The organism is Burkholderia sp. YIM B11467 (genome assembly GCF_052952715.1).
In genome coordinates, this window is the sequence record NZ_JBQVSQ010000002.1 from 114,505 (window position 1) to 170,505 (window position 56,001).

Annotated in this window: 51 protein-coding genes (2 of these 51 cut by a window edge); 23 read left to right on the forward strand and 28 right to left on the reverse strand. The window is 67.0% G+C overall.

Going from position 1 to position 56,001, the window contains the following annotated elements; translation table 11 throughout:
- From ACTRWB_RS07725 to ACTRWB_RS07735, 3 genes are all read left to right on the forward strand, one after another.
- Window positions 1-760, forward strand: partial view of an FAD-binding oxidoreductase gene (locus ACTRWB_RS07725; RefSeq protein ID WP_446901481.1) — the 3' portion only. It extends 263 nt beyond the left edge of the window; only the last 760 of its 1,023 coding nucleotides appear in the window; the start codon falls outside the window, past its left edge; it ends in the stop codon at window positions 758-760.
- A gap of 128 nt (window positions 761-888) precedes the next feature.
- Window positions 889-1,302 (forward strand): PPC domain-containing DNA-binding protein, encoded by a 414-nt coding sequence (locus tag ACTRWB_RS07730; RefSeq protein ID WP_412024278.1) that lies wholly within the window; start codon window positions 889-891, stop codon window positions 1,300-1,302.
- Window positions 1,303-1,377: 75 nt separating this feature from the next.
- Window positions 1,378-1,890, forward strand: a complete 513-nt coding sequence (locus ACTRWB_RS07735) for a DUF4274 domain-containing protein (RefSeq protein WP_129515207.1) — start codon at window positions 1,378-1,380, stop codon at window positions 1,888-1,890.
- 115 nt (window positions 1,891-2,005) lie between these two features.
- On the opposite strand, the gene acnB is transcribed toward ACTRWB_RS07735, so the two are convergent.
- Window positions 2,006-4,591, reverse strand: coding sequence for a bifunctional aconitate hydratase 2/2-methylisocitrate dehydratase (gene acnB / locus ACTRWB_RS07740; RefSeq protein WP_446901482.1), 2,586 nt, complete (start codon window positions 4,589-4,591; stop codon window positions 2,006-2,008).
- Window positions 4,592-4,984: 393 nt separating this feature from the next.
- On the opposite strand from acnB, the gene ACTRWB_RS07745 reads away from it, so the two are divergent.
- Complete coding sequence (locus tag ACTRWB_RS07745; protein WP_446901483.1) at window positions 4,985-5,749, forward strand: BPL-N domain-containing protein; 765 nt, start codon at window positions 4,985-4,987, stop codon at window positions 5,747-5,749.
- Window positions 5,750-5,760: 11 nt separating this feature from the next.
- Here the strand turns inward: ACTRWB_RS07745 and ACTRWB_RS07750 are convergent, their stop codons facing one another.
- Window positions 5,761-6,234: a nuclear transport factor 2 family protein gene (locus ACTRWB_RS07750; protein ID WP_446901484.1), complete on the reverse strand. Its 474-nt coding sequence runs from the start codon at window positions 6,232-6,234 to the stop codon at window positions 5,761-5,763.
- Between the two features lie 223 nt (window positions 6,235-6,457).
- On the opposite strand from ACTRWB_RS07750, the gene ACTRWB_RS07755 reads away from it, so the two are divergent.
- Window positions 6,458-7,840 carry a lysozyme inhibitor LprI family protein gene (locus ACTRWB_RS07755; RefSeq protein ID WP_446901485.1) on the forward strand — a complete coding sequence of 461 codons (1,383 nt, stop codon included), beginning with the start codon at window positions 6,458-6,460 and terminating at the stop codon, window positions 7,838-7,840.
- A gap of 48 nt (window positions 7,841-7,888) precedes the next feature.
- Here ACTRWB_RS07755 and ACTRWB_RS07760 read toward each other — a convergent pair whose 3' ends face one another.
- Window positions 7,889-8,137: a hypothetical protein gene (locus tag ACTRWB_RS07760; protein ID WP_048247408.1), complete on the reverse strand. Its 249-nt coding sequence runs from the start codon at window positions 8,135-8,137 to the stop codon at window positions 7,889-7,891.
- Between the two features lie 574 nt (window positions 8,138-8,711).
- A complete protein-coding gene (locus ACTRWB_RS07765; RefSeq protein WP_446901486.1) occupies window positions 8,712-9,146 on the reverse strand; it encodes a universal stress protein in 435 nt (144 codons plus the stop codon).
- 311 nt (window positions 9,147-9,457) lie between these two features.
- Between ACTRWB_RS07765 and ACTRWB_RS07770 the strand changes: the two genes are divergently transcribed.
- From ACTRWB_RS07770 to ACTRWB_RS07795, 6 genes are all read left to right on the forward strand, one after another.
- Window positions 9,458-10,942 carry an amidase gene (locus ACTRWB_RS07770; RefSeq protein ID WP_446901487.1) on the forward strand — a complete coding sequence of 495 codons (1,485 nt, stop codon included), beginning with the start codon at window positions 9,458-9,460 and terminating at the stop codon, window positions 10,940-10,942.
- Window positions 10,943-11,307: 365 nt separating this feature from the next.
- Window positions 11,308-11,994 (forward strand): hypothetical protein, encoded by a 687-nt coding sequence (locus tag ACTRWB_RS07775; RefSeq protein WP_343493231.1) that lies wholly within the window; start codon window positions 11,308-11,310, stop codon window positions 11,992-11,994.
- A gap of 123 nt (window positions 11,995-12,117) precedes the next feature.
- Window positions 12,118-12,948: an arylamine N-acetyltransferase family protein gene (locus ACTRWB_RS07780; protein WP_446901488.1), complete on the forward strand. Its 831-nt coding sequence runs from the start codon at window positions 12,118-12,120 to the stop codon at window positions 12,946-12,948.
- Between the two features lie 111 nt (window positions 12,949-13,059).
- The gene (locus ACTRWB_RS07785; RefSeq protein ID WP_446901489.1) at window positions 13,060-13,236 is read left to right on the forward strand and encodes a ribbon-helix-helix domain-containing protein; all 177 of its coding nucleotides are present in this window, start codon (window positions 13,060-13,062) and stop codon (window positions 13,234-13,236) included.
- A gap of 1 nt (window position 13,237) precedes the next feature.
- Window positions 13,238-13,588 carry a VOC family protein gene (locus tag ACTRWB_RS07790; protein ID WP_446901490.1) on the forward strand — a complete coding sequence of 117 codons (351 nt, stop codon included), beginning with the start codon at window positions 13,238-13,240 and terminating at the stop codon, window positions 13,586-13,588.
- Window positions 13,589-13,595: 7 nt separating this feature from the next.
- Complete coding sequence (locus ACTRWB_RS07795; RefSeq protein WP_446901491.1) at window positions 13,596-14,456, forward strand: class I SAM-dependent methyltransferase; 861 nt, start codon at window positions 13,596-13,598, stop codon at window positions 14,454-14,456.
- A 4-nt stretch (window positions 14,457-14,460) separates the two neighbouring features.
- Here the strand turns inward: ACTRWB_RS07795 and ACTRWB_RS07800 are convergent, their stop codons facing one another.
- The 4 genes from ACTRWB_RS07800 to ACTRWB_RS07815 form a co-directional block, all read right to left on the reverse strand.
- Window positions 14,461-19,302, reverse strand: coding sequence for an NAD-glutamate dehydrogenase (locus ACTRWB_RS07800; protein ID WP_446901492.1), 4,842 nt, complete (start codon window positions 19,300-19,302; stop codon window positions 14,461-14,463).
- A 188-nt stretch (window positions 19,303-19,490) separates the two neighbouring features.
- Window positions 19,491-19,679: a 4-oxalocrotonate tautomerase gene (locus ACTRWB_RS07805; RefSeq protein ID WP_048247564.1), complete on the reverse strand. Its 189-nt coding sequence runs from the start codon at window positions 19,677-19,679 to the stop codon at window positions 19,491-19,493.
- Between the two features lie 59 nt (window positions 19,680-19,738).
- A complete protein-coding gene (locus ACTRWB_RS07810) occupies window positions 19,739-20,515 on the reverse strand; it encodes a class II aldolase/adducin family protein (protein ID WP_193100267.1) in 777 nt (258 codons plus the stop codon).
- The gene (locus ACTRWB_RS07815; protein WP_446901493.1) at window positions 20,490-21,422 is read right to left on the reverse strand and encodes an urea transporter; all 933 of its coding nucleotides are present in this window, start codon (window positions 21,420-21,422) and stop codon (window positions 20,490-20,492) included. Before ACTRWB_RS07815 ends, ACTRWB_RS07810 begins: the two co-directional genes overlap by 26 nt.
- 245 nt (window positions 21,423-21,667) lie before the next feature.
- Here ACTRWB_RS07815 and ACTRWB_RS07820 point away from each other — a divergent pair, with 245 nt between their 5' ends.
- Window positions 21,668-22,228, forward strand: coding sequence for a putative glycolipid-binding domain-containing protein (locus ACTRWB_RS07820; protein ID WP_129515190.1), 561 nt, complete (start codon window positions 21,668-21,670; stop codon window positions 22,226-22,228).
- Here ACTRWB_RS07820 and ACTRWB_RS07825 read toward each other — a convergent pair.
- The 5 genes from ACTRWB_RS07825 to ACTRWB_RS07845 form a co-directional block, all read right to left on the reverse strand.
- Window positions 22,183-23,094 (reverse strand): alpha/beta fold hydrolase, encoded by a 912-nt coding sequence (locus ACTRWB_RS07825; RefSeq protein ID WP_446901494.1) that lies wholly within the window; start codon window positions 23,092-23,094, stop codon window positions 22,183-22,185. The two genes, ACTRWB_RS07820 and ACTRWB_RS07825, sit on opposite strands and share 46 nt — an antisense overlap.
- Before the next feature lie 4 nt (window positions 23,095-23,098).
- Window positions 23,099-24,004, reverse strand: coding sequence for a metal-dependent hydrolase (locus tag ACTRWB_RS07830; RefSeq protein ID WP_048247432.1), 906 nt, complete (start codon window positions 24,002-24,004; stop codon window positions 23,099-23,101).
- Entirely contained in the window at window positions 24,001-24,936 is a 936-nt protein-coding gene (locus tag ACTRWB_RS07835; RefSeq protein WP_129515188.1) for an SDR family NAD(P)-dependent oxidoreductase, read from the reverse strand. The genes ACTRWB_RS07830 and ACTRWB_RS07835 overlap by 4 nt, the downstream gene beginning before the upstream one ends.
- A gap of 21 nt (window positions 24,937-24,957) precedes the next feature.
- Window positions 24,958-26,541, reverse strand: coding sequence for a flavin-containing monooxygenase (locus ACTRWB_RS07840; RefSeq protein ID WP_343493244.1), 1,584 nt, complete (start codon window positions 26,539-26,541; stop codon window positions 24,958-24,960).
- 246 nt (window positions 26,542-26,787) lie between these two features.
- Complete coding sequence (locus ACTRWB_RS07845) at window positions 26,788-27,459, reverse strand: lysoplasmalogenase (protein ID WP_446901495.1); 672 nt, start codon at window positions 27,457-27,459, stop codon at window positions 26,788-26,790.
- A gap of 347 nt (window positions 27,460-27,806) precedes the next feature.
- Between ACTRWB_RS07845 and speB the strand changes: the two genes are divergently transcribed.
- Window positions 27,807-28,775 (forward strand): agmatinase, encoded by a 969-nt coding sequence (gene speB / locus ACTRWB_RS07850; protein ID WP_129515185.1) that lies wholly within the window; start codon window positions 27,807-27,809, stop codon window positions 28,773-28,775.
- Between the two features lie 126 nt (window positions 28,776-28,901).
- A complete protein-coding gene (locus ACTRWB_RS07855) occupies window positions 28,902-29,471 on the forward strand; it encodes a YdeI/OmpD-associated family protein (RefSeq protein ID WP_446901496.1) in 570 nt (189 codons plus the stop codon).
- A 108-nt stretch (window positions 29,472-29,579) separates the two neighbouring features.
- Here ACTRWB_RS07855 and ACTRWB_RS07860 read toward each other — a convergent pair whose 3' ends face one another.
- The 6 genes from ACTRWB_RS07860 to ACTRWB_RS07885 form a co-directional block, all read right to left on the reverse strand.
- Window positions 29,580-30,053 carry a hypothetical protein gene (locus tag ACTRWB_RS07860; RefSeq protein WP_446901497.1) on the reverse strand — a complete coding sequence of 158 codons (474 nt, stop codon included), beginning with the start codon at window positions 30,051-30,053 and terminating at the stop codon, window positions 29,580-29,582.
- Between the two features lie 415 nt (window positions 30,054-30,468).
- Window positions 30,469-30,681, reverse strand: coding sequence for a DUF1059 domain-containing protein (locus tag ACTRWB_RS07865; protein ID WP_048247441.1), 213 nt, complete (start codon window positions 30,679-30,681; stop codon window positions 30,469-30,471).
- Between the two features lie 460 nt (window positions 30,682-31,141).
- A complete protein-coding gene (locus ACTRWB_RS07870; RefSeq protein WP_048247443.1) occupies window positions 31,142-32,122 on the reverse strand; it encodes a sulfonate ABC transporter substrate-binding protein in 981 nt (326 codons plus the stop codon).
- Between the two features lie 123 nt (window positions 32,123-32,245).
- Window positions 32,246-33,094: a MerR family transcriptional regulator gene (locus tag ACTRWB_RS07875; RefSeq protein WP_446901498.1), complete on the reverse strand. Its 849-nt coding sequence runs from the start codon at window positions 33,092-33,094 to the stop codon at window positions 32,246-32,248.
- A 9-nt stretch (window positions 33,095-33,103) separates the two neighbouring features.
- Complete coding sequence (locus ACTRWB_RS07880; RefSeq protein ID WP_446901499.1) at window positions 33,104-33,667, reverse strand: N-acetyltransferase family protein; 564 nt, start codon at window positions 33,665-33,667, stop codon at window positions 33,104-33,106.
- A gap of 98 nt (window positions 33,668-33,765) precedes the next feature.
- Entirely contained in the window at window positions 33,766-34,785 is a 1,020-nt protein-coding gene (locus ACTRWB_RS07885; RefSeq protein WP_446901500.1) for an AraC family transcriptional regulator, read from the reverse strand.
- Between the two features lie 426 nt (window positions 34,786-35,211).
- On the opposite strand from ACTRWB_RS07885, the gene ACTRWB_RS07890 reads away from it, so the two are divergent.
- Window positions 35,212-36,576 carry an MFS transporter gene (locus ACTRWB_RS07890; protein ID WP_446902033.1) on the forward strand — a complete coding sequence of 455 codons (1,365 nt, stop codon included), beginning with the start codon at window positions 35,212-35,214 and terminating at the stop codon, window positions 36,574-36,576.
- A gap of 75 nt (window positions 36,577-36,651) precedes the next feature.
- On the opposite strand, the gene ACTRWB_RS07895 is transcribed toward ACTRWB_RS07890, so the two are convergent.
- Window positions 36,652-37,524, reverse strand: a complete 873-nt coding sequence (locus ACTRWB_RS07895; protein WP_343493254.1) for a LysR family transcriptional regulator — start codon at window positions 37,522-37,524, stop codon at window positions 36,652-36,654.
- Window positions 37,525-37,661: 137 nt separating this feature from the next.
- Between ACTRWB_RS07895 and ACTRWB_RS07900 the strand changes: the two genes are divergently transcribed.
- A complete protein-coding gene (locus ACTRWB_RS07900) occupies window positions 37,662-38,660 on the forward strand; it encodes a quinone oxidoreductase family protein (protein ID WP_412024306.1) in 999 nt (332 codons plus the stop codon).
- A gap of 64 nt (window positions 38,661-38,724) precedes the next feature.
- On the opposite strand, the gene ACTRWB_RS07905 is transcribed toward ACTRWB_RS07900, so the two are convergent.
- Complete coding sequence (locus tag ACTRWB_RS07905) at window positions 38,725-40,239, reverse strand: MDR family MFS transporter (RefSeq protein ID WP_446901501.1); 1,515 nt, start codon at window positions 40,237-40,239, stop codon at window positions 38,725-38,727.
- Window positions 40,240-40,469: 230 nt separating this feature from the next.
- On the opposite strand from ACTRWB_RS07905, the gene ACTRWB_RS07910 reads away from it, so the two are divergent.
- Window positions 40,470-42,029, forward strand: a complete 1,560-nt coding sequence (locus tag ACTRWB_RS07910) for a methyl-accepting chemotaxis protein (RefSeq protein WP_446901502.1) — start codon at window positions 40,470-40,472, stop codon at window positions 42,027-42,029.
- A 45-nt stretch (window positions 42,030-42,074) separates the two neighbouring features.
- Here the strand turns inward: ACTRWB_RS07910 and ACTRWB_RS07915 are convergent, their stop codons facing one another.
- Together ACTRWB_RS07915 and ACTRWB_RS07920 are read right to left on the reverse strand one after the other, a co-directional pair.
- Window positions 42,075-43,742 carry an ATP-binding domain-containing protein gene (locus ACTRWB_RS07915; protein ID WP_193100281.1) on the reverse strand — a complete coding sequence of 556 codons (1,668 nt, stop codon included), beginning with the start codon at window positions 43,740-43,742 and terminating at the stop codon, window positions 42,075-42,077.
- A gap of 106 nt (window positions 43,743-43,848) precedes the next feature.
- Complete coding sequence (locus ACTRWB_RS07920; protein WP_446901503.1) at window positions 43,849-44,703, reverse strand: helix-turn-helix domain-containing protein; 855 nt, start codon at window positions 44,701-44,703, stop codon at window positions 43,849-43,851.
- 224 nt (window positions 44,704-44,927) lie between these two features.
- Here ACTRWB_RS07920 and ACTRWB_RS07925 point away from each other — a divergent pair, with 224 nt between their 5' ends.
- Entirely contained in the window at window positions 44,928-46,262 is a 1,335-nt protein-coding gene (locus ACTRWB_RS07925) for an NAD(P)/FAD-dependent oxidoreductase (RefSeq protein ID WP_446901504.1), read from the forward strand.
- Window positions 46,263-46,346: 84 nt separating this feature from the next.
- Window positions 46,347-47,441, forward strand: coding sequence for a potassium channel family protein (locus tag ACTRWB_RS07930; protein ID WP_129515175.1), 1,095 nt, complete (start codon window positions 46,347-46,349; stop codon window positions 47,439-47,441).
- A gap of 116 nt (window positions 47,442-47,557) precedes the next feature.
- On the opposite strand, the gene ACTRWB_RS07935 is transcribed toward ACTRWB_RS07930, so the two are convergent.
- A complete protein-coding gene (locus ACTRWB_RS07935; RefSeq protein WP_446901505.1) occupies window positions 47,558-48,184 on the reverse strand; it encodes a TetR/AcrR family transcriptional regulator in 627 nt (208 codons plus the stop codon).
- 267 nt (window positions 48,185-48,451) lie between these two features.
- Between ACTRWB_RS07935 and ACTRWB_RS07940 the strand changes: the two genes are divergently transcribed.
- Window positions 48,452-48,787: an H-NS histone family protein gene (locus ACTRWB_RS07940; RefSeq protein ID WP_343493262.1), complete on the forward strand. Its 336-nt coding sequence runs from the start codon at window positions 48,452-48,454 to the stop codon at window positions 48,785-48,787.
- Window positions 48,788-48,827: 40 nt separating this feature from the next.
- Here the strand turns inward: ACTRWB_RS07940 and ACTRWB_RS07945 are convergent, their stop codons facing one another.
- A complete protein-coding gene (locus ACTRWB_RS07945; protein ID WP_446901506.1) occupies window positions 48,828-49,490 on the reverse strand; it encodes a helix-turn-helix domain-containing protein in 663 nt (220 codons plus the stop codon).
- Between the two features lie 329 nt (window positions 49,491-49,819).
- Between ACTRWB_RS07945 and ACTRWB_RS07950 the strand changes: the two genes are divergently transcribed.
- Window positions 49,820-51,031: an alpha/beta hydrolase family protein gene (locus tag ACTRWB_RS07950; protein WP_446901507.1), complete on the forward strand. Its 1,212-nt coding sequence runs from the start codon at window positions 49,820-49,822 to the stop codon at window positions 51,029-51,031.
- An 80-nt stretch (window positions 51,032-51,111) separates the two neighbouring features.
- Here the strand turns inward: ACTRWB_RS07950 and ACTRWB_RS07955 are convergent, their stop codons facing one another.
- A complete protein-coding gene (locus ACTRWB_RS07955; RefSeq protein WP_446901508.1) occupies window positions 51,112-51,870 on the reverse strand; it encodes an SDR family oxidoreductase in 759 nt (252 codons plus the stop codon).
- Window positions 51,871-52,008: 138 nt separating this feature from the next.
- Window positions 52,009-52,953, reverse strand: a complete 945-nt coding sequence (locus ACTRWB_RS07960; RefSeq protein ID WP_446901509.1) for a LysR family transcriptional regulator — start codon at window positions 52,951-52,953, stop codon at window positions 52,009-52,011.
- Between the two features lie 166 nt (window positions 52,954-53,119).
- Here ACTRWB_RS07960 and ACTRWB_RS07965 point away from each other — a divergent pair, with 166 nt between their 5' ends.
- Window positions 53,120-54,334 (forward strand): FAD-dependent monooxygenase, encoded by a 1,215-nt coding sequence (locus ACTRWB_RS07965; RefSeq protein ID WP_446901510.1) that lies wholly within the window; start codon window positions 53,120-53,122, stop codon window positions 54,332-54,334.
- 86 nt (window positions 54,335-54,420) lie between these two features.
- Here the strand turns inward: ACTRWB_RS07965 and ACTRWB_RS07970 are convergent, their stop codons facing one another.
- Window positions 54,421-55,338, reverse strand: coding sequence for a LysR substrate-binding domain-containing protein (locus tag ACTRWB_RS07970; RefSeq protein WP_412024316.1), 918 nt, complete (start codon window positions 55,336-55,338; stop codon window positions 54,421-54,423).
- Between the two features lie 193 nt (window positions 55,339-55,531).
- On the opposite strand from ACTRWB_RS07970, the gene ACTRWB_RS07975 reads away from it, so the two are divergent.
- Window positions 55,532-56,001, forward strand: the 5' portion of a protein-coding gene (locus ACTRWB_RS07975; protein ID WP_446901511.1) for an isochorismatase family protein. Its footprint extends 274 nt past the window's final position; only the first 470 of its 744 coding nucleotides appear in the window; it begins with the start codon at window positions 55,532-55,534; the stop codon falls past the right edge of the window.

The following is a 56,001-nucleotide window of genomic DNA, read 5'->3' on the forward strand; positions in this document are numbered from 1 at the left end:
CGCCGCACCGTACGACCGGACCAAGGTGCTGCTGCATCCGGTGCCGGTGCGCACTGCACGGATCGCGACGCTCGACACGATCGCCGCCGACACGATGCGCGTCGCGTTGCAAGTCGAGCCCGACGACACATTCGGCTCGGCCGTGGAGTTCGAGCCGGGTCAGTTCGCCGAGCTCGAGGTGCCGGGCAGCGGTTTGCGCCGCCCGTATTCGCTCGCGAACACGAGCAACTGGGACGGCCGCCTCGAGTTCCTGATCCGGCTGCGGCCGGATGGCTGGTTCTCGACGTACCTGCGCGAGCGCGCACGGCCGGGCGATCCGCTGACGGTCCGCGTGCCGATGGGCGGTTTCGGGCTGTTCGCGGACAGCCTGCGGCCGCGCTGGTTCGTTGCGGGCGGCACGGGGCTCGCGCCGATCCTGTCGATGTTGCGACGCATGGCCGAGTATCAGGAGATGATCGACGCGCGACTGTTCTTCGGCGTCAATCAGGAAAACGAACTGTTCATGCTCGACGAGCTTGCGCGTTTGCAGACCGACCTGCCGCAATTGCGGGTCGATCTGTGCGTATGGCGGCCGGGTGGGGAGTGGGCCGGATTTCGCGGCACGCCGGTCGACGCGTTGCGCGCGGCGCTCGCGCAGGCCGGTGCGCTGCCGGACATCTACGTGTGCGGGCCGCCGCCGCTCGTGCAGGGTGTGAGGGACGCGGCCATCGTGGCGGGCGTGCCGGATGCGCAGTTCGCGAGCGAGCGTTTTACGGGATGATGCCCGCGGGTGTTGCCTGCGCGTTGCAGCGAGGCGAGGGCGATTTCCCCGGGTGCGGGTGACTTGCCGGATTCACGGGGCGAACGTACTCTTTGTCGACACCACGATCCACCAGCGGGTTCTCGACCATGCAAGCCCATCCCCTGCGTCTTTCTCCCGGCGACGATCTGCGCGCATCCATCGAGGAAGCGTTGCGTTCGCACGCATCGCACGCGGCATTCGTGATCCAGGGCATCGGCAGCCTGAGCGTCGCGCAGTTGCGCTTTGCCGGCGCCGACCTGCCGACCGAACTGCGCGGCGACCTCGAAATCCTGACGCTGGCCGGCTCGGTCTCGCCGGACGGCGCGCACCTGCACATGTCCGTATCCGATGCGAGCGGCCGCGTGTCGGGCGGCCATGTGGCGAGCGGCTGCGTGGTGCGCACGACCGCCGAGATCCTGCTCGCGCTGCTGCCCGCGCATCGTTTCGCTCGCGAACCCGATGCGGGCACCGGCTTCAACGAGCTGGTGATCCGTCGCGAGCCGGGCGGCGACGGCGCGTGAGCGCCGCCGACGCAGCGCCGAAACCGTCGAATATTCAGAACTTCCCACCATCCGTCATTCGCAAGGAGACCCTGCATGGATGATTCCGAAATCGAACAGAAAGTGTGGGACATCGTCCGGACCTGGCTCGAGGGTGCGACGCCCGAGCAATGGCACCGGTTCGCCGCGCGCTCCAATTACGACGGCAACGGACACGCGCTGCGCTGGCTGCTCGACAACCGCAACGTCGATCACGCGACCGCGCTGCTGATCTACTGGAATCTCGGCGCCGCGTGGTTTGTCCAGTACGCGAACGAAAGCGATCTGGGCGACGCGTCGTATCAACTGGACACGTTCCGGCTGCTGCGTGAAATCGAACGGCGCTACGCCGAAGGCTATTACGCCGATCACGGGATCTGGTTCGATCCGCATGACTTCGAAGGCGCGGGCCCGAACGATTATCCGGACGTACCGGTTGCTCGGCCGGTGCCGGCGCTGATGCTGCAGCCGACGAAGGGCCGCGAGTATGTCGATCTCGACGACGCGGAAGGTTATGACGAGGGTCTGCCGTTCGACGTGGTCGAGCGGATCAACGCGCTTTACGACTGACCGGGCCGGTGCCTCGAGCCGAAGCCGCATGAAAAAAAGCGCCGCAGGCATGCAGCCTGCGGCGCCATCGTGCGGCGCCGCGACGGGAACGACCCGCCGCAGCCCGGCTGCGTGCTTACATCTGCACGGTGTCGGCCACTTCCTTGAAGTCTTCGATCTGGTCGAAGTTCATGTACTGGTAGATCTTGTCGCCGTTGGCCGTGAGCACGCCCATGTCGGCCATGTACTCGTCCTTGGTCGGGATCTTGCCCAGACGCGAGCAGATTGCGGCCAGTTCCGCCGAGCCGAGGTACACGTTCGTGTTCTTGCCCAGGCGGTTCGGGAAGTTGCGGGTCGACGTCGACATGACCGTCGCGCCTTCGCGCACTTGTGCCTGGTTACCCATGCACAGCGAGCAGCCCGGCATTTCGGTACGCGCACCGGCCGTGCCGAACACGCCGTAGTGACCTTCTTCGGTCAGCTGCTTCTGGTCCATCTTGGTCGGCGGCGCGACCCACAGCTTGACCGGGATGTCGCGCTTGCCTTCGAGCAGCTTCGACGCGGCACGGAAGTGGCCGATGTTGGTCATGCACGAGCCGATGAACACTTCGTCGATCTTCGCACCGGCCACGTCGGACAGCGTCTTCACGTCGTCCGGGTCGTTCGGGCACGCGACGATCGGCTCATGGATGTCGGCGAGGTCGATCTCGATGACGGCCGCGTAGTCGGCGTCGGCATCCGGCGACAGCAGTTGCGGGTCGGCCAGCCACTGTTCCATCGCCGCGATACGGCGCTGCAGGCTGCGCGGATCCTGATAGCCCTGCGCGATCATCCACTTCAGCAGCGTGACGTTGCTGTTGAGGTATTCGATGATCGGTTCCTTGTTCAGGTGCACCGTGCAACCGGCGGCCGAACGCTCGGCGGACGCATCCGACAGCTCGAACGCTTGCTCGACCTTCAGGTCGGGCAGGCCTTCGATCTCGAGAATGCGGCCCGAGAAGATGTTCTTCTTGCCTTGCTTGGCCACCGTCAGCATGCCTTGCTTGATCGCGTACAACGGAATCGCGTTGACGAGGTCACGCAGCGTCACGCCCGGCTGCATCTTGCCCTTGAAGCGGACCAGCACCGATTCCGGCATGTCCAGCGGCATCGTGCCGGTGGCGGCCGCGAACGCGACCAGGCCCGAGCCTGCCGGGAAGCTGATGCCGATCGGGAAGCGCGTGTGCGAATCGCCGCCGGTGCCGACGGTGTCGGGCAGCAGCATGCGGTTCAGCCACGAGTGGATCACGCCGTCGCCCGGGCGCAGCGCGATGCCGCCGCGCGTGCTGATGAAGTTCGGCAGCGTCTGGTGCGTCTTCACGTCCACCGGCTTCGGATAAGCGGCGGTGTGGCAGAACGACTGCATCACGAGATCGGCCGAGAAGCCGAGGCAGGCGAGGTCCTTCAGTTCGTCGCGGGTCATCGGGCCCGTGGTGTCCTGCGAGCCGACCGAGGTCATCTTCGGTTCGCAGTACGTGCCCGGGCGGACGCCCTGGCCTTCCGGCAGACCGCACGCGCGGCCGACCATCTTCTGCGCGAGCGAGAAGCCCTTGCCGCTGTCGGCCGGCTGATGCGGCTGGCGGAACAGCGTCGACGGCGCGAGGCCCAGCGCTTCGCGTGCCTTCGCGGTCAGGCCGCGGCCGATGATCAGCGGAATGCGGCCGCCGGCGCGCACTTCGTCGAACAGCACGTCGGACTTGACCTGGAATTCGGCGATCACGGCGCCGTTCTTCAGTGCCTTGCCGTCGTACGGGCGCAGTTCGACCACGTCGCCCATTTCCATCAGCGACACGTCGAGTTCGATCGGCAGTGCGCCGGCATCTTCCATCGTGTTGTAGAAGATCGGGGCGATCTTGCTGCCGAGGCACACGCCGCCGAAACGCTTGTTCGGGACGAACGGGATGTCTTCGCCGGTGAACCACAGCACCGAGTTGGTGGCCGACTTGCGCGAGGAGCCGGTGCCGACCACGTCGCCCACGTAGGCGACCAGGTGGCCCTTTTCCTTCAGCGATTCGATGAACTTGACCGGGCCGCGCTTGCCGTCTTCTTCCGGCGTGATGCCCGGGCGCGTGTTCTTCAGCATCGCCAGCGCGTGCATCGGGATGTCCGGGCGGGTGGTGGCGTCCGGCGCCGGCGACAGGTCGTCGGTGTTGGTTTCGCCCGTCACCTTGAAGACGGTGATGGTCAGGCTTTGCGGCACTTCCGGACGGCTGGTGAACCATTCGGCGTCGGCCCAGCTTTGCAGCACGGCCTTCGCGTGCGCGTTGCCCTTGTCGGCGAGTTCCTTCACGTCATGGAACTGGTCGAACATCAGCAGGGTTTTCTTCAGCGCGTCGGCGGCGACGGCCGCGACTGCGTCGTCGGACAGCAGTTCGATCAGCGGCTGGATGTTGTAGCCGCCCAGCATCGTGCCGAGCAGTTCGGTGGCGCGTTCGCGCGAGATCAGCGGGCAGGCGGTCTCGCCCTTGGCCACGGCGGCCAGGAAGCCGGCCTTCACGCGGGCGGCTTCGTCGACGCCGGCGGGCACGCGGTAGGTGATCAGTTCGAGCAGCGTCTGCTCTTCGCCGGCGGGCGGGTTCGTCAGCAGTTCCACCAGTTCGGCGGTCTGCTGAGCCGTCAGCGGCAGGGGAGGAATACCGAGCGCGGCGCGGGCGGCCACGTGAGCACGAAAGTTTTCAAGCATGGGGAGACCTGCTGATATTGCGTTTGAGGGGAAGGCCGTTCCGGCACTCCGGGGCTGTTCCAGGCACTGCTTTGAACGCGATTCTAATCGCATCACTCTATAACGTCAAATGTCTTATGTCTTATATAAGACTTGCGGCGCGGACCGTTCGAGGCCGCGGCGGGCGATGGCATGCACCGTGTCACGAAGCCACCGGCCTCGATTCGGATTGCCGGTGCGGCACATATCTGCACAAGCACGCAAGAAACGGTACACACGCGGCGCTTCCCCACGCCTACGCTTCGTGTCGCGCGGCTTGCAATCCGGTTTCAAAGGCGCGGGGCGAAAAAGGGGCGTGCGCCCGTCGATTCGTCCTGAGCGGTCGCGATGCCTTCAACTCCGTCGATCAAGAACATGCGATCCCGAGATTCGATTGTCCTGCTGGTGTCACTCGTCGCGTCGTCGGTCGTCCAGGCGGCCAGGACCGGTGACGAGACGCGTGGTGCGGCCAGCCGGCCCGTCGCGCTGGTCTATCGCGGGCCCGCGGCGTGCGACGGTTGTCCCGAGGCGATCGCCGCGCGCCTGCAGGAGTCGGACTACAGGTTCAGGGTGATCTACGTCGGGCCGGCGGAAAGGCTCAAGATCACGCCCGGCGCGCTGGCCGGTGCCGCGTTATACGTCCAGCCCGGCGGCGGGCAGGACATTTCCGGCGCGGCCGCCAGCATCGGGAGAAACTCGATCAGGGCCGTGCGGCACTACGTGTCGAACGGCGGGCGATACCTGGGCATCTGCATGGGCGCGTACCTGGCGGGCGACCAGGGTTTCGGGCTGGTCGACGGCGAGATCGACTCCGAGGTCGACCGGCCGGGCTCGACGATTCACGGTATCGCGGACACGGTGGCGCCGGTCGTCTGGCGCGGGAAAAAGCACTGGATCTACTTCCAGGATGGCGCGACGCTTCCGGTCGCCCGAACCGGCTCCGGCGGTGTCGTGCTGGCGACCTATCCGAACAACGATATCGCGGCCGCGACATACCGCTACGGCAAAGGGCGCGTCGGGCTCGTCGGCCCGCATCCCGAGGCCGATGCAAGCTGGTATCGCCAATACCGTCTCAGGAACCCGGACGGCGTTTTGCCGGACATGGCGTACGACCTGATCAACGCCACGATGAAGCCATAACGGCGCGTGTCCTACTTTCGCTTGGCGCGATACGCGTCGAGATTCTTCCGCGCCTGCGCGCGGATCGCGCGTTGCACGAAAGGCGTCCAGCCGAGCAGGGCGCCCTTGAGCCCGAGCGCCTGACGTGCCCAGCGCCACAGGTCGAAACTGTCGCGATGCTCGACGATGCGCCCGTCGCGAAACCGGAACTGTGCGCGGATCCGGTTGACCACCATCCGGCCGGTCGCAGTGAACCGGTAGTGCGCGACCCACTCCGCGTGCCCGGTCTGCTCGTCCGCGTCGACCTCGCCGAACGTCAACGAAAATTCCTGCGCACGTGCGACCAGCATGCGCCACATGTCGCGGGCGAGCTCGCCGCGCAGTTCACCGAATGCGGCGTCGCTGAAGACGACGTCGTCGGCATAACAAGCGAGCATCGCGTCGATGTCGCGCTGCTGGAAGGCTGTGTAAAAGCGCTGGATCAGCTCGGTGTTCGGATGACTCATCTTTTAATTGGCTGTCGTTGTAGATGAAGCGGCGTCTCGACGCGGCGGCCGGAAGCCGGGCAAGCCACTGTAGCGGAAATCGAATGCGCTGTCGCCGACGGGCGCGCTCGCGCGCGGTGATTTCTCCCGGCTGTTCCGCCGGCCGGCCAATTGATGGAAAATCGCGCGCTGGAGGCCGGCAAGGCCCCGACCTGAGAGCGCGTTGACCGTCGAGAACCCATCCATGAAATTCCGCATTGAAGCGCCGTTCCGGCGCACGTTGTTGCTCGTGCTGCTTGCGCACGCATCCGAATCCTTCGCGGCCGGGCTCGACTGCACGCAGGCAACCAGTCCGACGGAAAAGGCCGTGTGCGCGTCGAACGACCTGCATCTGGACGACGGCAGGCTGTCGGCCTTTTACCGGAAGCTGTCCGATGCGTTGCCGCCAGGGCAGCGCACGACGTTGCGCACCGCGCAGCTCGGCTGGCTGAAGACCCGCGATCAATGCGGCGCCGATCACGGCTGCCTCGAGCAGCGCTATCTGTCGCGCATCGCCGATCTGCAAGCGCGGCTCGCCACGGTGCTCGCATATCGCCCCGACGCCGAAGACAAGGCCGCGCTCGACGACTTGCGTACGCTCGTCGAACAGGCGCGCCGAACGGATTCACGCTCGCCGGTCGACAAAGCGATCGAGCGGCTGCGGATCAAGGACGCCGTCACGCACTTTTCGAGCGAATCCGGCGGCGAGCAGGGGCCGGTTTTCCCGGCGGCCCGGCCCGGCGGCGTGACGGCCGACGAATGGAAAGCGTTGAAGGCGTCGCAGATCGACAACGACGACACGGCGATGGGCGCGTTCTACACGCTCATCGATCTCGACGGTGACGGGCGGCGCGATCTGGTCGTCGAATCGGCATCGAACGGAACCGGGTTGTGGTCGTCGGTCGACGTCTTGCGGCGCAACGGCGGCAAGTTCGAGGTGCCCGGCGAGTCGAACGAGGCGATCGAACGCAGCCTGTACACGACGAACGGCCGCGGCGCGAATCAGGCGGCCGAATGGATTCGCGTGCGCGGGCGCGTCTATGCGCTTTATCGCGACAGTCATTACGGGGTGGACGAGTTTTACCTGCTGCGACCATTTACCGTCGTCGACCAGGTGCCGAAACTGACGGTGCACTACCGTTACCGTCTGTCGGTGCCGGTCGAGCAGCACGATGAAGGTGGGAAGAGCACGACGGTGCTCGATGGCACGTTGCATGCGGCCCTCGAACAGGCGCTGCACGCGGTGAGCGACAGCACCGCGCTCGATGCCGGCGCCGACAAGCCGCTATGCCCGATTCCGCCCGACGTGCAAGGCGACGATCGCAGCGAGTATTCGAACTACGGCCCCGGCCACTACACGTACGAGATCGTCGGCGACATGCCGGTTCATGTCGGCGGCAAGTGCTACATCGGCCGGCTGATCGACTGGTTCGGGCAATACGGAAAGGACGGGCTGACAGCGCAGTTGTCGATGCGACTTCCCCGCGACGACACGGATCACGAGCAGACGTTCAGCGTGACCGGCAGCCGGGTCGTGACGTCCGTCGCGACCTCGATCGAGAAAATGACGGTAAACAGCGGGAATTGACGTCTGCGCTCACGATTGCGGCGCAGCCGGCTTGCCACCGGATTCGCGTCAGCGGGCCGCCATCGCGACGTCCTGATGGTCGCGCCCCGTCACCAGGCAGCCCGACATGAACGCCTCGCTCTGGCTGCTGGCGGCTGCCGCGCCGAAGCCGCGGCCGAGCGCGTCGACCTTCACCTGCGCGGCGCCTTGTTCGCACGCAAGCGGGCTGGCGTCGCGGCCCTGCGCATGCAGGATCGCACGATCGCCAATGAGATAGGCCAGCAACGCGAAAACAGCGATATGTACGGCTCGTCTCATGGTTTGTCTCCTCGTTGCTCAAGCGTAACGCGGACACGTTCGACGAAGCACTTGGGGGTTCCCCTTGTAAACGTCTGCTGAAACGGGGGCGGGGCAGAGGGAATCTGTCCCGTTTTTGATGGCTCGCGAGCAGGAGGCGTTGGCGGCTTTCGGGCCGGCGGCCGGCGGTTTCAATGCGTCCAGCAGACGAAGCCGAGCGTGCAGCACGGCCATCGTGCGCCAGATTTCCGTGCGGCAGGCGGGTGATTCGCGCGAGTTTGACGAATGTCAGGGTGCGGGTGGGAGGGGACGGTCGCGCGGCCGTTCAAAGCGATAGCATGAATGCATGATTTGACGGAACGCGATGCCTGACGAACGCAACGCATCGGATCCGGCAAGCAGGTCCGTGTTGAATATCGCTGTCGAAATAGTGAGGAATCCAAATGTTGAACGTCTCTTCCGTACTGATCAGTCTCGCTCCGATGTGGGCAATTCTGCTGGTTGCGTCTTCGGCGGCCGCCTATTTTGTGTTCTGGCGCAAGGCCATCAAATAAACGCTGCGCGACAGGCGCGCGTGGCGCGCCATGCCTGTCATTCATTGCACCGCAGTTACCGGCACATTCGAAATCCGCACCAGCCGGTCCATCACGCTGCGGCGAAATACCGACAACAGCGTATGAAGCGGATCCTGCCGCGGCGCGACGACCACGATCTCGTCGCACCCGGTCTCGGCTGCCGCGGCTGCGATCGTATCGGCCACCGGCCCGACCTTCATCACGACGCTGAATTTCACGTTCGCATCGCGCAAGATCCGCTCGGCCATCGCGAGATCGTCGGTCGCGAATTTCTCCTCGATCGCGCGCAGCCGCGACAGCGGGTGAAACGCCTCGAGCCGCGTCGATTCGAGCGGCGCCTGGACGTTGATCAGCACGATTTCCGACGCGCACCGCTCTCGATACAGAAACGTTGCGTGCCGGACGGCCTGAAGCGAGCGCGGCGAATGGCCAACCGGAACCAGCAGCTTGAGCATGGACGATGTCCCAGGAACGAAGTACTTCCAGCGTAGCGTTCCGCCGCCGGAAGCGATCTAAAGAGATCGGATGTCCGCGTAAAAAAGTCGTTAACGCGGGCGGTGTCGTGGCGCGTCTATTAGAAATATAAGAAATTTAAGTTTATGCGCATAAACGAGGACGCCGGCCGTCCGCGCCACCCCGATTCAGTCGAATCCGCAATGAATTGCGCCGCAAAATATCGGAGGTCGCCTGGAAAGCGTCGCGTAGAGTAGAGCATCGGCCGCCGCCCAGCGGCCCGCCATTCGATAACGCTTCCCAGGAGACCCGCATGCCGCACGGCGCCCCGCAGCTTCTCGCTCCCGCTTCCATTCCCGTCGACCCGATCGTGCGCCTGTCGGCAGGCGAACTCGCGTCGGCGATCCGCAGCAAGGCGGTCTCGTGCGTCGAGACGATGCGCGCGTATCTCGACCACGTCGAGCGCGTGAACGGCGCGGTCAACGCGATCGTCGCGCTGCGCGACCGCGACGCGCTGCTCGCCGAAGCCGCGGAAAAGGATGCCGCGCTGGCGCGCGGCGAGTATCACGGCTGGATGCACGGGATGCCGCAGGCGCCGAAGGATCTGGCGATGACGAAGGGGCTGCGGACGACCTACGGTTCGCCGATCTTCCGCGAGAACGTGCCGCAGGCCGATTCCGTGGGCGTCGCGCGGATGCGCGCGGCCGGCGCGATCTTCATCGGCAAGACCAACACGCCCGAATTCGGGCTCGGCTCGCATACGTTCAACGAGGTGTATGGCGCGACGCGCAATCCGTATGACCTGACGAAGAGCGCGGGCGGCAGCAGCGGCGGCACGGCGGCGGCGCTCGCGTCGCGGATGCTGCCGGTGGCGGACGGCAGCGATTTCGGCGGTTCGCTGCGCAATCCGGCCGCGTTCTGCAACATCTACGGCATGCGCCCGTCGCAGGGCCGTGTGCCGCGCTGGCCGGGTGTCGACGTGTTCGTGCAGCAGCTCGGCATCGAAGGGCCGATGGGCCGCACGGTCGGTGACGTCGCGCAACTGCTCGCGATCCAGGCCGGCTACGACGCCAACGATCCGCTGTCGCTCGCGGAAGATCCGGCGGTGTTCGCGCAGCCGCTCGACACGGACCTGCGCGGCAAGCGCATCGCGTGGGTCGGCGACTGGAACGGTTATCTCGCGACCGAGGCTGGCGTGCTCGCGCAGTGCGAGCAGGGGCTGGCGACGCTGCGCGAGATCGGCTGCGACGTCGATGCCGCGCTGCCGGCGTTCGCGCCCGACCGGATCTGGCGCCTGTGGCTCGCGCACCGGCATCTGCTGTCCGGCGGCGGGCTGCTCGCGCACTATCGCGACCCGGCGCGCCGCGCGCTGCTGAAGCCCGAGGCGATCTACGAGATCGAAGGGCTGCTCGCGATGCAGGGCGCGGCGGTGTTCGACGCGAGCGTCGAGCGCACCGCGTGGCATCAGGCCGTGCTGAGCTTCTTCGACCGTTACGACTTCATCGCGGCGCCGACCGCGCAGGTGTTCCCGTTCGACGTCGACCAGCGCTGGCCGAAGGAGATCGCGGGCCGCGCGATGGACACCTACCATCGCTGGATGGAAACCGTCGTGCCGTGGACGCTGGCCGGCTGCCCGGTGATCAACGTGCCGGTTGGCTTCAACGACGCGGGGCTGCCGATGGGGATGCAGTTGATCGGGCGCCCGCGCGCCGATCTCGCCGTGCTGCAGCTCGCGCGTGGCTACGAACAGGCGGCTGACTGGGTCGGCCGGCGGCTGCCGGCATGGATGGCCACGTAACGTCGCGGCCCGCCGGTAGCAGGTAGCCGGTGGCGGAGTGTCGAAACGGGCGGCGGCGAGCTGCCCGTTTTGCTTCGATCCCGGCGCGCGGTGCCCGTCGGTGCGAGGCGACAGCGATGCGTTTCGCCGTGCCGCTTGCGCAGGCGCTGCAAACAGCCGTCATTGATGCGGTCGGAGAGCGAATACCGGCGCCTGCCAGATATTGCGCGGCAATCGCGGATGAATCCGCGCGATGGTGTCCGTCGGTCGCGGAATGGCAAGCGGCCGCGCGGCGCGATTTCGTTTCGATGTGTTTCAGTCGTTGCGGCGGCGTGCGACGCGCTTCGACAATATCGGCCTCAATCATTCGGGCACGAGGGAAACACATGAAGCACATTCGCGCGACCGGCAGGCATCTGGCCTCGGCAGGCATTGCGTTCGGCATTCTGGTGAGCGGCGCCGCGCACGCGCAGCTCGACCTGCAGTCGATCGGCGCGTCGCTGCTCGGCGGCGGGCAGCAGCAGGCGGCGCCCGCGCAGGGCGGCGTCGCGCAACTGCTGCAGGCGTATGTCGGCGCGAACCAGCAGGTGCTGTCCGGCCAGTCGTCGCTCGCGTCGGCGATGGGGTTGACCGGTGCGGCCGGGCAGGCGCAGCAGGCCGCGAGCCAACTGGCCGGCGGCAATGCGCTGACGCCGGCCGCGCTGTCGCAGATGGGCGGCGCACAGCAGTCGGTGTCGCAGGCGCTCGGCCAGGCTTTCGCGAGCGGTAGCGCGACGCACGGCCCGGTCGACAAGCAGGCGTTCAGCAATGGCCTCACGTCGCTCGGGCAGGGGCTCACGCAGTATTCGCAACTGCAGTCGGGGCTCGGCAATCTCGGTTCGACGAGCGCGGCGTCGCTGCTGCAGTCGGGCCTGAATCCGCAGAACATGCAGGCCGCGTCGTATATCGCGCAAAGCGCGCCGGGCCAGTTGCAGTCGCTCGCGGCGACGCTCAGCCAGGCCGTGCAGTTCGCGACGAGCCAGGGCATTTCGGTGCCGTCGGTCGCGTCGTCCGCGCTGAAGCTGCTGCCGTAACGTTGCGCGGGCGTGCGCGCGGTGCGGTGCCGGCATCGCGCGCGACGGCGAACAATCGCCCTGCGCAACCTGGGGATTTCGCGCGATGCTATCGTGGCGTGTCCCTCTTATCGGTGCAGGTTCATGACTGACTCGTTCGACCTCTCGCGCTTTTTTTCCCGCATCGGCTACGACGGCCCGGCTGAGCCCACGCTCGACGTGCTGCGCCGGCTGCATCTGCTGCACCCGCAGGCGATTCCGTTCGAAAACCTCAATCCGCTGACGGGCGCGCGTGTTGCGCTCGACGTGCCCGCGATCGTCGACAAGGTGATCGGGCACCGCCGCGGCGGCTACTGCTTCGAACTCAACAAGCTGTTCCATACGGCGCTCACGACGATCGGCTTTCGCGTGACGCCGCTGATCGCGCGCGTGCGCTGGATGATGCCGCCCGAGATCGTCACCGCGCAGACCCACATGGTGCTGCGCATCGATCTCGACGATGCGGTCTGGCTCGCGGACATCGGCTTCGGCAGCGCGACGCTGACCGCGCCGCTGCGCTTCGTGCCGGGCGAGCGGCAACTGACGCCGCACGGCGCGTTTCGGGTGATCGATGCGCCGGTCGACGGCGAATTCGACCTGCAGTTCGAGACGCCCGACGGCTGGCAGACCACCTACCGTTTCTCGCTGAAGCCGACCGAGTGGATCGATTACGACGCCGCGAACTGGTTCACGTCGACGTATCCCGAATCGATCTTCCTGAACGACCTGATCGCGTGCCGCGTGCTGCCGGACGGCCGTGCGGCGCTGCGCAACACCACGCTGACGCTGCGCGACGCGGCGGGTGCCGGGCGCACCGTCACGTTCGACGACGCGGCCGCGTGGGGCGCATGCCTGCGCGACACGATCGGCATCGATACGACGGGATTCGATCTCGACGCACTGTTCGCGCGGCTGGCGGCGCGCGCCGCGAAGTAACCCGAACCCACGGTATTTACAGGCGGCCCGCACACGGGCCGCGCCCGATCACGCGGTCCATCGCCATCACCCGCACTTGATTTTTGCTAGATTGCTAGCATACTAGCTTTCATGATCGACGAAGAAGTGAAGCAATTCAACGTGTACCTGCCGCTCAGCCTGATCCGGCAGGTCAAGCATCGCGCCATCGAAACGGAGCAATCGCTGTCCGCACTGGTGGCCGACGCGTTGCGCGCGTACCTGGCTGCGCCGCAGCCGGGCGCGGGGCCGTCCAACAAGGAGGAGTGACATGTCATCCGAGCGAATCGAAGCCGTGTTCCTGACCACGCACAACTGGGGCAAGTCGGCGAAGTTCTTCCAGGCGCTGGGCTTCAAGCTGGAATTCGAAACCGATCACCAGTCGGGCCAGTTGCGCAGCGGCGACGGTCCCTATCTGTTCATCGCCGAGGTGCCGCCGGGCGAGACGCCGGACCTGCAGGTCGTGCTCAAGGTGCCGGACGAGCAGGCGGTGCAGCCGCAGCCGATCGTCGATGTCGTCACGCCGTTCGAGGACACGCACTGGGGCACGCGCGACATGACCGTGCGCGACCCGGACGGCCGCGTGTGGCGGCTGCAGGCGCCGGGCAAGCAGGGTGCGTGAGGCCGCCATGACCGATACCCGCGAAGACGCCCCCGACAGCACCGCCGCGCGCGTTGCGCTGTGGCGCGCGCTGCATGTCGAACTCGATGCGCCGCCGCACGTGCTCGCCGACGAAATCGGGCTCCGGTTGCTCGCGCCGGCACCGGGCTGGCAGCAGCGCGGCGACATGGATCCGCAGTTCACGCGGCCGTTCCGCGCGTCGATCGTCGCGCGTGCGCGCTTCATCGAGGATCTCGTGGTCGAGCAGGCCGCGCACGGCGTGAGCCAGTACGTGATCCTCGGCGCGGGCCTCGACAGCTTCGTGCAGCGCCGGCCCGACATGGCGTCGCGCGTGACCGTGTTCGAAGTCGACCCGCCGGCGCCGCAGGCATGGAAGCAGCGCCGTCTGGTCGAGCTCGGCTTCGGCGTGCCCGACTGGCTGCGTTTCGTGCCGGTCGATTTCGAGGCGAAGCAGTCGTGGCGCGATGCGCTCGTCGCCGCGGACTTCGATACCGGCAAGCCGGCGGTCGTGGTGTCCACTGGCGTCAGCATGTACCTGACGCGCGAGGCGAACGCGGCCGCGCTGCGCGAAGTCGCGTCGCTCGCGCCGGGCTCGACGCTCGCGATGACGTTCCTGCTGCCGTTGGAGAATGCGGATCCGGACGTGCGCCCCGGGCTGGAAATGGCCGCGAAGGGCGCGCGCGCGAGCGGCACGCCGTTCATCAGCTTCTTCATGCCGGCGCAGATCCAGGTACTCGCGCGGGAGGCCGGCTTTGCGACCGCCGCGCACGTATCGGCCGCCGAACTGACGCGCCGTTATTTCGCTGATCGCACCGACGGCCTGCGGCCGCCGAACAACGCGGAAGAGCTGCTGGTCGCGACCGTCTGACCCGTCACGCGCGTTCGAGCACGGCCATCTCCCGCACGATCACGAGCAGCACCGCGAGACTTGCGCCGCCCGACGCGCGCAGGTCCGCGAGCAGATGCGCGTAGCGTTCGAGCGCGGCCTCGCGGCGCTCGCGCCATGCGCCGACGATCGTCTCCGGCGTGGTCGAATCCGGCGACTCCGCGAGCGCGCTCGTGGCGAGCGTGCGCTTGAGGCGCGCGACTTCCGCGAGCGCGGCCGCGCGCGCCAGCATGTCCCAGTGCGTCGGCGTCGGCAGGGTCGCCGCGCGTTCGCTGATCCAGCCGTAATTGAGCAGCGTGCCGAGCGAGAAATAGACGCCCGCGACGAGTTCGAGGCTGCGGTTGCTGGTCGCGGCCACTTCGGCGATGTCGAGCAGCGCGGCCGAGATGTCGCCGCTCGCGACGCGCACGGCGAGCGCGCTGTCCACGCCGGCTTCGACCAGCACGCGCTGCCGCTCGGACAGCGCTTCGAGATCGTCGGCCGGCAGCAGCGACGGCAGTTGCGGCGCGAGCCGCTGCGCCGCGTCGCCGCAGCGCGCGATCAGCTCGGCGACGCCGCCGTCGGCCACCGCGCCGGACTGCAGGTGCCGCAGGAACCACAGTGCCGCGCGCTCCAGCAGCCGCGCGACGTCGACGAACATGCGCGCCTGCACGTCGTCGGCGACGCGGTTGTCGAGCGCGTCGATGTCGCGCCATACCGCATCGAGGTCGAACACGTCGCGCGCCATGATGCATGCGCGCACGATGTCGCCCGGCTTCGCGTCGGTTTCCTCCATCAGCCGGTGCACGAACGCGCAGCCGACCCGGTTCACGAGCGCATTGGTCAGGTGCGTCGCGAGAATCTCGCGGCGCAGCGGATGGCGGCGCATTGGCTCGCTGAAGCGTTGCTGCAGCGGCTTCGGGAAGTAGTCGACGAGCATCGCGGCAACCAGCGGATCCTCGGGCACGTCGGATTCGAGCAGCGCGTCGTAGAGCCACATCTTGCTGTACGCGAGCAGCACCGCGCGCTCGGGCGACGTCAGGCCGAGCTTCGCGGCCTGACGTTCGGCGACTTCGTCGTCGGTCGGCAGGAATTCGATCACGCGGTTCAGGCGGCCCGCGCGTTCGAGCCAGCGCATCAGGCGCGCCTCGGCATCGAGCAGCTCGACCGCATAACGACCCGCGATCGACAGCGCCTGCGTCTGGTAGTAGTTGTCGCGCAGCACGAGCAGCCCGACTTCGTCGGTCATCTCCGCGAGCAGCGCGTTGCGTTGCTTCTCGGTCATCTCGCCGTCGGAGACGACGAGCCCGAGCAGGATCTTGATGTTGACTTCGTGATCCGAACAATCGACGCCGGCGGAGTTGTCGATCGCATCGGTGTTCATGCGGCCGCCGCGCTGTGCGAATTCGATGCGGCCGAATTGCGTGCAGCCGAGGTTGCCGCCTTCGCCGATGACCTTGCAGCGCAGGTCCGCGCCGTTCACGCGCACCGCGTCGTTCGCGCGGTCGCCGACCTGCAGGTGGGTTTCGCGCGCGGCCTTCACGTAGGTGCCGATGCCGCCGTTGTACAGCAGGTCGACCGGCGCCTGCAGGATCGCGCGGATCAGCTCGGTCGGCGGCAGCGCGTGCGCGTCGATGCCGAGCGCGGCCTGCACGGCCGGCGACAGCGGGATCGTCTTCGCGGTGCGCGGATAGACGCCGCCGCCCGCCGAAATCGCGGCCGGATCGTAGTCGGCCCAGCTCGAGCGTTCGAGCGCGAACATGCGCTCGCGCTCCGCGAAGCTCGTCGCGGGGTCGGGGTTCGGGTCGAGGAACACGTGCCGGTGATCGAATGCGGCGACGAGCCGGATATGCGGCGACAGCAGCATCCCGTTGCCGAACACGTCGCCCGACATGTCGCCGACGCCGACCACGGTGAAGTCGGTCGTCTGCGTATCGACGCCCATCTCGCGGAAGTGCCGCTTCACCGATTCCCAGGCGCCGCGCGCGGTGATCGCCATCTTCTTGTGGTCGTAGCCGACCGAGCCGCCGGACGCGAACGCGTCGTCGAGCCAGAAGCCGTATTCGTGCGAAATCGCGTTCGCATAGTCGGAGAAGGTGGCCGTGCCCTTGTCGGCGGCGACGACCAGATACGGATCGTCGGGGTCGTGACGGACGACGTCGGGCGGCGGCACGATCGCGTTGCTCACCAGGTTGTCGGTCAGGTCGAGCAGGCCGCGCAGGAACGTCTGGTAGCACGCGATGCCTTCGCGCATCCACGCTTCGCGATCGCTCGGCGGCGGCGGGTTCTTCACGACGAAGCCGCCTTTCGAGCCGACCGGCACGATCACGACGTTCTTCACCATCTGCGCCTTCATCAGCCCGAGCACCTCGGTACGGAAATCCTCGCGGCGATCCGACCAGCGCAGGCCGCCGCGCGCGACGCGCCCGCCGCGCAGGTGGACGCCCTCGACACGCGGCGAATACACCCAGATCTCGAACATCGGCTTCGGTTCGGGCAGGCCCGGCACTTTCGCCGGATTGAACTTGAACGACAGATAGGGTTTCGATGCGCCGTTCGCGTCGAGCAGGAAATAGTTCGTGCGCTCGGTCGCGTTGATCACGCCGAGGAACTGGCGCAGGATGCGGTCCTCGTCGAGGTTCGGCACCTGGTCCAGCGCGGCTTCGATCGCCTTCAGCAGCCGTTCGGCCTGCGCGTCGCGCGTGTCGCCGGTGCGCGGATCGAAGCGCAGCAGGAACAGCTCGACGAACTGCCGCGCGATCGCCGGATTGCCGGTCAGCGCACGTTCGATATACGCGTCGCTGAACGTCGAGCCGACCTGCCGCAGGTATTTCGCATACGCGCGCAGGATCGTCACTTCGCGTGCGCTCAACTGCGCGCGCAGCACGAGGCGGTTGAAGTCGTCGTTTTCGATCCGGCCGTTCCAGATCCGGTCGAACGCATCCTCGAACAGGTCTTTCACGCGCTCGATGTCGAACTCGGCATCGTCGGCGAGTTCGAGGCCGAAGTCGTGCACCCACGCATGCGCGGCGTCCTGCGACTGGATCCGGTACGGCCGCTCCTCGTCGACGCGCACGCCGAGATGCTCGAGCATCGGCAGGCTGCGCGACAGCGCGATCGGGTCGCCGGCGCGAAAGACCTTGAAGCGGAATGCGCGCGGTTCGGCCTCGATCGGCCGGTACAGGTTCATCGCGAGCTGGCCCGAATCCTTCACGCGCTCGATCAGCTCGATGTCGCGCACGGCCGTGCGCGCCGGATAGTCGTCGCGATAACCGGCCGGGAACGAGTCGGCATAACGTTGCAGCAGGCGGTTGCCTTGCTCTTCGCCGAAGGTGTCGAGCAGCGCGTCGGCGAGATCGTCCTGCCAGCGGCGCGTGACCTGCACGAGCCGCGTTTCGAGCTCGCGTGTGTCGACGTCGGGCATCGTGCCCGGTTCGGCGTGCACGACGAAATGAATCCGTGCGATCGCCGATTCCGACAGCAGCGGTGTGAATTCGACGTTCACGCCGTTGTACGCGTCGATCAGCAGCTTCGCGATGCGCCGGCGCAGGTCGGTGTTGTACTTGTCGCGCGGTACGAACACGAGGCACGACACGAAGCGGTCGAACCGGTCGCGGCGCACGAACAGGCGCGTACGCTGGTGTTCCTGCAGCCGCAGGATGCCGAGCGCGATGTCGTAGAGCTGGTCTTCGTCGGCCTGGAACAGCTCGTCGCGCGGATAGGTTTCGAGCACGGTCACGAGCGACTTGCCGAGATGCCCCTTCGGCAAAAAGCCCGCGCGCCGCACGATGTTCGCGCACTTGCGGCGCACGATCGGGATCTCGGCGCTCGACACCATGTACGCGGTCGACGTGTAGAGCCCGATGAAACGGCGCTCGCCGGTGACCTTGCCGTCGGCGCCGACCAGCTTCACGCCCACGTAGTCGAGATAGCCGGGCCGGTGCACGGTCGCGCGCGAATTCGCCTTGGTCAGGAAGATGGGCCACGCGCCCATGATGATGTCCGCGGCGGCCGGCGGCAGCGGCGTCACGTCGGGCGCGCCCGTCGTGCGCAGCGATTCGCGCAGGATGCCGAGGCCCGTGCCCTCGATGCCGCGCAGGCCGAAGCCGGTGCCGTCCGACACGAGCGCGTAGTCGCGGTGGCCGAGGAACGTGAAGTGATCCGCGGCCATCCATTCGAGGAACGCGCGCGCCTCGAGGTCTTCCGCGGTCGATTCGCGCGCCTTCATCTCCTTGATCGTCGCGCGCGCGATGTCGACGATCTTCGGCCAATCCTCGACCGATGCGCGCACGTCGCCGAGCACGTGCGCGATGTCCTCGCGCAGCGTGTCGAGCAGCGCCGCGTCGCCGCAGCGATCGACTTCGAAGTGGATGAACGACGCGAGTTGCGACTGGCCGTCGCCGGGCGTCGCGCCGCCCGCGTCGACGCGCTCGATGCCGCCGCTGGTGCCGCGCCAGATGCGGAACACCGGGTGCAACGCCGAATGCAGCGCGAGCCCGAGGCGGTTGACGGCCATCGTCACCGAGTCGACGAGGAACGGCATGTCGTCGTTGACGATCTCGATGACCGTGTGGTCGGAGTGCCAGCCGTGCTGTTCGAGGATCGGGTTGTATACGCGCAGCCGCTCGCTGCCGGGGACGTATTTCTGGGCGGTCTGCCAGTGCGCCATCGCGGCGCCGTACAGATCGGCGATGCTGCGGTTCTGCAGATCGTCGGCGTCGACGAAATCGTAGTAATGACGCAGGAATGGTTCGACGATTCGGAACGTGGCTTCGGGCAGGCGCCCGCGCGCGAATTCGACGACATCGGAGAGCAGGTGTGCGACGACTTCCTCGTTCTTCGCTTCCATGGCGGTCTCCCGGGTGGCCATTGGCTGCTGCGTCTGTCCGGCATTATGCGCCGATTGCGTGACAAAGCGATGTGCGGGCGCACAACGCGGGCGGGGGGAGAAGGCCGCACCGCAGTGCCTGTCGCGGGCACTGCAGGGTGTGACTCAGCGCAGTGCCGGCGGCGCAGTAGCGACGCCGGCTATTAAGCTCAGCGCTCGTCGCTCCACAGCTTCCCGGCCGTCGCCCAGTTCTCTTTCTTCACATCGGTGAGGATGATGTCGACCGAGCCCGGCGCGCAGCCGAGCGTCTCGCACGTGACACGCGTGATCGCTTCGACGAATTCGCGCTTCTGTTCGACGGTGCGGCCTTCGAACAGCTGGATATTGAAAGTCGGCATGACAAGTGCTCCGGTTGGGTTTGAACGATGCGGCCGCGGTCGCGGCCATGATTGCGGCGTCAGTCGCGATACGACGGATCGATCCGGTCGAGCCGGCGCAGCAGCGCCGGCCATTCCAGTTCGCCTTCGATCGCGCCGCCGTCGCGCAGTTGTTCGGCGGTGCGGTCCGCGACGGCCGGGTCGGGCAGCACGAGCGGCCCGCCACCTGCCTGCGCGCGGACCTGGATGTCGCACGCCTTGATCAGCGTATCCATCAGCACATAAGCTTCGGCAACGGTGCGGCCGACCGTCAGCGTGCCGTGATTGCGCAGCAGCATCGCGGATTTCGCGCCGAGGCTCGCGGTCAGCCGCGCGCCTTCGGCCGGCGAGAACGCGAGCGCTTCGTAGTCGTGGTACCCGAGGTCGCCATGAAACCGCAGCGCGTGCTGCGACGCGGGCAGCAGTCCGTCGCGCTGGATCGACACCGCAATGCCGGCCGTATTGTGCAGATGCATCACGCAGACGGCATCGGCGCGCGCGGCATGGACGGCCGCGTGCAGCGCGAAGCCCGTCACGTTGACCGCGTGCTCGCTGTCGCCGATCCGGTTGCCGGCCAGGTCGATCTTCACGAGATTCGATGCGCGAACCTCGTCGAACGTGAGGCCGAACGGGTTGATCAGGAAGTGGCCGGGCTCGCCGGGCACGGTCGCGGAAAGATGCGTGTAGATCAGGTCGTCCCAGCCGTTCAGCGCGACGAGCCGATACGCGGCGGCGAGGTCGACGCGCAGCCGGCGTTCGGCGTCCGAGATCGGGCCGCCGGGCTTCACGGCATCAGGACGGTGTGCGAATGACGACATCGGTTTCTCCGAGGGTGAAGCGGCGCGCGACCGCCACCGTGACCCACGACGCAAGCGCGAACGGGGCCGTGAATGCGGGCATGCCCGCGCGCGTCGCGAGCCACTGGATCAGTGCGGCGAGCGCGGCGGCCGCGAGTGCCGCGCGCGGGCCGCGCGGCATCAGCGCGAGCGCGGCGAGCGCGCCGTTGAAACCCAGCAGGCCATCGGCGTACGACGCGCCGCTCGCGCCGAGCGCGACCAGCAGCACGGTCGACACGATGGCGCCGCCGAGCGCGACCAGCAGCACGGTCGACACGATGGCGCCGCCGAGCGCGAATGCGGCTGCACGGCGCGACGCGGCGGCGATGCCGGCGACGATCAGCGCGCCGGCCCATGCACCTTGCGCGAAGGTGGTCTGGGCGACGCCCGAGAGCAGCGCGTCGGCGACGGAAGAAAGCGTCAGCGCCGCGTCGGCCGCGGCGCCGTTCGCATGCTGCAGCGCGACAAACGGCAGCCACAGTGCGGTGACGGCGAGGCACGGGCTCGAATACGGACACTGGCGCCAGCGGGCGAGCGGCACGCGCATCGCGCGCTGCACGAGCGCCGCGCCGATCGCGGCCAGCGGCACCAGCGCGACGGCTGCGAGCGAATCGGGCGCGAACAGCACCGCGATCAGCGCGGCGAGCGCGCCGTTGAAACCGTGCAGCCCCTGTTCGACGTCGCGGCGCTCGGCGCCCGTCAGCACGGCGGTCATGCTGGCGGCGGCCGAGCCGAGCAGCGCCGCTGACGCGAGCCGCAGGTCGGTCAGCGCCAGCGCGGCGAGCAGCAGCGCGCCGGTCAGCGCATTCGCCTGCAGTACGATCTGCCCGATGCCGCGCAGCAAAATGCGCAGGTCGATCGACGGCGAAGCGGGGCGGGCGGTAGGCATGGCGGCGGCGGAACAGGACGAGCCGCGAGCATAGGACACAATCTCATGCACCGGAATAGGGAATTCTGGATAGTCAGGATTTGTGTTCGGTGCCCCAGAACGGGGAATGGGTAGGTTTGACCGGGGCTAAGTTAGCGTTTTTTGTGCGTTGCCTGCTTTGTTGGCGAGTTTGGGTATCGGCTGGCGTTTTCGTGACGGGACTTGTACAACGATGCCCCGAATCGGGGAAACCGGGAGGTGGAACGATGCGTGAAGTGCGTTGGGCGTCGCTCGAAGGCGACGGGGTCGAACATCTGACGTTCGACCGGAGCGGTGGCGGGATCGTCGTCGAAAGCGCGGTGGTCGGCCAGCGCTATGGCCGCGCATACGGGCTCGCGTATCGCGTCGAATGCGATCCGCACTGGCGCGTGACCTACGCGGTGCTCAAGGTGATGGGCGGCGGCACGCTCGAACTGCGTGGCGACGGCGCAGGCCACTGGCACGACGGCGCGGGCCGCGCGCTGCCGGAACTGGACGGCTGCATCGATATCGACATCGCGGCGACGCCGTTCACGAATTCGCTGCCGATCGGCCGCCTCGGGCTCGCACGCGGCGAACGGCGGCCGATCGACGTCGCGTACATCTCGACACCGGACCTGAAGGTCACGCCGGTCAAGCAGGCCTACGCGTGCATCGAGCCGGGCCGGCGCTACCGCTACGAAGGGATCTTCCGGAATTTCACGGCCGAGATGGATATCGACGACGACGGGCTCGTTGTCGACTACGAGACGCTGTTCAGACGCCTGCCGGCGCCGACCGGGCGCTGAACCGCGGCGTTCGTGACTGCCGGCCGTTCGTGCGCGGATGCGAAGCGGTCGATCCGCGACGCGATCATGTCGGGGTGGCGCAGCACGATCCAGTGCGTGCCGTCGATTTCCTCGCGCACGTGGTCGCCGAGCCAGCGGTCGAGATCGACCGACATCTCGGGCGTCACGTAACGATCGCGCACGGGTACCAGGATCTGCACGGGCGCCTGCGCGTACCGTTCGCGCGGCTTGCGCGCCCGCGCCAGGAAGTTCGCGCGGTAGAGCTGCAGGCCGTTCAGCGCGTTCTTCAGTTGCACGGGGTCGCGCTCGGCGCGCACGCGTTCGGTGAGCTGCAGCCAGCGCGGCCACAGTGCCGCGCCGCCGAGCCGCCACACCAGTGACGGCACGACCGGCAGATGGAAGAACGCGATGTACCACGACTTCAGGCTCTGCTTGAGCCGCATCTTCGCGCGGAACACGTGATCGAGGCACGGGCCCGAGATCGACGTGTACGACGCGATCCGGCCACGGAACGCGGGGTCGGTCACGGCCTCCCAGCACTGGATCGAGCCCCAGTCGTGGCCGACGAGGTGGAATGGCCGGCCGCCGCAGGTCGCGTCGGCCACCGCCTTCAGGTCGTCCGCGAGCCGCGCGAGCGTGTAGTCGGCGCGGCGGCGCGGCGCATCGGACGCGCCGGCGCCGCGCACGTCGTACGCGATCACGCGGTAGCGCTTAGACAGCCGCGCGCGGATCGGCGCCCACACGGCCGCCGAATCGGGGTAGCCGTGCACGAGAATCAGCGGCGGCGCGCGCCGCGACCCGCTTGCATAGACGGCGAGTTTCACGTCGCCGGACTGGACGGTCAGCATCTCGTGGGCGCGGGCCATGGCGTCACGCCTGCGGAACCGGGTGCAGCGGCACGCGGCGCGGGGCGGCTTGCGCCGCATAACGCGCGTTGGTCGCGTCGATGTTCTCGAGCAACGTGTCGAGCCCCTGCAGGTACTGATGGTTGTCGTGGTCCCACGGGTGGAAGCCCGGGCGGAAGTAGTCGAGCCATTCGCGCGCGATGCTCGGGAACACGCCGTGCTTCGGGCTGTACAGATACTTCACGAGGCGCCACATGCCGCCGAACTTGCCGTGCTCGCGACGGTGCGCGCGCATCAGGCGCACGTGGAAGTCGAACACGATCGTCCAGAAGAACACCGTCGTCGTCAGCATCGTGCCCGTGCGCAGCAGATAACTGCCGAGGCCCGGCTTCATCACGGTGGTCCATACGTCGTACGACACCGCCTTGTGCTCGGTTTCCTCCATCGCGTGCCACATCCACATCTGCTGGTAGCCCTCGACCGAGCCGTCGATCCGGTGCTCGTGGCCCGACAGCAGCTGGTTCGCGAGGATCGCCGTGTAGTGCTCGAGCGCGATCGTGATCGCGAGCTGCATCGAATGCGGCAACGCCTTCCTGAACCAGCCGAGGATCGTCCACAGCCGTTTGTCGAGTTTGTGCGCGGGTAGGCCCGCCGCTTGCAGCAGGTCGTTGTATTCGATGTGCTCGCGCGTGTGCATCGCTTCCTGGCCGATGAAACCGAGCACCTGCTTCTTCAGTTCGGGATCCTCGATCTGGTCGCGGTAGTTGCGCACCGAATCCATGAAGAAGCGTTCGCCGGCCGGGAACAGCAGCGACAGCGCATTCATGAAGTGCGTGACCGGCACGCCCTGCACATGCCAGTCGCGCGCGCGTTCGGGCGGCAGCGCGAAACGGATGTCGCGTCGCACCGGCATCATGTTCGGGGTCGTCATGATTGTTCTCCTCCCTGATTGCCTGCATTGTTGTACGTGGCGTGCAGCGGCGCGGGCGCCGGCGTGCCGTGTGCGGTCTGGCGGCGTGCCTTCGCGGCCTCGCGGCGGGTCGCCAGCACGACGAGCGCCTGATACGCGGACGGCAGGATACGCGCCATCCAGTCGCCGGCCTTCGCATCGCGGCCGATCAGCACGCGGCGCTTGTTCCGGCGCACGCCGGCGAGGATCGTGCGTGCGGCGTCGTCGGCGGTCGTGATGAAGAACTTCTCGAACGTGTCCCGGCCTTGCTGCTCGCTCGCGACCATGAAGCCGACCATGTTCTTCGACACGCGGCTCGCCTGCGCGATGTTCGTGCGGATGCCGCCCGGATGCACGCAGGTCGCCGACACGCCGCACTTCATCATGTCGAGTTCCTGGCGCAGCGATTCAGTGAAGCCGCGCACCGCGAACTTGGTCGCGTTGTAGCCGCTCATGCCCGGCTGCGCGAAGATCCCGAACAGGCTCGACGTGTTGATCACGTGGCCGTCGCCCGATGCCTTCAGGTACGGCAGGAACGCCTTCGTGCCGTGCACGACGCCCCAGAAGTTGATGTTCACGATCCACTCGAGATCGCTGTATTCCATGCCTTCGATCGTGCTCGACAGCGCGACGCCCGCGTTGTTGAAGATCAGGTTGACCTTGCCGTGTTCCTTCGCGGTGTCGTCGGCCCACGCGAACATCGCGTCGCGTTCGCCGACGTCGAGCACGCGCGTCGACACGCGCACGTTCGGCGCGATCGCGCGGACGATCCGTTCGGTTTCCGCGAGGCCGACGCCGTTCTTGTCGGCGAGCGACACATGGCAGCCGGCCTGTGCGAGCTGGATCGCGAGCGAGCGGCCCATGCCCGAGCCGGCACCCGTGATCGCGGCGACCTTGTTGGCGAAATCTCTCATGTCGGTGGCTCCTTGTCTGGCTCAGGCCGCTTCGGCGGAAGTGGAAGCGGAAGCGGCGGGCGCGGCGACGGGCCGCGCAGTCGTGTCGTGTTGCGGCGCGCGATACGCGTGGTAATCGGCGATCGAGAAGCGCGCGGTCGCCTGGCGGAAGCGCCACGTGAAGCCCGGCCACAGCGTCGTGTTCTTGCCCGTGCGCGGGTCGAGATACCAGCTCTTGCAGCCGCCCGTCGACCAGATCGCCTTCTTCAGCTTGCCCTGCAGGTCGCTGTTGAACTGCGCCTCGACGAGCGGACGCACCTCGATCGCATCCGCTCGCTCGCGGTGCATCGCCTGCAGCGCGCCGAGGATGTATTCGATCTGCGACTCGATCATGAACACCATCGAGTTGTGGCCGAGGCCCGTGTTCGGGCCGACGATCATGAAAAAGTTCGGGTAGCCGGGCAGCGTCGAGCCGAGATACGCGTGCGCGCCGTCGCGCCACGCATCGACGATGTCGAGGCCGCCGCGGCCGACGATCGCGCCGCGCGGGAACGGATCGGCAACCTGGAAGCCGGTGCCGTAGATCAGGCAGTCGACTTCATGGCGCTTGCCGTCGGTCGTCACGACCGCGTCGGCCTCGATGTGGTCGATGCCGGTCGTGATCACGTCGACGTTCTTGCGCGACAGCGCCGGGTAGTAGTCGTTCGAGATCAGCACGCGCTTGCAGCCGAGCGTGTAATTCGGCGTGACGGTCTTGCGCAGCTCCGGATCGGGAATCTGCTTGCGGATGTGGCGCAGCGCGAGCTTCTGCACGTTCTTCATCAGCGACGGATGGATCGCGAAACCGAGCACGCGCGATTCGAGCATCCAGTAGATGCCGCTGCGCACGGCCTTCTGCGTGAACGGCAGCGTGCGGAACAGCCACTTCTCGAGGCCGCTCAGGTTGCGGTCCGGTTTCGGCATGATCCACGGCGGCGTGCGCTGGAACAGCGCGAGTTCCTTCACACGCGGTGCGATCTGCGGCACGAACTGGATCGCGCTCGCGCCGGTGCCGATCACCGCGACGCGTTTGCCTTCGAGCGCGTAGTCGTGATCCCAATGCTGCGAATGGAACGCGCGGCCCTTGAAGTTCTCGACGCCGGGAATCGCCGGCAGCGCGGCGCGCGACAGGCCGCCCATCCCCGACACCAGCACGCGCGCGGACAGCCGCTTGCCGTTCGCGAACGTGAGGCGCCAGCGCTGCGCGGCTTCGTCGTACTCGGCGCGCTGCAGTTCGTGGTTCAGGCGCAGGTGCGGGCCGACCCCGAAGCGCTGCACGCAGTCTTCCAGATACGCGCGGATCTCCGGCTGCGGCGCGAACATGCGCGTCCAGCGCGGGTTCGGCGCGAACGAGAACGAATAGACGTGCGATTGCACGTCGCATGCACACCCGGGGTAATGATTGTCGCGCCACGTGCCGCCGACCGACGCGGCCTTCTCGAGGACGACGAAGTCGGTCACGCCTGTTTGCCGCAGGCGGATCGCCATCCCGAGACCGGCGAAGCCGGTACCGATGATGGCGATATCGATGGTTTCGTCCTGGCCGTCGTGGCCGGGCGGACCGAAAGGCAACGTGCGAGCATTCATCCGGGTGTCTCCGATTTGGCTCATTTTCGAATGTTACATTGTTTGATGTAACGATAGTGGGTGAGCCCGGAAACCGCAAGAGGCTAGAAGCGCCGCTCTAAGGGCCGGAAACCAGACGGGAAAAGGCTGAGCGGGGTTTGGAACGGGCCGGTTTCCGCAATGCGGAATTCACGGAAAGGCCCGTCGATGGGGCGAGACAAGCGGTGGACGAGACCGCCGGCGCGCGGCGGTCTGTTTGAAACGGAATCAGGGGCGGATCGATCGGGCGGCGGTCTCATGGAAAACCCCGGCCACGATCATGACCTGCGCGAGCGCATAGAGGCCCCAGATCAGGTAGTCGATGCCGGGAAAGCCGCCGAGGAAGCGGCCGACGCCGATCAGCGTATCGGAGCCGACGAAGACCAGGCTGCCGACGGCCACCAGCGGGCCGTGCGTGCGGGCGGCGAGCGCGAAGCTCGCCATCACGCACAGCACCAGCATGTACACGGCGACCGGCGCCAGCAGCTCGCCGAGGTGCGGAAGGAAGGCCAGGTAGAACGCCGGCGCGGCGATCCACAGCACGACGAGCGCGCCGATGCGCCAGCCGTGCGGCCGCGCGCGCCAGCGGAAGAAAATCGCGCAATAGAAGAGATGCGTGAGCAGGAACGCGCCGAGGCCGAAGACGAACGACAGCGGCCAGTCGGGCAGCGCGAGCAGCACGTCGCCGAGCACGGCGGTCGCGAGCGCCGCGCACAGCCACGCGCGTTCGCGCCGCGCGCCGCAGGTGCTGCCTGCCGCGAGCAACAGGATGCCCATCGCGGCTTTCGCGGCGGCCTGGCCGGGATAGGGCGCGACGGCGAGCGACAGCCCGTACAGCAGCGCGGCGGCGACGGCGAGCGGCCAGAGCCGGCGGTAGGTGGCGGGAAGCGTGGCGATCAAGGCGGGTGTCTCCGGTTTGTTGTTGTCTGCGGTGGACGGCGCGCCGGCGGCGGCGCGGCTGCCGGCCATTATCCGGAAGAAAAGGCGTGCGAAAACCGGCGAATCCTTCTAGGAAACGGTGCCGATGCGGCCGCCGGATTTCTTCGACGCGTTGCCCCGGTCGAACCGGGGCAACGACTTCAATTCGGCTTGTTATGATCGCCGCCGTATTGCCGTTGTCGTTGTCCCGCCCGGCCGCGCGACTGGATGCGCAAGCCGGTGCGTACCCGATGAATCCATGCCGTGCCCGGCCCGCGCGCCAATGCGAAGCGGGGCGGGGCCGGCTCCCCACGAAAACAGGTTCGACCATGACCGAACTTTTCCACGGCGACGGCGCGATCCGTCGCACGACGCCGTACGGCTCCTCGATCGAAAACACCTATGCGGGTGTGCTGTCGTTCATGCGCCGCAACTATTCGCGTGCGCTCGACGGCGTCGACGTCGCGATTTCCGGCGTGCCGCTCGACCTCGCGACGACCTATCGTTCGGGCGCGCGGCTCGGGCCGGCTGCGATTCGCGCGGCGAGTGTGCAGCTTGCGGAACTCAATCCGTATCCGTGGGGCTTCAATCCGTTTGACGACCTCGCGGCCGTCGACTACGGCGACTGCTGGTTCGACGCGCACAACCCGCTGTCGATCAAGCCCGCGATCGTCGAGCATGCGCGCACGATCCTGCGTTCGGGCGCGAAGATGCTGACGCTCGGCGGCGACCACTACATCACGTATCCGCTGCTGGTCGCGCACGCGGAGCGCTACGGCAAGCCGCTGTCGCTGATCCATTTCGACGCGCACTGCGATACGTGGGCCGACGACGATCCGGACAGCCTCAATCACGGGACGATGTTCTACAAGGCCGTGAAGGAAGGGCTGATCGATCCGGCGACGTCGGTGCAGGTCGGGATCCGCACGTGGAATGACGATTTCCTCGGGATCGAGCGGCTCGACGCCGCGTGGGTGCACGATCACGGTTCGCGCGCGGCGGTCGAGCGGATCGTCGACATCGTCGGCGCGCGGCCCGCGTACCTGACGTTCGATATCGATTGCCTCGATCCGGCGTTCGCGCCCGGGACGGGGACGCCGGTCGCGGGTGGGTTGTCGTCCGCGCAGGCGCTGGCGATCGTGCGGGCGCTTGGCGCCGTGAATCTGGTTGGCGCGGATGTCGTCGAGGTGGCGCCGGCTTACGATCATGCGGACATTACGGCGATTGCGGCCGCGCATGTTGCTTGTGATTTGCTGTGTCTGTGGCGGCAGAAGAAGGTGGCGGGGGCGTTGAAGTAAACGGGCGGGCCCGTGGCTGCCGAGCGACCGGTCATGGGCCGCACCACGGACGTTGATGTTCGTATGAAAACCGCTAGACTGCGTACGCCTTCCCCGCACATGGACTGAACCATTCAGGATAGCGACATGACCGAAAGCGCTCTAACCTTTACCAGTCAGACCGAATGGGAAAGCTGGTTGGGGCAACACGGCAGCAGTTCGACCGGTGCATGGCTGCGTCTGGCGAAAAAGGGCACCGGGCAGCGGACCGTCACCTACGAACAGGCATTGGAAAGCGCCCTCTGTCATGGCTGGATCGATGGCAAAAAGCAGGCTGAGAGCGAGCAATACTGGTTACAACGCTTCACCCCGCGCACCGCAAAAAGCATCTGGTCCAAACTCAACAAGGAAAGGGCTGAAGCGCTGATCGCCGCAGGCAGAATGCGCCCGCCCGGCATGAGCGAAATCGAGAAGGCCAGGAAGGACGGCCGCTGGGAGGCTGCCTATACGTCGGCCAGTCAATCGGTCGTGCCGGACGACCTGCAGGCGGCTCTGGATGCCAATCCGGGCGCCAGGAAGTTTTTTGCAACCCTGAACAGCCGCAACCGCTATGCCATCCTGTATCGGATACAGAACGCCAAAAAGCCGGAAACGAGGGCGCGCAAAATCGCGGAATTCGTCGACATGCTGAACCGTGGCGAAACCTTCCATCCATAAGTCTTGCGATTCTGGCGGAGGTTTTGCCAAACACTAACCCGTCATGGCCGCTGCGGCTCAGCGACCGTCATGTGTGGAACACACCCGAAGCGCTGCTACTGGCCGAGTTCAGCCGTTGAGATGTTGCTTAAGCACGGTTGGCTCGACAGGCACTGCCGGCCACAGCTGAACAAGATAGTGGTCTTGCCCTTCAAGTCCGTCTTCCGACAGCGTAGCCAAGCCAGAACAGGAGAGCCTGACTCTGTATGTCCCGGGTTCAAGTTCGAATCGGGCGGCATCCGGGAAATAGTCCATGCAGCCAGCCACGACAAGCGGTCCCACGTTAATGATCAACGTGCCTTCAACCACGTGATCGAAGTTGGCGAGATCATTCGCAGGCGCGTCACTCATAAATTCCAGCGTCACGGGTACGTGCATGTTTCGAACAGTACCAAGCCCGATCACGTCCTGGTCTTCCGTAACGGCCAACATGCGCTCCACTGCCGCGTCATCCCACGCCACCGATAGATCTCCGTCCGCGATCTCGTCTTGAAGATAGAACTGGAAGTAGTCCGCGAATAGTTCAAGCTGGTGTGATCGCATTGACGTGATTCTCCTGGCATTGACTGAGATCAGTTTCAACGACGGCGGATTTTCCGGACAACCGCCCGTGACCGGGTCGTGCCGGATGACGGACTTTGCCCTGCCACGACCTTGGGCAAATCCTGCATTGCAATTGACGGTTATACGCGTCAAGCCATGTCAGAAGGGACTCGTGGCGGGCAAATCGTCGACGGTCCGGGGAGTGGCGCCGACTGTCCGTTCGTGGTCGAACGCGGAACTGCAAGTTCGGCCCGACAGCGAGATATTCGCACGATAGCCGACCTTCCATCGCCGCCCGACTTGGACCACACAGACGAAGATTTCGGCAAGATGAGCAGCGACGGTCAACGCAGATGCGTTGTTGGCAGATGGCCGTCGTGAGGGGGTCGCTGCTCTTCAATCGGTCGCATCAGCGTTACGCGTGACGCGGCGCTTCAACGGGCGGTGTGCCGTCATGAAACAGCGTTTTCAGCTGCGAACGCAGCTCCGGCGAATCGGCATGCTTGTGGACCGTGACCGCATGCTGGACAGCCGCCTCGAGCAACTCGTTTTCGGAATCCGCGGATAGCGCAACGGAACAGTTCATTTCGCTCGGGAATTCCCGGCAATCGATGTATTTGCGCGTCATGATGTCCTCTTCATACGACAGTAGTCATGGGTCTTGCGTGAATGACCGCGCGGGATGCCGCGCGAAGCACATAGGGCACGTTTGCGCCTCCTTGTCGCGGACGAAATGATTTTGAAAGTATAGGTTGCGTGCAATGAATTCGCGGTAGCGCATCGAAATTTGCGGCGTCCCGGGTGCGTCGCCCGTACGACGTGCGGCAGTTGCCGCCTGCAGCCAGGAATGAAACAGGGATGTAATTAACGGCCGACTACATGGCTGACGAAATCCACACACAAAAGTCCATTGTCTGGCCGGAAGCGACGTTTGAATGGCACTTCGAACGTGCGGGTCGACGTCCGTAGATGGCCGAACGCCGGCAGTTCGTCCCGCGGCTCACCGAAAATTCCAGAAGAACGCAAAAGGCCGACGGGCAGGGTGCCCGTCGGCCTTTTTTTCGAACACGTGCGCGCTGAGCTGCGCGTTACTTCGCCGCGACCGCCGTCGCCACGCGCTTGTCGGTCCACGCGTTATCGGCGACGCTCAGCTTCTGCGGAATCAGCTTCGCCCCATAAAACGCATCGGCAACGCCTTGCTGAACCTTGACGATCTTCTCGTCGATCGGCACCGCACCGAACGGCACGCGCTTGATCCACGTCTCGACGAGCGGCAGCGGCAGCCCGACCTTCGGTGCGATCAGCGCGGCGGTCTCGGCCGGATGCCCGTTGACCCACAGGCCTGTCTCGCGCGCCTGCTTCAGGATCGCACCGACCACGTCGGCATGCTGCTCCGCGAAATCGCGCGTCGCCTCGTAGAAGTTGTTCGCGGGCGTGAGGCCCGTGTAGTCGGACAGCGTGCGAATCTTCAGCGAATTCTGCGCGGCTGCGTAGTACGGATCCCACACGGCCCACGCGTCGACGTTGCCGCTCTCGAACGCGGCGCGCGCGTCGGCGGGCGGCAGGTACACGGGGCGGATCTCGTCGTAGCGCACGCCGGCCTTCTTCAGCGCTTCGAGCAGCAGGTAGTTCGCGCTCGAGCCTTTCTGCAGCGCGACCTTCTTGCCGCGCAGGTCGGCGAGCGAACGGACCGGCGAATCGGCCTTCACGAACACGGCTTCGTTGTGCGGCGACGGCGGCTCCGCGCCGACGTACACGAAGCGCACGCCGGCGGCCTGCGCGAACACCGGCGGCGGCGCGCCCGTATAACCGAAGTCGATGCTGTTCGCGTTGAGCGCTTCCAGCAGTTGCGGGCCGGCCGGGAATTCGAACCACTGCACGCCATAGCCGAGCGGCTTGAGGCGTGCTTCGAGCGAGCCTTGCGCCTTGATGACCGACAGCAGGCCGGCCTTCTGGTAGCCGATGCGCACGACCTTGTCGGCGCTGCCCTGCGCGAAGGCCGACGTGGCGGCGACGGCGACGAGCGCCGTCGCGGCGGTGCGGGTGATCCAGCGGGTGAAACGAATCATCGAACGGACTCCATGCGAAACGTCTTCGGGGAGCGGCCGGTGCCGCTCGGTTGGAAGAATCGTCGCATGGGCGATCGTGCCCGCAAACGAAGCATTGCCGATATCAATATGACGGCGGCGGGCTTATGCTTTGTCGCCGTCGCCTTGCGTATCCGAAGAGTCGGGCGTGCCGGACTGCCGCGCGGCCTCGTCGCTGAGCTTCTTGTCGAGGATCGTCGCGACGCGGCCGCCGAGATACGCGCTTGCCGCGGTTTCGAGCGCGCGGTTCGTCTCGCCTTCGACGAACACGGCCGCGAGCGGGCGCAGGCGCCAGATCGCGTCGATCAGTTCGGGCACGTCGGTGGCTGGCGGCAGCGTGTCGGCGTCGTAGCGGTCGAGCCGCTTCACGACGAGGTCGACGAGCAGCCGCGCGATCGCGTCGAAGTGCGGCCGCGCGAGGCTGATCACGTCAAGCAGCTCGCGCGGCGGGATGCCTTCCTTCGTCATCGCGGCGGCCGCCTCGAGCAGCGCGGGGCTTTTCGCGACGAACGACAGGCCGTGCCGTTCGAGCAGGCCGAGCTCGGTCACGCGGGAAAGCTGCGTGGTGGCCTGCGGGCCGAACATCTGCGCGAGCGCGGCGAGCGAATAGGTTTTCGGCAGTTCATGCGACCAGCGGCCGCCGATCGCGTTTTCGAGGCCGAGGATCGAACGCAGGTCGTGGCCTTCGTCGATCGCCTTGATCAGGTCCTGGATGTTCGACAGCGTATAGCCGCGCGCGAGCAGGTGGTTGATCAGCTTCAGGCGGGCGACGTGCGTGTCGTCGTAGATGCCGACGCGCCCGCGTTTCTCCGGCGGCGCGAGCAGCCCGCGGTCCTGGTACGCGCGAACGTTGCGCACGGTCGTGTCGGACACGCGCGCGAGTTCGTCGACCGTGTACTCGTTGCGGGAATCGGCCGCGGCCTCGTCGGGTGTGGAATGAGTCTGTTTTGCCATGCGGCCATTCTAGCGCGACGGGGCGGGCTCGGGCGAGGCGGGCAGCGTGTGCGCGCCGTCGCCGAGCGGGCGCTGCATCAGCGCCGTGTCGATCCAGCGGCCGTGCTTGAAACCGACCGCCTTCAGCGTGCCGGCCGGCTCGAAGCCGAACGCGCGATGCAGCGACGTCGAGCCGCCGGTGCCGCCGTCGGCGATCACCGCGATCATTTGCCGCCACGGGCCGGCCTCGCAGCGCGCGATCAGGGCCGCGAGCAGCGTACGGCCGACGCCGCGCCCGCGCTGCGCGTCGTCGATGTAGATCGAATCTTCGATGGTGAAGCGATACGCGCGGCGCGTACGGTACGGCGTCGCGTACGCATAACCGGCCACGCGACCGTCGCATTCGGCGACGAGATAGGGCAGCCCGTCGCGCAGCACCGCGTCGCGGCGCGCGCGCAGCTCGGCGGCGTCGGGCGGCGTTTCCTCGAACGACGCGACGCTGTGGAGCACGTGGTGCGCATAGATCGCGTGGATCGCGGCGAGATCGGCGTCGGTCGCGTCGCGGACGATGCAGGCGGCTGGCGTGGTGGACATGGTGACGGGGGGCAGGGCCGGGATGCGGGCAAACCATGACTATGCGGGCGATTGCGTGACACGTAAAGCGGCCGGCCGCGCGTCCGGCGCCGCGGCGTTCAGTTCGGCTGCCGCTTCTTCTGCGTGTCGCGCGGCAACTCGTCGAAGCGGGCGAAGTAGTAGGCGGAAAAGCGACCGAGGTGCCCGAAGCCGAACGTCAACGCCGTATCGGTGATGCTGGCCACCGGGTCGCTCAGCAACTGCACGCGCGCGGCGTCCAGCCGGATGTTGCGTAGCAGCGCCATCGGAGTCGCGCCGTGGTAGCGCCGACACAGCACGTTCAGCGTCCGGAGGCTGACACCGGCCGCCCTGGCGAGATCTTCGAGCGAGATCGGCGCGCAGAGCCGCGCGTGGATGAATTCGTGCAGCGCATCCATCTGCCGGATGCCGCCACGCGATCCGGCGTGCGTCGGCGCGCCGCGCGCTTGCGGTGCCGGGCCGGCCTGCGCGGCAGCGGGCGACGGCGGGCAATGCACGAGCAGGAATAGCGCGAGGCTCCGTTCGAAGTGGTCGCGCCATTCGGCGCGGATGCCGCCGTCGTCGGCAACGGCGAGCACGTTGAGCAGCGACTGCGCGATCAGATCCCATTGCGACGCAAGCGCCGTCGGCAACAGGAATCCCGGCGCGAGGCCCGGCGCCGCTTCGTCGGGCCGGCGGCCGCAGACCGCGCGCATCAGCGAATCGGGCACCTTGACGATCAGTTGCCGGGTGCCGGACCGCCAGCGGAGCCGGACGCGCGACGTCGGCGCCAGCACGGCGGTGCGCCCTTCGGACACGCCCATCACGTGCCCGTCGCACTCGATTTCGGCGCCGCCCGCGAGCGACGTGTGGACGAGCGAAAAGCCGTCGAACGGGCGCGGGGCGACCTCGACTTCGGCGCCGTACTGCAGCGCGTAGACGCTCAGGTGATTCAGTTGCCCCTTGAAAAGCGCTGCGTCGGGTATGCCTTGCTTCCAGCGCAGCGCATGCTCGGCCAGTTCCAGCGAGACCTGCTCGTGCGCATCCGTGCGCAATCCTGATCGAAACACGCAATTCCGATACAGCGCGGACAGCACGTCCGCATTCGCGGTGAGGGGCATGGGGCGTCTCCTGTGTGGCGCTTGTCGTGCGGCACATCCGGCTGGCCGCGGATGCGCGTCGTGCCACATCGGTTTCTCTTGTGAGCGAGATATCCTGAAAGGATGATATTGATCTTTGTCAGGCTTGTCGAAAGTTTCGCAAGAATCGGATAGTCCAGTTCCCGCCGAGGAAAAATCCGGATAGCGCGCGGCGTGCGGCACGAGAAAAACGGATCGAATTCGCGAGCCGCCTGCAAATTCCGGATAGTGGAAATCATTGTGGCTTCCTACACTGCGCCGGCATCCGGACGGACAGCGGCGCATTTCGCGATGATGATTCGTACAACTACTAAATCGATAGGCTGAGCGATCGTATTGGTTCGAGCGCGCGTGATGCGACGGCTACCGTCGGGCCTGAATCCCCTCTGTAAAAAAGAAGGAAGTTCCATGCGTCAAATCAACCTGCAGGCGCTCTCCGACGATGCGCGGCTGGGCAAGCTGCACGGCGTCGTGCTGTTCTGGTGCGCGCTGATCATCGTGTTCGACGGGTACGACCTGGCGGTGGCCGGCATCGCGCTGCCGGCGATCATGAAGGAGATGGGCGTCAGCCCGGCGCAGGCCGGATTCATGGTCAGCTCGGCGCTGTTCGGCATGATGTTCGGCAATATCGTGTTCGGGACCATCGCCGAGCGGATCGGGCGCCGCTGGGCCATCGCGGCCTGCCTGACGCTGTTCAGCGTGTTTACCGCGGCGGCCGGGCTGGCGCCGACGCCCGCGCTGTTCGGCGCCGCGCGCTTCCTGGCGGGTATCGGCATCGGCGGCGTGATGCCGAACGTGATAGCCCATATGACCGAGTACTCGCCGCGCCGCATGCGCAGTACGCTGGTGACGCTGATGTTCAGCGGTTATTCGGTCGGCGGCATGCTGGCGGCCGTGATGGGCAAGGGGATGATCGAGGCGTTCGGGTGGCAGTCCGTGTTCGTCGCGGCGGCCGCGCCGGTGCTGCTCGTCCCGCTGTTCGTGAAATGGATGCCGGAATCGCTGCCGTTCCTGATCCGGCGCGGCAGGACCGACGAGCTTGCGCGCATCGCGCGCCGGCTCGATCCGACGTACCGGCGCGAACCGGGCGACTGTTATGTCGTTCCGCGCGAGGACACGGCGGGCGGCGCACGGGTTCGCCAGTTGTTCGACGACGGTCGTGGATTCAGCACCGTCATGTTCTGGATCGCCTGCTTCATGTGCCTGTTCATGGTGTATGCGCTCAGTTCGTGGCTGACGAGGCTGATGGCGAGCGCCGGCTACAGCCTCGGCTCCGCGCTGACCTTCGTGTTGGTGCTGAATGCCGGCGCGATGGTCGGCGCGATCGGTGGCGGCTGGCTGGCCGATCGCTTTCCGATCAAGACGGTGCTCATGTCGATGTATTTGCTCGCCGCGGTGTCGATCACGCTGCTCGGCTACCCGATGCCGACCGCGCTGCTGTTCGTGCTGGTCGGCGTCGCGGGCGCTTCGACGATCGGCACGCAGATCGTCAACTGCGCGTATGCGGGCCAGTTCTATCCGATGGCGATCCGCTCGACCGGCATCGGCTGGACGCTGGGCGTGGGTCGCAGCGGCGCGATCCTGGCGCCGATCGTCATCGGTCTGCTGGTAGGCATCGATCTGCCGCTGGAACAGAACTTCATGGCGATCGGACTGCCCGCGCTGGCGGCGGCCGTCGCGGTCGGCCTGATCGATCATCGGCGCTCGGCGTCGCATCGCGGCCTTCCGGCTTCGGCCGGCGAACGGCAGGCGTCGCCCGCGCGGCAATCCTGAGCGGCGCATCTGCGGGGCGCAACCCGCCGGGGATCGCGGCCGGCCCGCCGCAGTGGTTCTGACGCGGCTGCGGCGTCAGAGCCGCCCGTCCGCCGCGTGTACCGCGTCCGCGATCGCATCCGCGACGCGCTGCACGCGCGGCGAGCGGCGCACGTCCGGGTGGACGACGAGCCAGATCTCGCGCTCGATGTCGCAGCGCGGCGCGGCCGTCAGCTCGACGAGCGGCGCACCGGCGTGCGCGGCCGGATCGTCGACGAGAAACCTGGGCAGCAGCGCGACGCCGGCCCCCGCCGCGCACGCGCGATGTTGCGCGGCCAGGTCGTTGGTGACGAACGCGAAACGGCGCCCGGCCGCGAAGCGTTCGAGCCACTGCTGTTGCGGCGTTTGCGCGAGCGCGTCGTCGTAGCCGACGAACGGCCAGGTGTCGGGCGGCGCATCCGCCCATTCCGGTGACGCGCACAGCGCAAAGCGCATCGTGCCGAGCCGGCGCGCGGCGAGCCCCGGCTCGCTCGGCCGCGACAGCCGTACCGCGAGATCGGCTTCGCGCGCGTACAGGTTCGCCGCATGCATCTCGCCCATCAGGTCGATCCGCAGCGCCGGCCACGCGTGCTGCGCGCGGGCGAGCCGCGGCGCGAGGAAATGGCTGGCGAACACCGGCGACGCCGACACGCGTACCACGCCGTCGAGTGCCGCCGCGCCCTGCGCGGCGCGCGCGAACGCATGCGTGTCGGTTTCGATGCGTGCGGCGTGCTCGGCGAGGTGCAGCCCTTCGTCGGTCGGCGGCCAGCCGCGCGGCAGCCGGTCGAACAGCCGGATGCCGAGCGCGGACTCCAGCGCGTCGATGCGCCGCGCGACCGTCGAATGCTGAACCTGCAGCGCCCGTGCGGCGGCCGACAGGCTGCCGCCGCGCATCACCGCGAGGAAGTAGCGGATGTCGTCCCAGCTCATCGGCAGTGCAGACGCGGCAGCGGGATCTTGATCGTGATCGGTCGAATTTTGCACAGTAAGTGGGCGACAAACATGAATTCCGTTTGATTATGCACGATGGGATGATCGTGTCACTTCATTCGATTGTGAGGAACGTCATGACCCAAACAACCACCGCCATCCGGATCGGGATCGACCGTTACGGCGACGCCGGCGTGCTGCGCCGCGTCGATGCGCCCGTCGCGCCGCCCGGTGCCGGCGAAGTGCGGATTCGCCAGACCGCTATCGGCGTGAATTTCGTCGACATCTATTTCAGGACGGGCGCGCACGCATTGCCTGCGTTGCCGGATGCGCTTGGCGTCGAGGCGGCCGGCGTGATCGACGCGGTCGGGGCCGGCGTGACGGATCTCGTCCCGGGCCAGCGCGTCGCGTACGCCGGTATGCCGACCGGCAGCTACGCGAGCCTGCGGACGATGCCGGCCGAGCGCGTATTGCCGATACCCGACGGCCTGAGCGACGACGCGGCGGCCGCCGGGCTGCTGAAAGGGATCACCGTCTACATGCTGCTGCATCGCGTCCGGCAGGTCGGCGCCGGCGACACGGTGCTCGTGCACGCGGCGGCCGGCGGCGTCGGGCTGCTGGCGACGCAGTGGGCGCGTGCGCTCGGCGCGCGGGTGATCGGCACGGTCGGGTCGGCCGCGAAAGCCGCGCTCGTGCGCACGCACGGCGCGGAGGCGGTCGTCGATTATCGCGAGGAGGATTTCGTCGCGGCCGCGCGTGCGTTCGGCGGCGGCGCGGGGGTCGATTACGCGATCGACGGGATCGGCGGCGACGTGCTGACGCGCACGCTCGGCGCGATCCGTCCGTTCGGGATGGTCGCGAGCATCGGGCAGGTTGCCGCGATCGGCGCGCGGCAAACGCTGGACCTCGATGAACTCGGGCCGACCCGCTCGATCGCGCTGGCCCGGCCGAGCGTGCTTGGTTTCATCGCGCGCGACGTCGCCGGGTATCGCGAAGCCGCGCGCGCGACGCTCGAACGGCTGGCGGGCGGCATGCACGTCGAGATCGGCGCGCGGGTGCCGCTCGAACAGGCGGCCGAGGCGCACCGGTTGCTGGAGTCGCGTGCGACGACGGGGGCGGTGGTGCTGGTGCCGTAACGGCGGGCGAGTGCGGATCGCGATGCGGCCTGACGTCGCATCGCGGTGCTGCCGCGGCAGCCGGTCAGTTGTGCTTGCGCAGCGGCGCATCCTCGACGAACCACGCGAGCACGAACGCGATCGCAACCACGACGGCCGCCGCGAGATACACGACATGCAGCGAGCCCGCGAACGCATGCAGGTACACGTCGCGCACCGCGTCCGGTAACTGGTGCACGGCACCCGGGCCGAGCGCGGGCGGCAACTCCGTGCCGGCCGGCAGCGCCTGCAGCATTCGCGACTGCAGCCCGTGCGAGAACAGCGCACCGAACGCTGCAACGCCGATCGAGCTGCCGATCGAGCGGAACAGCGTCGCGCCCGACGTCGCGACACCCATGTGCCGGAACTCGACCGTGTTCTGCACCGCGAGCGTGAGCACGGGCATCACCATCCCGAGGCCGATCCCGAGCAGCGCCATGTAGGCGTACATCGTATGCAGCGGCGTATCGAGCGTCAGCGTTGACAGCAGCGCCAGCGCGATCCCGCCGATCAGCGTGCCCGCGATCGGAAACATCCGGTACGAGCCGAGCCGCGAGATCAGCCGGCCGCTGATCACCGACATCGCGAGCATCCCGCCCATCATCGGCAGCAACTGCATGCCGGCCTGCGACGGCGTCGAGCCCTTCACGACTTGCAGGTAGAGCGGAATGAACGTGACCGAGCCGAACAGCGCGGTGCCGACCACGAAACCGATCAGGCTGACCAGCACGAAGGTGCGATGGCGGAACAGCTCGAGCGGGATGATCGGCTCGGCCGCGAGCCGTTCTTCGTAGATGAAGCCGCCGATCGCGACGAGGCCGAGCACGAGCGTCATCCACAGTTGCGGCGACGTCCACGGCAGCAGCGAGCCGCCTTCGCTCGTGAACAGGATCACGCAGGTGAGGGCGGTCGCGAGGAACGCCGCGCCCATGTAGTCGATCCGGTGCTTCACGTGCGCGGTGTGCGGCCGGAACGCGATGCCGATCACCGCGAGCGCGAGAAAGCCGAGCGGCAGGTTGATCGTGAAAATCCAGCGCCACGACAGGTGCTCGACCAGGAAGCCGCCGAGCAGCGGGCCGATGATGGTCGCGAGGCCGTAGACGCCGCCGAACATCCCCTGATAGCGCGCCCGGCGATCGGGCGGAACCAGATCGCCGATCGCCGCCATCGTGACGACCATCAGGCCGCCGCCGCCGAGCCCCTGCAGCGCCCGCAGCACGATCAGCTGCGTCATGTCCTGCGCGACGCCGCACAGCGCGGAGCCGGCGAGGAACAGCACGATCGCGGCCTGCAGCACGATCTTGCGGCCGTACAGGTCGCCGAGCTTGCCGTACAGCGGCAGCACGACGGTGGACGACAGCAGGTACGCGGTGACGACCCACGACAGCTGGTCGAGGCCGCCGAGCTCGCCGACGATCGTCGGCAGCGCGGTCGACACGATCGTCTGGTCGAGCGCGGACAGCAGCATCACGAGCAGCAGCGCGGCGACGATCAGCGCGGTGGGCGCATCGCGGCGGGCCGCTTCGGCGGCCGGCTGGGTAAGGAGGGTGTTGGTGGTCATCGGAATATCTGCCATGGCAGGGAATTGATCCGAAATATAACCATGGATGATTGCCTAGTCAATTTCTGCCCAGCCTCGATATGTTGCAACCGTAACAGGAGATTGCCGGCGCGAAAAATTGACCGTGATCAGACGAAAAGCAGGGGCGGACTCAAGTTTTCTGCAGGCAAACCGTAATCCAGAGTGCTGCGGACCGATTGCCGCGGCACTTTTCATCGCTCACGCCCGTCATGAACCTGAACGCCCTGTTTTCCCGTTTCTCGATCCGTACGCGGATCTTCTCCACGCTCGGTCTCGTCGCCGTGCTGCTCGTCGTGTCGGGGCTGATCGGCCTCGCCGGCATGCAGAGCTCGAACCGCGCGCTCGATGAGGCCTATACGCAGCAACTGGCTGCGAAGACCGCGCTGTCCGCGGCGAGCCTGAACCTGACGATCGTGCGCACGACGCTCGACCGCGCGCTGCTGCATCCGGAAGCGCCGGAAGTGCCCGATCTCGTCAAGAAGGCCGAGAGCTATCTCGCGAAGGCCGACACCGCGTGGCGCGGTTACGCGGCGATGCCGCACGACGGCGACGAAGGCCCGCTCGCGAGCCGTCTCGACGCCGCGCGCCAGGCGCTGATCGGGCAGGCGCTGAAGCCGCTGATCGACGCGATCCGCGAAGGCCGGCGCGACGAGGCCGACCGGCTGCTGATGACGGTTGCGCCGCCGCTGTCGGTCGCGCTCACGCAGGCGACCGATGCGCTCGATGCTTACCAGGTCGCGCGCGGCAAGGATGTCTACGACACCGCGCAGACCTATTACGGCTGGATGCGCGCGGGCGCGATCGCGGGCATCGCGTTCGGCCTGGCCGCGTGCCTCGGCTGCGCGATCGGCCTGCATTTCGCGATCACGCAGCCGGTGAACCGACTGCTGTCGCATTTCCGCCGCCTGTCGGACGGCGACCTGACGTCGGAAGTACGCTGGTCGTCGCGCGACGAGATGGCCGAACTGGTCAAGGGCGTGACGGGCATGCAGCGCAGTCTCGCGGACACGGTGCGCCAGGTCAGCCAGGGTTCCGAAGCCATCTCGACGGCGACGCACCAGATCGCGGCCGGCAACACCGACCTGTCGCAGCGCACCGAGGAACAGGCGTCCGCGCTGCAGGAGACGGCCGCGAGCATGGAGCAGCTGACGGCCACCGTGAAGCAGAACGCCGACCATGCGCTCGAGGCGCAGGCCTGTGCGGACAGCGCGAGCGAGATCGCGACGCGCGGCGCGACGGTGGTCGGCGAGGTGATCGGCACGATGAACGAGATCGACCACAGCTCGCAGAAGGTCGCCGACATCATCGGCACGATCGAGGGGATCGCGTTCCAGACCAACATCCTCGCGCTGAATGCGGCGGTCGAAGCCGCGCGCGCGGGCGAGCAGGGCCGTGGTTTCGCGGTGGTCGCGGGTGAGGTGCGCACGCTCGCGCAACGCTCGGCGTCCGCGGCGAAGGAAATCCGCACGCTGATCGGCGAATCGGTCGAGCGCGTCGCGACCGGCTCGCGGCTCGTCAGTATGGCCGGCACGACGATGCAGGACATCCAGCAGGCGATCGGGCGCGTGACGGGCATCATGACGGAGATCGCGGCGGCGTCGAGCGAGCAGCGCGACGGGATCGAGCAGGTGAATCGCGCGGTGTCGCAGATGGACCAGGTGTCGCAGCAGAACGCGGCACTCGTCGAACAGGCCGCGGCGGCCGCCGCGTCGCTCGAGGAGCAGGCCGATGGGCTGCGCCGCGCGGTGGGAGCGTTCCGCGTCGCTTGACGAATGGATGGCGGGCGCTGACGAGGCGTTCGCTCGCCCGCCGCGTCAGACGTCGGTGAGTTGCGCGGCCGCGCGCGACGACGCGACGATCAGCAGCTTCATCGTCGCGCGCGTCGCGCCGACGAACAGCTTGCGCGCGGCGCGCGCGTCGAGCGTATCGAAGTCGACTTCGGTGAGGATCACGCACGGCGCCGACTGGCCCTTGAAGCGGTAGATCGAATCGAGCAGCACGTCGCCTTCGCGATATTCGGGGTTGCCGAACAGGTCGTACTTGCCGGTGAAGCTCTTGATCCGGTGCGGGCCGAGCTGGTCGAGCGGTGCGAGCACCGAGCCTTCGCGGCCGCGATACGACAGCACCGCGATATCCTGCTTGCGGAAGCCGAGCGACAGCGCCTGCGTGATCGCGCGCTTGGTCGCGTCGATGCAGGCTTCCGCCAACGCGTCGCCCGACGCACCTTCTTCCCCGTATGCCGACACCGACGGATCCGAACCGTCGAACGGGCTGCCCGAGCGCAGTTCGGCCGCGAGCGGTTCGACGCGGCCGACGACGTCGCGCACGAATTCCAGCAAATCGCGCGGGCTGCGGTAGTTCGTGAGCGCCTTCAGCGTGACCCAGCCGGGCAGCGCGACGGGCTCGCGCATGTACAGGTTCTGCAGTGGATCTTCCAGCCACCACCATGCGCCGTCCGGTGCCAGCAGGCGCTCGAGCGCGGCCGCCCACGGCGCATGGAAATCCTGCCCCTCGTCGACGACCAGCACGTCGAAGCGCCAGCGCTCGGGGATCGGCGTTTGAGCGAAGCGCGTCTCGAGCCGCTCGAATTCGCCGGGCACCTGGAAGTCGGGCGTATAACCGCCATCGCGCGCGACCCAGTCGCACAACTGGTGGTAGTTCGCGATCTTCGCGCCGGGCGGCGCGATGCGCGCGATGTAGTCGGCGAGCGGCCGGTTGAAGCACACGTACAGCACGCGCTTGCCGGCGGCGACGGCATCGCGCATCGCCTGCACCGCGAGCTGCGTCTTGCCCGAGCCGGCCGTGCCGGTGACGCGCAGCCGGAACGGCGCGAATTCGAGCTGGCGCGCCCACGCGGCGAGCCCGCCCGACAGCCGCGTGACGAGCGTGCCGGCCTGCCCGACGAGCGCGCTCGTGTCGGGCGTGAGCGCCAGCTCGTCCGCGAGGAAATGGTGGAGCTTCGACGCGTTCGGAAAGTGTTCGTCGTCCTCGGGCAGGATCTGCAGGATCACCTGCGCGAGCTGCGCCTTGCGCGACGCGTCGACGATGCGGTCGGCCGCGACGCCGGCGATCGACGCCTGGCGGATCGTGTAGTCGGGGCAGTACAGCAGCGCCTCGACGCCGTAGACACCCGCGCCGAGCGCAACCGTCAGGCGCCGGTGCAGCGTTTCCTGCGTGCGCGCGAGCTGGATCGGAACATTGCGTTCCTTCTGCAGGTAGACCTTCACGAGCCCCTTCGGCGTTTCGCGCAGGAAGCCGGCCTTCTGCTCGATCAGCAGCACGCGGCCGGCCGGGCTCACGACGACGAACGCGGCCTCGCCGAACACCGAGAAGGCCTGGTCGGCGCGCGTCCAGTGCACGCCGTGATACACGGTGTAGCTGTCCGGCAACGCGTGTTCGAGGGCAGCGAGCGTTTCGCGCTCGCGTTCGGCCGCGCCGGTCGCGGCGAGGCTTTTCCAGTCGTCGGGAATGAGGCGGGCCATGGAGTCGGGCGGCGTACGCGTGAACAGGTGCGGCTATTGTACTGAGGAACCTGTTCACGACCGCACGGCCCGCACGGACGCCGTGCGTCCGGAAGGTGGGCGATTGTTACCCGCGCGTGAGCCGTTTCGCGAGATCGGCGCTGAGGATCGCCATGCGCGCGGGTTTTTCGTAGCAGACGACGTCGAACGCGCGGATCACTTCGCTGATGTCGGCCTCGCTCGCGCGGCCTGTGAGCAGGTCGCCCGTCAGCACGAAGATCGGCGCGCCCGGGTTGTCGGACGTGCGCACGGCCTTGATCGCGGTGGCGGCCGTGCCGTCGTCGAACAGCCATTCGGTCAGGACCGCGTCGAACGCCTGGCCCTGCAGCGCGTCGACGAACGCCGCGAGACCGTCGAACGCGGCCGTCGCGAAACCCTGCCGCTCGAGATAGCGGCACAGCTCGGTCGCGCTGACGCGATCGGGGTCGATCACGGCGACGACGAGCTTGTCGCTCTCCGCGCGGCGCGGATAGATTTCGATCTTGTGCACGTCGTACGCATTCTGGTACAGCGCGCCGGTGTGGCGCAGCACGCGCCAGCGGCCGTTCTGTTCGTACGCGACGAACTCGGGGCGCGCGCCGGCTTCGAGCGGCGCGCCGATCCATGCGGTGCAGGGAATCTCGGCGACGCCCGCATAAAGGACGGCTTCCTGCGAGTACGCGCCGACCATGCCGGGGTCGAGCGTCTGCGCGCCGAACAGCTGGGCGGCGGGTTCGCCGTACGCTTCGGCGACTTTCTTGATCTGCGCGAGTGTCCAGGGGCTGCTGCCGCGCAGTTTGCGGTGGCCTTGCGAGAAACTCAGATCGAGGATGCGGCACAACTCGGTGGTCTGCTGGCGCTTGCCGATGCCGTTGCGGGTCATCAGCTCGCGCACGCGCTCGGCGACCGCGAGGGAATCCGTGGTGATTGCTTCAGTGGTCATGCTACGGGAACGGATCGTGACGTTCAGAACGACGCCTTGCGGCAGTCTCGACGGACAGTCTTCATGACGTCCAATGGCGAGCCGACCGGCCACGCGCGGAAAAGATAACTTTACCGCAAAATGGTCGTCATTCCGTGTCGCGAACGGTGCGTTTCTGTGAAAGGTGTGTCACTACGTTACCGCGACGGCCCATATCCGGATGCATTAACGCCCGACAGGAAACAATGACGACAACCTATCCGCTGCACGATGCATTGACCCGCGCCGACACGGCACTGCCGGCCGAGGCCGACGTCGTGATTGCCGGCGCCGGCATCATGGGCTGCGCGGCCGCGTACTACCTGGGCCTGCGCGGCCTGAAGGCCGTCGTGCTCGACAAGTCGCGTATCGCCGGACAACAGTCGACGCGCGCATGGGGCTTCGTGCGGCAACAGGGCCGCGAAGCCGCCGAGGTGCCGCTGATGATGGCCGGCATGCGGATCTGGGAGAGGTTAGAGGAAACCCTCGGTTTCGATCTCGAATGGCGGCAGGGCGGCTGTCTCTATATTGCGGACAACGAAACGGACTGGTCGTCGTTCAACGCATGGCTCGGCGTCGCGCGTGAGCACGGGCTCGACACGCGTACGCTGACGCGCGCGCAGATCGACGAGCGCGTCAGCGGCCTTTCACCGCAGGCACGCACGCTCGGCGGGCTGTACACCGCGACCGACGGGCAGGCCGAGCCGCGCCGCGTGGCTGCGGCGTTCGCCGCGCGTGCCACCGAGGCCGGCGCGCGCTTCTTCGAAGGCTGCGGCGTGACGGCGATCGAGACGGCCGGCGGCGCGGTCGTCGGCGTTGCGACCGAGCGCGGCAAGATCCGCACGCGGCGCGTGATCTGCGCGGCCGGCGCGACCAGTTTCCGGCTGCTCGACGGCGTCGGCATCCGGTTGCCGCAGCAGGCCGTGCGCGGCACCTGCATGCGCACCAATGTGGTGCCGCCGGTATCGGCGTCGACGGTGTGGGGGCACGGCCTCGGCATCCGGCAGCGCAAGAACGGCGCGATCAATCTCGCCGACGACATGCAGGTCGACGTCGACCTGACGCTCGGCCACCTGCGCGGGTTGAGTCTCTTCTGGCCGCAGTTCTGGTCGCAGCGCGACAAATTCCGGCTGCACGTGAATTCGGCCGCGTGGCGCGACGTGTTCGCGCGTATCAACGGCGCGACCGGGCCGATCGAACCGCGCGATCCGCAGCCGCAGCCGAATCGCGCGCACGCGCCGCGCGCGCTCGCGAAGCTCAAGGCGATCTTCCCCGCGCTGAAGGACGTGCAGATCGTCGAGGCCTGGGCCGGCCTGATCGACGTGCTGCCCGACGGCATTCCGGTGATCGATGCGCCGGGGACGCCGTCGGGGCTCGCGATCGCGACGGGGTTCTGCGGTCACGGTTTCGCGATGGGGCCGATCGTCGGCCGGCTGCTTGCCGAATGGATCGACACGGGTGCGCCGTCGCTCGACCTGTCGGCGTTCCGCGCACGGCGTTTCGTCGACGGCACGATGGTGCGGCCGCGCAGCATGCTGTAACGGACGAATCGATGCAATGATGTCGGGCCGGATCGCCGCGTTCCCGTCGTAGAATCGAGCCCGCATCCTTCAGGAGATTCCCCGTTGGCTTCGCCCTCCGACAAGCGCCGTTCGTTGCGCTCCCGCCTGCGTCGTGCCCGCAATCCGTGGCAGGCGCCGCGTGCGCGCATGCTGTTCACGCGTCCCGCGACGTCGCCGCGGCGCACGCTGCTGTTCCGTGTCGGCGCGGTCGTGCTGTTGTGCATGCTCGCGTTCTTCGTGCTGTATCTCGATCGCGACGGCCTGCGCGATTCGACCAAGAGCACGCCGATGACCGTCGCCGATCTCGTGTACTTCACGATGGTCACCGTCGCGACGGTCGGCTACGGCGACATCGTGCCCGTCACCGCACGGGCGCGCCTGCTCGATGCGTTCTTCATCGTGCCGATCCGCATCGTCATCTGGTTCATTTTCCTGGGCACGGCGTATCAGTTCGTGATCCAGCGCGTCATCGAGGAATTCCGCATGAAACGCCTGCAAAAGCAATTGTCCGATCACATCGTCGTGTGCGGTTATGGCCTGTCGGGGTCGATCGCCGTGCGCGAGCTGCTCGAGAGCGGTGTCGATGCCGCGACGATCATCGTGATCGATTCGCAGCAGCAGGCGCTCGAGGCCGCGACGTCGCTGGGCGTGACGGGGCTGCTCGGCGATCCCGCGCACGAGGATCTGCTGCAGCAGGCGCAGGTGCGCGCGGCGAAGGCCGTGATCATCTCGGTGACCGACGATCCGACCGCGATCCTGTTGACGCTGTCGGTGCGCAGCATCGCGCCCGATACGAAGATCGTCGTGCGGATCCAGGAGAACCTGTACCAGCGGCAACTGCGGCAGGCCGGTGCGGACGTGATCGTGTCGTCGACGAAGATCGGTGCGCTGCTGCTCGCGGACGCGGTGCATAGCCGCTACATCGTGCCGTTCGTGAACGACATGCTGTCGACGCGCGGGCGCGCGACGCTGATCGAGCGCGAGGCGTTGCCGCACGAGATCGGCTGCATGACCAATGTCGTTCCGGGCGCGATCGTGGTCGGGCTCGATCGCTGCGGGAAGATCCAGTCGTTTTACGAAGACCCGCCGTGCAGGATCGAGGCGGGCGATACGCTGGTGGTGATTCAGTCGGCGAGGATTCCGGATGCGGATGTTTGACGGGCGTTCTTCAAGCGGGACGCGATAGATTCACGTCAACGGGCCGAACGCTGCTGCTCGCGATCCGGCTCCATCGCGGAGCCGGCCCTTCCGATAATCGCCCGCCACCTCGCCGGTCAACGCACCGGCGCCGCCGACGCCAGCAGGCTGCGCAGGAACACCATGATCATGTGCCCGATCGGCACCTCGGACAGGATCGACTGCTGCAGCGACAGGCCTTGCGAAAGCCCCATGAACGATACGGCCAGCACGGCCGGAGATTCGGGCGGCACCTTCTTCAGCCTCGCGAAAATCTGCTCGATGCAATAGGCGAGGCCATCGCGGTGGGCGTCCAGCAACGCTTGCGACGCCGCGGCAAAAGCCGGGTTGCGTCGCCCCTGAAGCTTGAACTCGACGCCCAGCACCGACCACTCGGGCTCGGCATCGACCGTCCGCGACCAGACTTCCAGCGCATTCAGGATGTCGTCCCCGGTTGCGGACGGGTCGCTCAACGCCCGGGCGATGTCGGCCACCTGCGTCTTTGAGCGCTCCTGCATCAGTTCGACGAACAGCGCTTCCTTGCTGGCGAAGTTCGAATAGAACGCGCCCTGCGTATAACCGGCTTCGGCAGCGATATCCCGGAGCGACGTGGCGCCGAAACCGCGATCGACAAACAGCCGCTTTGCCGAGGCGAGCAAATGTGCACGGGTCTGCAGTCGACTTTCTTCGCGGCTCAGCCGCGGGGGAAGGGGCGCCATGTTCATGGCGGGAAGGATATCAGTTGATATTTGAGATAGATACCATTACGATCGCGTTTCACATATCACTTGATATTTGAAACGTGACGCGGGATTGTGCATCGGAATGTCGCCAGTGCGGCTTGTCGTTTTCTTCGCGTCGCGTGACCCGATGCACCGAGATGAGCCGCGTGCCGATCAAGTGAATGCCGCCCTCGCGGGGCGTGGTGAAACAATCTGTTAGTCATGCGAATCATGTTGATTCTCATGCGGATGCGATGCAGGAAGCAGAAGATGAGCGTGAGCAAGACCTATGCGCAGCTCGTGGTCGAGCTGTCCGAGCTGGACGAGGAAATCGAGCGCGCACGCGCGCGCGAACGCATCGATGCGATCGAGAAGGTTCACTCGCTGATGGACACCTATGCGATCAAGCATCGCGACCTGGTCGGCCGCAACGGCCGCCGGGGTTCGTATGTCGTGAAAGTGCTGCCGGCGCGGTATCGCGACCCGGCAAGCGGGAAGGAATGGAGCGGGCGTGGCAATGCGCCGCTCTGGATCCGCGGCAAGGACCGTCGCCGGTTCGTCATATGCAAGCCTCGGTCCACCGGCAAGAAAACCAAGGCGAGTTGACGGCGCATGACGGGCGCGCCGCCCGACGGCTGGCGCTGGACTACGGCGACACCGATTTCGCCGGCGTGTGACCCGGCGGCGTCAGCACCACGAGCAGCGTCGCGCCGGCCGGCGATGGCGCCACGTACGCATGCGGCCGATGCGACGAAAAGAGCGCGCTTTCACCGGGCCGCAACCGCGTTGGCTCGCCATGCTCGAAATGAAGTTCCAGTTCGCCCGACAGCACATAGCAGAACTCGTCGCCCTCATGACCGGCGAGCCCGCCGGCTTCGTCCACGGTGCGCGCGTCGACCTGCATGCGCAGCGTGATCATCCCCGCCGAACTGTCGCGATGCAGCAGCGCGTACTCGTACGGGATATTCGCGATTCGCGTCGTGACGATGTCTTCCGCGTGGCAAACGCTGAGCGAAGTGCGATGACGCGGTGGGTTGGTCAGCACGTCGCGCCAGTCGAAGCCCATGCCTTCGATGATCCGGTGCAGCACGCCGAAGGTCGGCGACATCTTGTTCGTCTCGATGCGCGAAAACGTCGCCGCGGGCACGCCGGTTAGCCGGCTTGCCTCGTTCAGCGTGAGATCGCGCGACTGCCGCAGCGCGCGCAGCCGCTGTCCGATCTGGTCGGCGGGAACCTGCAGGTGCTCGCGGCGCCGCGGCTTGATCGGCAGCGCCGAAAGGAGCGACGCGACGCGGGTTTTCTTGCTCATTACCGTCCACCGGGGAGAATGTTTTTACCGATACGTAATAAAAATATACCGCATCCGCGCGATCCCGGGTGATGCAATGTGCAGCGCTTGTCGTTGGCCGGTATCGCGGCGTACACTTCCGAGGCGTTGTGGTGACGAAAGCGGGGCATCTTCGGTGCCTCGTTTTTTTGGCCTCTGAGTTTACGTATCCGTAAATTTCGTGGCCGTGCACGACGCATCTCGTCCCGGCCGTCAGGACGCAATGCCGTACACATGATGGATGGAGATCAAGGCGGCGACGCGGCGCCACGGTCAGAAATTTACGTATCGGTAATTTCGGAGAGCGTGACATGAATCAGCAAGACGATCGGATGGATGGCGCATATCGCGCGGAAGGCTGGGTGCAATGGCCCGGCGAGCCGGAGTTGAGTTTCCAGTTCGCGCGCACGCTCGGCGGTGCGCAGGAAGGCGCGAGCCTGATCAGCGAATGTTTTCGCGCGGCATCGAGGATGACTCCTGGCGATACCGAGAGCTGGTATCGCGAATGGCAGGTGCTCGCGAAGACCAGCGAGCAGCGCGCGCTCGACGCGTTCGAGCGCGGCTTCTTGCGTACCGCGAGCAGCAACTGGCTGCGCGCGGCCAACTACTACCGGTCGTCGGAGTTCTACCTCGCGCATGACGACGTGCGGCGGCGCGATAGCTTCGACAGCGTCGAACGTTGCTCGCATCGCTATCTCGAAGGGCTGACGCCGGCCGGCGAGATCGTGCGGATACCGTACGAGGGCGGCGCGCATCTCGATGCGTATTTCATCCCGTGCGCAGGTAGCGACGTGCGTTCGCCGGCCGTGATCGCATTCGGCGGGCTCGACGAATACAAGGACGAACTGCTCCACGAGATGCCCAAGCACGCGCTGACGCGCGGCATGTCGCTGCTGCTGGTCGATCTGCCGGGGCAGGGCGGCACGCTGCGCCGGCAGGGGCTCGTGAACCGCCCCGATACGGAGGTGCCGGTCGGCGCGTGCGTCGATTACCTGCTCACGCGCGGCGACGTCGATCCCGGCCGGATCGCGTTGTACGGCGCGAGCGTCGGCGGCGTCTATGCGGCCCGCGCGGCGTCGTTCGAGAAGCGCATCGTGGCGGTGGTGTCGGATTCGGTGATGTTCGACATGGCGTCGCTGTTCGCGAGCTGGCTCGATACGCCGGACCGGCTCATCTGGCGGCACCTGAAATGGGTGTTCGGCTGCGCGACGCCGCAGGGCGTGGTCGACAAGGCACGGGATTTCCGTCTCGCCGGCGTGATCGACCGGATTCCGGTGCCCTATCTGGTGCTGCAGGGCACCGAGGACTGGCTGGGACTGAAGACGGCGACCGATACCTACGACTACGCGAAAGCGCACGGCGTCGACGCGACACTCCGGCTATTCGCGCCGGATGAAACGGGCGCCGCGCACTGTCAGGTCGACAATCCGACGCTCGGGCAGGAATTCATCTGCGACTGGCTGGCGGCACGGCTGGGTATCGACCAGCGCGAAGTCCGGCGGCGGACGCAGGCCCTGGCCTGAGCGACCGGGGGGCGGGGGCGTCCGGGAGACATCATCCGCCGTGGTGGGTGGCGCCTCCCGGTGCGAACCACTGCACGCGCTTACCCGCGCCCCACGAACGGCATCGCGGTCGCCATGATCGTCATGTTCAGGATGTTCGTGTCCAGCGGCAGACTCGCCATCTGGACGACCGCGTTCGCGACATGCGTGACGTCCATGCGCGCCTCGGGCGCGAGGCTGCCATCGGCCTGCGGAACGCCTTGCGTCATCCGCTCGGTGAGCGGCGTCGCTGCGTTGCCGATGTCGATCTGGCCGCACGCGATGTTGTACTTGCGGCCGTCCAGCGCCAGCGACTTGGTGATCCCGGTCACCGCATGCTTGGTGGCCGTGTACGCGATCGTATCGGGGCGCGGCGCGTGCGCCGAGATCGAGCCGTTGTTGATGATCCGGCCACCCTGCGGCGTTTGCGCCTTCATCAGCCGCCACGCGGCGCGCGCACACAGAAAAACGCCGGTCAGGTTCGTCGCGACGACGCCGTTCCACACGTCGAATTCGTAGTCGCCGAGCGACACGGGCGGCGCGTTGCGTCCTGCGTTGTTGAACAGCACGTCCAGCCGGCCGAACTGCTGCGCGATCTGCGCGAATGCGTGGTCGACCGATGCTTCGTCGGTGACGTCGGCGGGAAACACCTGTGCGTCGCCGCTGGCGGCGCGGATCGCGTCTTGCGTTTCGCGCAACGATTCTTCCGTGCGTCCGAGCAGCGCGACGGTGAACCCCGCTTGGGCGAGCGCGATGGCCGCGGCGCGACCGATGCCGGATCCGGCGCCCGTGACGGCTGCGAATTTCTTCGTGACAGACATGGCTTGATTTCCTGCTGGTTGAATGAAGAGAGAGGGGGGGGCGCGTGATCGAAGTCATCGCCGGCAATGGTTCTGACGTGCACGGTGCGCGTGTTCAGGCGACATCGTACAGCGCGCCCGGTTTCGCGATCACCACGCCTATTTCTTCCGCCCGGGCACCGCCTTCTTCGCCCGCGCGCCCGTCTCTGCGAACAGACCGACCACCACGTCGCGCAGCCAGCGGTTCCCTTCGTCCTGATTGACCCGCGTATGCCACAGCATATGAATCGGCGCACCCGGCAGCGTGACGGGCAACGCGCGCCAGCCGAGCGAAAACGGCACGGCGAGCTGCAGCGCGAGATGCTCGGGCACGGTCGCGATCAGGTCGGTGCGCTGCAGGATGTAGCCCACGCTCATGAAATGCGGCACCGTCAGCCGTACCTGGCGCGTCACGCGGCGCCGCTTCAGCCATTCGTCCACCTGCCCGTGACCGGTGCCGGCCGATACCACGACCAGGTGCTCGGCGTTGCGCCACGTATCGACCGTCAGCGGTGCGTCCTCGAGCGGATGCCCGCGGCGGAACAGGCACACATAACGCTGATCGAACAGCCGGCGCTGATAGAACCCGCCCTTGAGTTGCGGCAGCAGACCGATCGCGAGGTCGACGCGGCCGTCGGCCATCTCGTCGCCGAGGTTGACGCTCGTGTTGCGTACGGTATTGAGCGCGATGCCCGGTGCCGCTTGCGACAGGTGTTCGAGCAGCGCGGGCAGGAACACGACTTCGCCGATATCGGTCATGCCGATCGTCAGCGTACGCGTGGCGCGCAGCGGATCGAAACCGGTCTCGGGATTGAGCGCGGCGTGCAGCGTCGCGAGCGCGTGCGAAACGGGTTCCGCCAGCCGCAGCGCGAACGGCGTCGGCACGACGCCGCCCGGCCCGCGCACGAACAGCGGATCGCCGAGCCGGCGGCGCAGCTTCGCGAGCGCGTTGCTGACACCCGGCTGGCTCATGTTCATCTGCTCGGCGACGCTCGACACGCGCCGCTCCTGCATCAGCCGCTGGAAAAGCAGCAGCAGGTTGAGGTCGATATCGCTCAGTTCCATGGGTTTCGCGTTGCCTCGTTCATTGCATTCAGTGATGAAGCAGATTCATTTCATTTTATTGCGGGATGAATGTCTACTCCCGAAACTACCGATACGGCGCATGCATTCGACATGACCGCTGCGCAGCACGCAGACCCTACATCTGAATATCGGAGACATCCTCATCATGCAGACGAACCTGAAGATCGCGATCGTCGGCGCCGGCATCGGCGGCCTGACGCTCGCCCTCGCATTGCGCGAGCACGGCATCGACGCGCAACTCTACGAGCAAACCGACGAACTGCGCGAAGTCGGCGCGGCCGTCGCACTGTCGGCCAACGCGACGCGCTTTTACGAACGCATGGGCTTGCGCGCGGCCTTCGACGCGGTGTGCGCGGACATCCCGGGCCTCGTCTATCGCGACGGGCGCAGCGGCGCGGTAATCGGCCATCATCGTGGCGACCCCGACTATCGCCGGCAATTCGGCGGCGCGTACTGGGGCGTGCATCGCGCGGATCTGCAGGCCGTGCTGTCGAAGGCGGTCGGCGCCGATTGCATTCATCTCGGCCATCGGCTGGTCGATCTCGCGCAGCATCCCGATCGCGTCACGCTGTCGTTCGACAACGGCGAGTGCGTCGAAGCCGATCTCGTGATCGGCGCGGACGGCGCGCGCTCGATCACGCGTCGCTGGATGCTCGGCTACGACGATGTGCTGTATTCGGGCTGCTCGGGGTTTCGCGGCGTGGTGCCGGCCGCACGCATGGACCTGCTGCCCGATCCCGACACGATCCAGTTCTGGGTCGGGCCGCACGGGCATCTGCTGCACTATCCGATCGGCGACCACGGCGACCAGAATTTCCTGCTGGTCGAGCGGCATCCGTCGCCGTGGCCGTCGCGCGACTGGGTCATGCCGTCGGAGGAGGGCGAGCAATTGCGCGTGTTCAGGGACTGGCATCCGGCGGTGGTGCAGATGATCACCGCCGTGCCGATCAGCCAGCGCTGGGGGCTGTTCCATCGTCCGCCGCTCGGCCGCTGGAGCCGCGGGCGCGTGACGCTGATCGGCGACGCCGCGCATGCGCTGGTGCCGCACCACGGGCAGGGCGCGAATCAATCGATCGAGGACGCGGTGGTGCTGGCGGCGCAACTGGCGAAGGCCGGCCCCGGCAACTGGCGCGAGGCGCAGGAGGCGTACGAGCGCCTGCGTCGCGGCCGGACGCGCAAGGTGCAGTACGCGTCGATCTCCGCGGCCGACGTGCTGCACCTGCCCGACGGGCCGGCCGCGCAGGCGCGCAATGCGCGTCTTGCCGAGCGCGATAGCGTGCTGCATCACCTGGACTGGATTCACGATTTCGACGCGCTCGCCGAGGAACCGAGCGAGCGGCAGGGTGGTACGTGGCTTTGAATCGGCCCGCCCGGACGAAGGCGGCCGAGCTGGCGTGAAGCCGGTTCGCCGCGGACCCGGCCCATCGCACCACGCGCCCGAGCGATTCAGCCCAGCAACGGCGGCAATTCTTCCTTCAGAAAATCGACCAGCGCGCGCACGGCCGGCATCATGCCGCGACGTGTCGGGAACAGCAGCACGAGCCGTCCTTCCCGCGAGCGCCACGTCGGCAGCACGACCTGCAGCGCACCGGCCGCGATCTCGGCGCGGCATGCATACAGCGGCAGGCTCGCGATCCCCATGCCGGCCAGCGCGGCCTCTTTCAGCGTGGCGACGTTGTCGCTCTGCACGCGCGGCCGGATCGTTCGCGTGACGACGTCGGCGTTCGCGCCGATCAGCCGCAGCGCGGCGGCCGGGTCGCCGATCGGCGCATGGATCAGGAAGTCGTCTTCGGGGAGGGCGTCGGGCGTGTCGATCGGACCGGTCGCGGCCAGATACGCAGGGCTGGCGACCAGCCCCCAACGCGCCGTGCACAGCGGAACCTGCACCAGGCTGGACGATTCGACGTCGAAACCCAGCCCGCGAATCGCGACGTCGATGTGTTCGTCGATGAGGTCGACCTGCCGATGGCTCGCCTGCAGCGCGAGCCGCACCTTCGGATGGCGCTGCATGAAACGGGGCAGCAGGCCGGCCAGCACGATATCCGTGATCGCCACCGGCATGCTCGCGCGCACCAGCCCCGACGGCTCGGCGGTGCGGCGTCGCACGGCTTCTTCGCCGGCCAGCGCCTCGTCGATCATCGCGCGGCAATGCACGTAGAGCGCTTCGCCGGCGTCCGTGAGGCTGAGCCGGCGCGAGGTTCGATGCAGCAGCCGGGTGCCGAGACGGGCCTCCAGGTCGGTGATGCGCCGGGAGATATGCGACTTGCTGACACCGAGCGCGTCGCCCGCCGCGGTGAAGCCGCGATGCTCGATGACCTTCGCGAACAGGTAGAGGTCGTTCAGATCGGAGGAAGCCGGATTCATTCGGGGTTCGCCAGGGAGGGGACGTCGATGGATCGTTTCCATATGGAAACAATGGGTTGATCTGTAGTGTATTTATCGTTTGTCGTTGCGTAAATATCATTCTTTCCAACCGGCGCTGACAGGCACCGGGCGATTCGGCAGACACATCGATTCGCCGATCCGTCATCCCGACGTCAACGTGAGGAAAGACATCATGAAACGCATCTCCCGCTTCTCCCTTCTGAAAGCCGCGGTTGTCGCAATGGCGTTCGCCGGCACGGCCGGCGCGACGGCGCTGGCCGCCGAAGCCGCCCCGGTATCCGCACCGGCCGCCGTCGCCCCGTCGGGCGCGCCGTATTCGCTGCTGTCGCGCGACAACACCGTGCTGGTGCTGGTCGACCACCAGGTCGGCCTGTTCACGGGCGTGCGCGACATCGACGTCGGGCAGCTCCGGCACAACGTGGTCGCGCTCGCGAAGGTCGCGAAGACGCTCGGCATCCCGGTGATCGTCACCGCGACGATGCCCGACGGCATGTGGGGGCCGACCATCCCGGAACTGAAGGCGGCACTGCCCGGCGTGCCGGTGATCAGCCGCACGTCGATCAACGCGTGGGACGACCCGAACGTGCGGGCCGCGATCGAGAAGACGGGCCGCAAGCAGGTGGTCATCGCCGGCGTGTCGCT

Excerpts from the sequence above, each read along its gene's own strand:
- ACTRWB_RS07730 (WP_412024278.1), top strand. The coding sequence starts at position 889 with ATGCAAGCCCATCCCCTGCGTCTTTCTCCCGGCGACGATCTGCGCGCA.
- ACTRWB_RS07735 (WP_129515207.1), top strand. The coding sequence starts at position 1,378 with ATGGATGATTCCGAAATCGAACAGAAAGTGTGGGACATCGTCCGGACC.
- acnB (WP_446901482.1), bottom strand. The coding sequence starts at position 4,591 with ATGCTTGAAAACTTTCGTGCTCACGTGGCCGCCCGCGCCGCGCTCGGT.
- ACTRWB_RS07745 (WP_446901483.1), top strand. The coding sequence starts at position 4,985 with ATGCGATCCCGAGATTCGATTGTCCTGCTGGTGTCACTCGTCGCGTCG.
- ACTRWB_RS07750 (WP_446901484.1), bottom strand. The coding sequence starts at position 6,234 with ATGAGTCATCCGAACACCGAGCTGATCCAGCGCTTTTACACAGCCTTC.
- ACTRWB_RS07755 (WP_446901485.1), top strand. The coding sequence starts at position 6,458 with ATGAAATTCCGCATTGAAGCGCCGTTCCGGCGCACGTTGTTGCTCGTG.
- ACTRWB_RS07760 (WP_048247408.1), bottom strand. The coding sequence starts at position 8,137 with ATGAGACGAGCCGTACATATCGCTGTTTTCGCGTTGCTGGCCTATCTC.
- ACTRWB_RS07765 (WP_446901486.1), bottom strand. The coding sequence starts at position 9,146 with ATGCTCAAGCTGCTGGTTCCGGTTGGCCATTCGCCGCGCTCGCTTCAG.
- ACTRWB_RS07770 (WP_446901487.1), top strand. The coding sequence starts at position 9,458 with ATGCCGCACGGCGCCCCGCAGCTTCTCGCTCCCGCTTCCATTCCCGTC.
- ACTRWB_RS07775 (WP_343493231.1), top strand. The coding sequence starts at position 11,308 with ATGAAGCACATTCGCGCGACCGGCAGGCATCTGGCCTCGGCAGGCATT.
- ACTRWB_RS07780 (WP_446901488.1), top strand. The coding sequence starts at position 12,118 with ATGACTGACTCGTTCGACCTCTCGCGCTTTTTTTCCCGCATCGGCTAC.
- ACTRWB_RS07785 (WP_446901489.1), top strand. The coding sequence starts at position 13,060 with ATGATCGACGAAGAAGTGAAGCAATTCAACGTGTACCTGCCGCTCAGC.
- ACTRWB_RS07790 (WP_446901490.1), top strand. The coding sequence starts at position 13,238 with ATGTCATCCGAGCGAATCGAAGCCGTGTTCCTGACCACGCACAACTGG.
- ACTRWB_RS07795 (WP_446901491.1), top strand. The coding sequence starts at position 13,596 with ATGACCGATACCCGCGAAGACGCCCCCGACAGCACCGCCGCGCGCGTT.
- ACTRWB_RS07800 (WP_446901492.1), bottom strand. The coding sequence starts at position 19,302 with ATGGAAGCGAAGAACGAGGAAGTCGTCGCACACCTGCTCTCCGATGTC.
- ACTRWB_RS07805 (WP_048247564.1), bottom strand. The coding sequence starts at position 19,679 with ATGCCGACTTTCAATATCCAGCTGTTCGAAGGCCGCACCGTCGAACAG.
- ACTRWB_RS07810 (WP_193100267.1), bottom strand. The coding sequence starts at position 20,515 with ATGTCGTCATTCGCACACCGTCCTGATGCCGTGAAGCCCGGCGGCCCG.
- ACTRWB_RS07815 (WP_446901493.1), bottom strand. The coding sequence starts at position 21,422 with ATGCCTACCGCCCGCCCCGCTTCGCCGTCGATCGACCTGCGCATTTTG.
- ACTRWB_RS07820 (WP_129515190.1), top strand. The coding sequence starts at position 21,668 with ATGCGTGAAGTGCGTTGGGCGTCGCTCGAAGGCGACGGGGTCGAACAT.
- ACTRWB_RS07825 (WP_446901494.1), bottom strand. The coding sequence starts at position 23,094 with ATGGCCCGCGCCCACGAGATGCTGACCGTCCAGTCCGGCGACGTGAAA.
- ACTRWB_RS07830 (WP_048247432.1), bottom strand. The coding sequence starts at position 24,004 with ATGACGACCCCGAACATGATGCCGGTGCGACGCGACATCCGTTTCGCG.
- ACTRWB_RS07835 (WP_129515188.1), bottom strand. The coding sequence starts at position 24,936 with ATGAGAGATTTCGCCAACAAGGTCGCCGCGATCACGGGTGCCGGCTCG.
- ACTRWB_RS07840 (WP_343493244.1), bottom strand. The coding sequence starts at position 26,541 with ATGAATGCTCGCACGTTGCCTTTCGGTCCGCCCGGCCACGACGGCCAG.
- speB (WP_129515185.1), top strand. The coding sequence starts at position 27,807 with ATGACCGAACTTTTCCACGGCGACGGCGCGATCCGTCGCACGACGCCG.
- ACTRWB_RS07855 (WP_446901496.1), top strand. The coding sequence starts at position 28,902 with ATGACCGAAAGCGCTCTAACCTTTACCAGTCAGACCGAATGGGAAAGC.
- ACTRWB_RS07860 (WP_446901497.1), bottom strand. The coding sequence starts at position 30,053 with ATGCGATCACACCAGCTTGAACTATTCGCGGACTACTTCCAGTTCTAT.
- ACTRWB_RS07865 (WP_048247441.1), bottom strand. The coding sequence starts at position 30,681 with ATGACGCGCAAATACATCGATTGCCGGGAATTCCCGAGCGAAATGAAC.
- ACTRWB_RS07870 (WP_048247443.1), bottom strand. The coding sequence starts at position 32,122 with ATGATTCGTTTCACCCGCTGGATCACCCGCACCGCCGCGACGGCGCTC.
- ACTRWB_RS07875 (WP_446901498.1), bottom strand. The coding sequence starts at position 33,094 with ATGGCAAAACAGACTCATTCCACACCCGACGAGGCCGCGGCCGATTCC.
- ACTRWB_RS07880 (WP_446901499.1), bottom strand. The coding sequence starts at position 33,667 with ATGTCCACCACGCCAGCCGCCTGCATCGTCCGCGACGCGACCGACGCC.
- ACTRWB_RS07885 (WP_446901500.1), bottom strand. The coding sequence starts at position 34,785 with ATGCCCCTCACCGCGAATGCGGACGTGCTGTCCGCGCTGTATCGGAAT.
- ACTRWB_RS07890 (WP_446902033.1), top strand. The coding sequence starts at position 35,212 with ATGCGTCAAATCAACCTGCAGGCGCTCTCCGACGATGCGCGGCTGGGC.
- ACTRWB_RS07895 (WP_343493254.1), bottom strand. The coding sequence starts at position 37,524 with ATGAGCTGGGACGACATCCGCTACTTCCTCGCGGTGATGCGCGGCGGC.
- ACTRWB_RS07900 (WP_412024306.1), top strand. The coding sequence starts at position 37,662 with ATGACCCAAACAACCACCGCCATCCGGATCGGGATCGACCGTTACGGC.
- ACTRWB_RS07905 (WP_446901501.1), bottom strand. The coding sequence starts at position 40,239 with ATGACCACCAACACCCTCCTTACCCAGCCGGCCGCCGAAGCGGCCCGC.
- ACTRWB_RS07910 (WP_446901502.1), top strand. The coding sequence starts at position 40,470 with ATGAACCTGAACGCCCTGTTTTCCCGTTTCTCGATCCGTACGCGGATC.
- ACTRWB_RS07915 (WP_193100281.1), bottom strand. The coding sequence starts at position 43,742 with ATGGCCCGCCTCATTCCCGACGACTGGAAAAGCCTCGCCGCGACCGGC.
- ACTRWB_RS07920 (WP_446901503.1), bottom strand. The coding sequence starts at position 44,703 with ATGACCACTGAAGCAATCACCACGGATTCCCTCGCGGTCGCCGAGCGC.
- ACTRWB_RS07925 (WP_446901504.1), top strand. The coding sequence starts at position 44,928 with ATGACGACAACCTATCCGCTGCACGATGCATTGACCCGCGCCGACACG.
- ACTRWB_RS07935 (WP_446901505.1), bottom strand. The coding sequence starts at position 48,184 with ATGAACATGGCGCCCCTTCCCCCGCGGCTGAGCCGCGAAGAAAGTCGA.
- ACTRWB_RS07940 (WP_343493262.1), top strand. The coding sequence starts at position 48,452 with ATGAGCGTGAGCAAGACCTATGCGCAGCTCGTGGTCGAGCTGTCCGAG.
- ACTRWB_RS07945 (WP_446901506.1), bottom strand. The coding sequence starts at position 49,490 with ATGAGCAAGAAAACCCGCGTCGCGTCGCTCCTTTCGGCGCTGCCGATC.
- ACTRWB_RS07950 (WP_446901507.1), top strand. The coding sequence starts at position 49,820 with ATGAATCAGCAAGACGATCGGATGGATGGCGCATATCGCGCGGAAGGC.
- ACTRWB_RS07955 (WP_446901508.1), bottom strand. The coding sequence starts at position 51,870 with ATGTCTGTCACGAAGAAATTCGCAGCCGTCACGGGCGCCGGATCCGGC.
- ACTRWB_RS07960 (WP_446901509.1), bottom strand. The coding sequence starts at position 52,953 with ATGGAACTGAGCGATATCGACCTCAACCTGCTGCTGCTTTTCCAGCGG.
- ACTRWB_RS07965 (WP_446901510.1), top strand. The coding sequence starts at position 53,120 with ATGCAGACGAACCTGAAGATCGCGATCGTCGGCGCCGGCATCGGCGGC.
- ACTRWB_RS07970 (WP_412024316.1), bottom strand. The coding sequence starts at position 55,338 with ATGAATCCGGCTTCCTCCGATCTGAACGACCTCTACCTGTTCGCGAAG.